This is a genomic window from Actinomadura livida (genome assembly GCF_014648675.1).
Taxonomy (GTDB): Bacteria; Actinomycetota; Actinomycetes; order Streptosporangiales; family Streptosporangiaceae; genus Spirillospora; species Spirillospora livida.
In genome coordinates, this window is the sequence record NZ_BMRO01000017.1 from 66155 (window position 1) to 122137 (window position 55983).

Sequence of the window (55983 nt, forward strand, 5' to 3'; positions counted from 1 at the left end):
CTCTTGCGGTTCTCCGGTGCGCGGTGCCCGCAGGCATGGCAGGTCTGCGAGGTGTAACGCGGATCGATCTTGACGACGCGGCCGGGCGCTTTGTGCTCCAGCCGGGCCACGAGCTGCCCCCACCCGTTGGTGAGGATGCCCCGGTTCAGCCCGGCCTTCTGCCGCACGTTCACGCCCGGTGCCTCGACGGTGCCTTTGGCCGAGCGGGTCATGCCCCGCACGTTCAAGTCCTCCACGGCGATGACGTCGAAGTCGCGTGCCAGGGTCGTGGTGGTCTTCTCCACCCAGTCGCGGCGCCGGTCGGCCTCCCGTGCCTTCAGCCGGGCGACGGCGGCCTTGATCCGGGCGCGGCGGCTCGAACCCTTCTCCGCGCGGACGAGCTTGCGGTGCAGCCGCCGGAGCCGCGCGGCCTCGGCCTGCGTGAGGCCGGGGGCGTGGAGGAGTTCCCCGGTCGACAGCGCCGCCGACACCGCCACGCCCCGGTCCACACCCACCGCCTCCCCGTTGCCGGGCGCGGGGGTCGGGCCGGGGATCGCGGCGAACGCGACGTGCCAGCGTCCGGCGCGGTCACGGGTGACCCGGAACGACTTCACTGCGTCTGGGACGGGCCGCGACCAGCGGAACCGCACCCACCCCACCTTCGGGACCCGCACCTCACCGACCTTGCGGGACACGCGCCGCACATCCCATTGCCTGCCGCGCCGACCGACGATCCGGAATCCCTCGTGCCGTCCGGCTTTGCGCCATGTCGGCCGCCGGTGCGTCCCCGCGAAGAAGTTCGCCATGGCCTGCGCGAAATCGCGCAGGGCCTGCTGCTGGACCGTCTGCGAACCGGCCGCCAGCCACGGGCTGGCGGCGCGGGCCTCGGTCAACTGGCGGGCCTGCGCGACATACCCCGGCGCGGGGCCCCGGCCCGGCGTCCACCAGCCGTGCTGCTCCACCGCCAGATTCCACACGAACCGGGCATGTCCGCAGTGCTCCAACAACCCCGCCTCCTGGACGGGGGTCGGACACAGCCGGTACCGGGACACGCCCGCAACATACCGACCGCCACCGACAAAGCCCGGAGAGTCACCGTGCCGCACCGTTCCGCGTTCCCTCCCCGCCCTGAAGGACGGGGTCTCCACGCTGTAGGTAGCCGATGACCGAGGATCTCGGATACGGGTGGCAGGGCGACCTTGTCGACCTGCCCGCCTATCTGAAGCGGATCGGCCACGACTGCGACCTGGCCCCGACGGCCGGGACGCTGCGCGCCCTGCACCGCGCCCACGTCATGTCCATCCCGTTCGAGAACCTTGAGATCATGCTCGGCCGGCCGATCGGGCTGTCGCTGGACGCCGTCCAGGCGAAGCTCGTCGACGCCCCGCGCGGCGGCTACTGCTTCGAGCACAACCGGCTGTTCGCGGCCGTCCTGGAGCGGCTCGGCTACGAGATCACCGCGCTGGCCTCACGGGTGATGATGGGCGGGCAGGTCCTGCGCCCGTGCTCGCACGTGCTGCTCCACGTCCGCCCGCCGGACCTGCCGCCGGACGAGCCGGGCTGGCTGTGCGACGTCGGTTTCGGGGGCGGGCCGCTGGAGCCGCTGCGGTTCCGGGACGGCGAGGAGGCCGAGCAGGACGGCTGGGGATTCCGGCTCGCCAAGGAGAAGGCCACCCCCACCCCCTGGGCTGAAGGGGGAGCGGAGTGGGCGCTGTACCAGCGTCTCCCGAAGGGCTGGACCCGGCGCCAGACGTTCGCCCTGAACGAGACCTTCCGCATCGACTTCGACGTCCTCAACCACTACGTCTCGACCAACCCGCGCTCACCGTTCACGATGCGGCCGTTCACGCAGCGGTTCCTCCCCGACGTCCACTACGTGCTCGACGGGACGACACTGACCACCACCCGCCCGGACGGCACCGTGGAGACCCGCGCGCTCGCCCCCGGGGAACTGCCCGAGGTGCTGGCGAGCCGGTTCGGCATCGTGCTGGATTCCGAGGACGTCCCGCGCCTCATCGCGTTCCTCCGCGCCTGAGCGAGGTTGAAGCCCTCCCTCTGGGTATGCGCCCCGGAGACCGAAGGAGGGGTGATGAGCGAACGCAAACGCGACGAGGACAAGCCGCTCGCCGACCGCCGCGCGGAGGAGGGCGCTCCCCAGGAGACCGACCACGACTTCGCGGACGAGCACACGCCCGGCCCCACGGACCCGCCGATCGCCGAGGCCGAGACCCCCGGCGGCGAGGAAGAGGGCTACAGCCCCCAGACCGAGGTTCCCTGAGGGCCCCGGACGCGGAAGGGCCGCCCCCTCGTTCGGGGGCGGCCCTTCCGCGTTCCTCGTCAGGAGGGGTACGGCGACTGCTGGTCGGGCGGGGTTCCCCCGCCCTCGCCGCCGCCCTTGTCCCCCTTGTCGGTGCCGTGCGCGTGGCCCTTCGACCGCGTCGACTTCGGATCCGTCGCCTCCGGCGCCGGCTCGTTCGTCACCTGGGTCGTCTCGGACCGCCGCATCTCGGGCTGCTGCGGGTTCGGCATGCTCTCGCCTCCTAGGCGCTCGACGGATCGGGACGCAGCGGGTCGTGCCCCACGGTCATGAGCGCGTGGCGCCACGCCTCGTCCCGTTCCGCGTCCGGCGGACGGTTCTCCAGCCGGTCCTCCACGAAGTCCACGACCTCCTGCATCACCTCGGCGTCGCCGTCGGTCAGGTCGACCTTCCGCTTGCGCAGCACGTCCACCACGCGGGCGCCGAGTTCGGAGACCCCCGGGCTCGGGCCCGGCGAGAAGGCCTCCTCCCCCGAGGCATCGGTGAGCAGCCAGATGCGCAGCTCATCGGAGGTCATGTTGACGAGCCGGTGGAAGTCCTCCCAGGCCAGCTCCGCCTCCGCCGGAATGCGATCGTTCATCGGTAACTCCCTGTCGGCTTCCCGGATCGCCCTACCCGACGCCCGCGCCCCCATTCACCCGCGTCCCGTTCATTCAGGCGCCGTTCGCCCGCACCGAACCGCTCGGCCGCAGGTGGTGAGGGGGCTTGTGACAAACTCCTGCGGGCAGGACCCGCACGGGACAGCGAGCAGAGGGAGCGCAATGGAACTCGTCCACTCCGGCAAGGTCAGGGACGTCTATGCGGACGGGGACGACCTGATCCTCGTCGCGTCCGACCGGGTCAGCGTGTACGACGTCGTCCTGCCGACGCTCATCCCCGACAAGGGGAAGATCCTCACGCAGCTGTCGCTGTGGTGGTTCGAGCAGCTCGCCGACATCATCCCCAACCACGTCCTGTCGGCCACGGACGTGCCGGAGGAGTTCGCGGGGCGGGCCGTCCGCTGCCGCCGCCTCACCATGCTCCCCGTCGAGTGGATCGCCCGCGGCTACCTAGCCGGCCTCGGGCTCAAGGAGTACGAGAAGAACGGCACCGTCTCCGGGATCCCGCTGCCGGACGGGCTGGTCGAGGCGTCCCGGCTGCCCGAGCCGATCTTCACCCCGACCACGAAGGCGACCGAGGGCCACGACGAGTTCATCACCTACGACGACGTCGTGCGCGAGATCGGCGACGACACCGCCGCCCGGCTCAAGGACGTCACCCTGGAGATCTACAAGCGGGGCGCGGCCATCGCCGCCGAGCGGGGCATCATCATCGCCGACACGAAGCTGGAGTTCGGGCGCGCCGCCGACGGCACCCTGACCCTCGGCGACGAGGTCCTGACATCCGACTCCTCCCGCTTCTGGCCCGCCGGCCAGTGGGAGCCGGGCCGCCCGCAGCACGCGCTGGACAAGCAGTTCGTCCGCGACTGGAGCAGCACCCTCGACTGGGACCGCACCCCGCCCGGCCCCGCCGTCCCGCAGGACGTCGTGGACGCCACCCGGGCCCGCTACATCGAGGTCTACGAACGCCTCACCGGCCGCACCTGGACGTCCTGAGCCCTGCTCAGCCGGCCGCTCAGAAGGAGGCGCGGCCGCCGTTCGCCACGATCTCGCGGCCGAGCGGCGCCAGCGAGACCGGGATCAGCTTGAAGTTGGCGATCCCGAACGGGATGCCGATGATCGTGATGCAGAGCAGGGCGCCGGTGAAGAGGTGCCCGAGGGCGAGCCACCAGCCCGCGACGATGATCCAGATGACGTTCCCCAGCAGCGAGCCCGCGCCCGCGTCCCGCCGCGGGACCGTGGTCCGCCCGAACGGCCACAGCGCGAACCCCGCGATGCGGAACGACGCGATGCCGAACGGGATCGTGATGATGAGGATGCAGCAGATGATCCCGGCCAGCACGTAGCTCAGCGCCAGCCAGAAGCCCGCCAGCACCAGCCACAGGATGTTCAGCAACGTCCGCACCACGGCCTCCCGACCCAGATCGTCGACTTTGATCTTAGGCGGCCGCGACCGGGGAGGTCAGAACTGCCCGTCGAGGTCCGCGAGCAGGGCGCGCTTCGACCGCGCGCCCACGATCTGCCGGACGACCTCGCCGTCCCGGTACAGGTTCATCGTCGGGAAGCCCATGACGCCGTACCGCGCCACGACCTCCGGGTGGTCGTCGCCGTTGAGCTTCGCGACGGCGAGGCGGTCGCCGTGCTCCGCCTCGATCTGCTCAAGGATCGGCGCGATCATCCGGCACGGCGGACACCAGTCCGCCCAGAACTCGACCAGGACGGGCTTCCCCGCCCGCAGCACCTGCTCGTCGAAGTTGTCCGCCGTCAGTGTGATCATTCGTCCCCTCCGAGGTCGGCGCGCAGCCCGGGCAGGCGCCCGGCTCGGTCGCGCGCGCCAGCTGGCCGGCCACGTCCGCGCGGCGGCGGATCAGGGTGCGGATCTCGGCGTCGATCTCGGCGAGCTTGCGCCGGTACACGGCGACCGACTCGGGGCACGCGGCGCCGTCCGGGTGGCCGGCCCGCAGGCAGTCCACGAACGGGCGCGCGTCGTCCAGCGTGAACCCCGCCGCCGCCAGCGAGCGGATCTCCAGGACGAGCCGCAGGTCGGACTCCGCGTACTGCCGGTAGCCGTTGGCCGCGCGGCGCGCCGGCAGCAGCCCCTGCTGCTCGTAGTACCGCAGCGTCCGGGTGCTCACCCCCGCCCGCGCCGCCAGCTCCCCGATCCGCATCGGGCCTCCCTCATCCGTGGCGCTGATCCGTGGCCGCCGATCCGTGGCCGATACGACGGTAACCCTTGACCCCGGCGTCAAGGTCAACCCGCTCGCCCGCGTGATTCCGGGCGTCGCGGCCTGGGCAGGATCCGGACAGCCGGAAATGTCGATTGAGAGGTTGCGGGATGACCGAGCAGAAAGCGTGGCCGCGGCTGCGCGTCGCCGACTGGACCGACACCCGCGACACCCTGCACATGTGGACGCAGATCATCGGCAAGATCCGGCTGGCGCACACGCCCCTGCTCAACCACTGGTGGCAGGTCACCCTGTACATCAGCCCGCGCGGGTTCACCACGTCCGCGATCCCGCACGGGTCCGGGGCCTACGACATCGAGTTCGACTTCGTCGACCACGTCCTGCGCATCCGCAGCAGCGACGGCCCGTCCCGGGAGGTGAAGCTCGAACCGATCTCGGTGGCCGACTTCTACGCCCAGACCATGGACGCCTTGGGCGGCCTCGGCATCAGGCCACGGTTCCAGACCCGTCCCAACGAGGTTGAGCCGTCCATTCCGTTCGCCGAGGACCACACCCACGCCTCCTATGACGCCGAGGCCGCGCACCTTTTCTGGCGGCAGCTCCTCCAGGCGAACCGCGTCATGGGCGAGTTCCGCTCCCACTTCGTGGGCAAGGTCAGCCCGGTGCACCTGTTCTGGGGCGCCCTGGACCTGGCCTGCACGCGCTTCTCCGGACGTCCCGCCCCCGCCCACCCCGGCGGCGCCCCCAACTGCGGCGACTGGGTGATGGTCGAGGGCTACTCGCACGAGCTGTCCAGTTGCGGCTTCTGGCCGGGCGGAGGCGAGGAGGGCGCCTTCTACGCCTACGCCTACCCCGAGCCCCCCGGCTTCGCCGACCACCCGGTCCTCCCGGACGGCGCCTACTACAGCCAGGAGAACGGCCAGTTCCTCCTCCCCTACGAGGCCGTGGCAGACACCGCGGACCCCGACACCGCCCTGATGAACTTCCTACAGACGACCTACGAGGCAGCCGCGATCCACGCCAAGTGGGACCGCGAGGCCCTGGAGGACAACCCCGACCGCTGGAACACCCAACGCCAGGTCACGGGGTGAGCCGGGCAACCAGGACGGCGGCTGGGGTTTCGGTGGCTTGGCGGTAGGACTCGCCAGCCCAGAGATTGAGGCCCTCCGGATCGCCTTGGGCTGCGGCTGCCCTGCGTAGGGGTGAGGTCACGTAGTGGACGTCGGGGTAGGCGGCGGGGGCGTGGGCCGAATGTTCGGTGAGGAAACGGTTGACCAGGCCGCGGGCCGGACGGCCGCTGAACGCGCGGGTCAGTGCGGTCGAGGTGAACCGGGGGTCGGCCAACGCGGCCTTGTGGACGGGGTTCGCGCCGCTCTCCGGGCAGCGGACGAACGCCGTCCCGATCTGCGCCGCGACCGCGCCCAGGGCCAGGACCTCGGCCACGTGGGAGGCGGTCGCCAGACCACCGGCGGCGATGAGGGGCTGCCTGGTGAAGGCGCTCACCTCGCGGAGCAGCGCGCGCAGCGGCACGGGATCGTCGGACGTGTTGGTGAACGAGCCGCGATGGCCCCCGGCCTCGGAGCCCTGAAGGCAGAGGGCGTCGGCGGCGGACGCAAGGCGGGCCTCGGCGGCGGTGGTGACGGTGACGACGACCGCGGTGCCGCGTTCCTGGAATGCGCGGATGACGTCCGGGGCAGGGCAGCCGAACGTGAAGCCGACGAAGGGCGGCGGGTCGGCCAGGAGGTCGGCGATCTTGGCGTCGTAGGCGTCGTCGCGGTCGGCCGGGGTGCCCGGTGCCACCCCGAGGCGCGCGGCCTCGGGGGCGAGCCGGTCGCGGTAGGCGGCGACGGCGGACGGGTCGGGCTCCTCCAGGGAGGGCATGAAGACGTTCATCCCGAACGGGCGGGAGGTGAGCCGCCGCGTGGCGGTGATGTCGGCGCGCATGGCCTCGGGGGTCTTGTAGCCGGCGGCGAGGAAGCCGAGGCCGCCCGCGTCCGACACGGCGGCGGCCAGTTCCGGTGTCGAGGGGCCGCCCGCCATCGGCGCCTGCACGATCGGGTGTTCCGGCCACCGGCTCATGACCGGCACCATAATCCAGGGGACGGAAGGGGGCGGCATGCGGGTTCTGCTGCACTACGACATGGACCACACCGAGCCCGGCCTGGACATCGTGAGCTGCTCGGAGCAGGACGACGAGCGGTTCGCGGAGCTGCTGCCGGACACCGAGGTCCTCTGGCACGTGCTGCGTCCGCTCACGGCCGCCGACATGGACCGGGCGCCGAAGCTGCGGCTGGTGCAGAAGCTCGGCACGGGCGTGAACACGATCGATCTGGCGGCCGCCGGGGAGCGGGGGATCGCGGTGGCGAACATGCCCGGCCAGAACGCGCAGGCGGTGGCGGAGACGAGCCTGCTGCTGATGCTGGGCGCGCTGCGGAGGGTCGTCACGTTCGACGCGCGGACGCGGGCGGGCCGGGGCTGGCCCGCCGACCGCGCGCTCGTGGGCGGTGAGCTGGCGGGCCGGACGGTCGGGCTGCTCGGCGGCGGCGAGATCGCGGGCCTGCTGCGGGGGATGCTGGAGGCGGTCGGCGCGACCGTCCGGTACACGTCCCGGACTCCGCGGGCCGACCCCGCGTGGCGGAGCCTGGACGAGCTGCTGCGGGAGAGCGACATCGTGTCGGTGCACGTCCCGCTGACCGAGGAGACCCGGCACATGCTGGACGCGGAGCGCCTCGCGATGCTGCCGGAGGGCGCGATCGTGGTGAACACGGCGCGCGGCGCGGTCGTCGACGAGGCGGCCCTGATCGACGCGTTGAAGTCGGGGCACCTGGGCGGCGCCGGGCTGGACGTCTTCGAGCGGGAGCCCGTGGACGCGGGCAACCCGCTGCTCGCCATGGACAACGTCGTCGTGATGCCGCACGTGGCGTGGCTGACCGGCGAGACGTGGAACCGGTACTTCGCGGTCGCGGCGGAGAACTGCCGCCGCCTCATGCGCGGCGACGGCATCCTCCACCGCGTCGTCTAGCGCGGCGTCTGGGTGCGTCTACGAGCCTTCTAGGGGACGAGCACCGGCTTCACGACCTTGCCGGACTGGGCGTCCGCCTCCGCCTGGTTGATCTGGTCGAGCGGGTAGCTCGTGATGAGCCGCTCGAACGGGAACCGGCCCTGCCGCCACAGCTCGATCATCTTCGGGATGAAGGTCTGCGGGACGGCGTCGCCCTCGATGATGCCCTTCACCGTCCGGCCCATGAGCAGGAGGTTCGCGTCCAGCGTGTACTCGGCCGCGCCGACGCCGACGAGGCCGCACACCCCGGTGGTGCGCAGCGAGGCGACGGCCGTGGCGACGACCTCGGGGACCGCGGTGCTGTCGAACGAGTACTGGACGCCCTCGCCGCCGGAGATCGCCCGGATCTGCCCGGCGATGTCCTGGTCGGCGCCGTTCAGCACGTGGGTGGCGCCGAGCTCGCGGGCGAGGTCGAGCCGCGACTCGTGCAGGTCCACCGCGACGATCGTCGTGGCCCCGGCGACGCGGGCGGCCATCACGGCGGCCAGGCCGACCGCGCCCGCCCCGAAGATCGCGATGCTGTCGCCGGCGCGGACGCCGAGCGAGACCAGCACCGACGCCGCGCCGGTCTGGACGCCGCAGCCGAGCGGCCCGAGCTGCTCGAGCGGGACGTCCCGGCTCACCGGGACGACGTTGTGCACGGTGCCGAGCGCGTGGCTCGCGAACGACGACTGCCCGAACCAGCGGGTGTGCACGGCCTCCCCGCCCGCGGTCGTCGCGCGCGGCGTCCCGTCCAGCGGCACGGCGAGCATGTTGAGCGCCATCATCTGCGGGCAGGCGCCCGGCACCCCGGCGCGGCAGTTGTCGCACGCCCCGCACGAGTCGAACGACATGACCACGTGGTCGCCCTCGGTGACGCCGGTGACGCCGGGGCCGACCGCCTCCACCACGCCGGAGCCCTCGTGGCCGAGCACGACCGGCTTGGCGACCAGGTCGCCCGGCACCCGCCCGAGCAGGTCGGTGTGGCACATCCCCGCCCCGGCGACGCGCACCAGGATCTCCCCGGGCCCGGGGTCGGCGAGGTCGAGCGACTCGATCGTGTAGGGCCCGTCTGCGGCGCGCAGCACCGCGGCAGTGATCTGCACCTAGGTTTCCTCAATCCAGGGAGTAGCGGATCGGCAGGCGCTTCAGACCGCCGACGAACGTGGTGGCCGTGCTCTCCGGCGTCCCGGCGAGCTCGATCGAGCCGAGCCGCGGCAGCAGCTCCTCGAAGAACGCGCGGACCTCGATCCGGGCGAGCGCCGCGCCCAGGCAGTAGTGGACGCCGAAGCCGAACGCCAGGTGCTTGTTGGGGTCGCGCCCCACGTCGAAGCGGAACGGGTCGTCGAACACGTCCTCGTCGCGGTTGGCGGACGGGTACGACAGCAGCAGCGCGTCCCCCTCGCGGATCTTGACGCCGCGCAGCTCGCAGTCCCGGACGGCGGTCCGCATGAACTCCTTGACGGGTGTGACCCAGCGGATCATCTCGTCCACGGCGAACGGCATCAGCTCGGGCTTCTCGCGGAGCCGGTCGAGCTGGTCCGGGTTCTCGATGAGGGCCTGCAGGCCGCCGGAGATCGTCGCGCTGGTCGTGTCGTGCCCGGCGGTCGCGACGATGACGTAGTAGGACGCGGTGTCGAAGTCGTTCAGCGGCTCCCCGTCGATGCGGGCGTTCGCGATCGCGGACGCGAGGTCGTCCGTCGGGTTCTTGCGGCGCGCCTCCGTCAGCTCCTGGAAGTAGGCGAAGAAGTCGAGGAGGACCTGGATCTTCTCCTCGTCGGACGCGCCGCGCTGGTACTCCTCGTCGTCCCCGCCGAACAGCTCCTGGGTGAGCTTCAGCATGCGGTCGAAGTCGCTCTCGGGCAGGCCGAGCAGCGAGAGGATCACGTAGAGCGGGAAGTGGACGGCGACCTCCCGCGCGAAGTCGCACTCGCCGCCGAGGTCGACCATCCGGTCGACGTACCGCTTCGCCAGCTCCTTGACGCGCGGCTCCATGGCCCGCATGGCGCGCGGCCGGAACCAGTCGGCGCCGATCGCCCGGATGACGCGGTGGTCGGGGTCGTCCATGTGGATGAGCGTGCGCAGCGCGATGCCCTGCTCGGCCCGCTCCCGGTTCAGCCGGTCGAGCTCCTTCGTCGCGAGCAGCGGCCGCGGCGCGTTGAGGAACAGCTCGTGGTTGCGTTCGACTTCCAGGACGTCCTCGTGCTTCGTGACGGCCCAGAAGGGGTTGTAGTCGGGCGCGTCCACGTAGTGCACGGGCGATTCCCGGCGCAGCAGCGCGAGCGACTCGTGGAAGCGGCTTTCGTCGGCGTATGCCTTCGGGTCGGCGAGGGCGAGGCCCGCCTCGGTTGCGTTCGGCGTCACTGCAGGGGTCCTCCGTCACACGATCGTCGCGCGGCAACGGACATCATCCAGGAACCTACGGTCCCGAATCTCGTTCGGTCAACGCCCCGCAAGACGCTCCGACCCGTTGACTTGCGGCGTGTTGTTGTTATGGGGCGCTCCGTAACAACAACACGCCGCAAGTCAACGAGACCGCTAGGTGGTGATGAACGCGCCGTCCTTCAGGTCCTTGAAGCGCTCCAGGTCCTCCGCCGGGGTGTCTATGGCGCGTAGCGGGCCGGTGTCGGTCAGGCGGCTGCGGGCGTAGAGGCGCGCTACCAGCGCCTTGCGGTCGCCGCCCGAGTCGCCGCGCTCCCACCCGGCCTGCTCCAGCAGCAGCGCCGCCGCGTACACGTCGGCCATGTACTGGGCCAGCGGGTACAGCCGGGCCTCGGCGACGGTCCGGTCGAGTCCCCGCCACTTCGCGATGGCCTCGCGCAGGTGCCCGATGCGCTCGGCGACCAGGTCGGCGGTGGCGTCGTCCCCGGGCGGGGCCTGCCGGACGGCCTCGGTGAGCCGGTCGAGGAACGGCTCGTGCGCGTCCTGCCGCTCGATGGCGCGGCGGACGTCCAGGCAGAGGATGTTGTCGCCGCCCTCCCAGATGGGGTTGACCTGCGCGTCCCGGAGGATTCGCGCGACCGGCCACTGCTCGATGTAGCCGTTCCCGCCGTGGATCTCGATGGCGTCGCTCGCGGCCGTCACGCCCAGCCGGGCCGCCCGCAGCTTGATCAGCGCCGCGCCGATGCGCAGCCGCGGGCGCCCGAGGTACCCGTCGAACACGAGCGCCTGGACGGCCTCGGTCTCCACGATCAGCTCGGCGAGCTTGCGCCGCATCAGCGGCTGCTCCGCGAGCGGGGCCCCGAACGCCTCCCGCGCGCCCGCGTAGCAGAGCGACTCGACCAGCGACCTGCGCGCGCACCCGAGGCCCATCATCGAGATGCCGAGCCGGGCGCCGTTCGTCAGCTCCATCATGCGCGCCAGGCCCCGGCCGTCGCCGCCCTTCCCGGCGCTCGCCGGGGGCGCCAGCAGGAACGCCTCCGCGTCGGTGAACTCGATCTCCGCGGACGCCACCGACCGGGTGCCGAGCTTGTCCTTGAGCCGGCGGATCCGGACGCCGTTGCGCGACCCGTCCCGCCGCTCCTTGAGGACGAGGAACGGCGCGATGCCCCGCACCCCGTCCGCGGCGCCCTCGGACTTCGCCAGCACCACGAACGCCGAGCCGTTCGCGTTGGAGGCGAACCACTTGAACCCGTTGAGCCGCCAGGCGTCCCCGTCCCGGGACGCGGTCGACTCCAGCGCCCCGAGGTCGGAGCCGCCGGACCGCTCGGTGAGCAGCTGCGCGGCCTCGCCGGACATCTCCCCGGCCGCGAACAGCTCCCGCACCCGCGCCTTGACGTCGTCGGGCGCGAACAGCTCCGCCAGGCCCACGACCATGTCGCCGCCGGTGCCGAGCGCGCACGCCATGCCGATGTCGGCCTGGTCCAGCAGGTAGCTCCACGCCACGCCGAGCGGCGCGGGGTCGACGCCGTTGCGCTTCGCCTCCGCGCGGAAGTCGGGCCGGGTGAAGGACGTCGCGACGATGTCGCGCCGCGCCGCCTCGAACGAGGGCGGCATGACGACCTGGCTGACGTCGCGGCCCCACCGGTCGTACTTCTCCAGCCGGGGCGGGTTGCGGTCCGTCTCCTCGGCCCGCTCCGCGATCGGCCCGCCCATCAGCGCGCCCATCTCCCGCAGCCTCGGCTCGGCCCAGCCGAACCCGTCCCCCAGGTGCCGCCGCATCAGGAACCGCAGCGTGGGGTCGCAGTCGTACCAGTTCCGGCCCGCGGCCCCCTGGTAGCGCTCGGTCGCGTACCGGCGGGCCTTGTCCGCGCCGCCGAACGGGAGCCGGTCGAACGGCTCGGTCAGATAGGTCGCCATGCCCGGACATTACACTTTTCTTTCGAATGCTGGAAGACTGTAATCTCCGGCCGCCCGCGCGCACCCGCCCCGATAGGGTCACCAGCAGACATGGACAAGCTGGAGATCCGCCCGCTCACCGCGCGTTCGGTCGTCCTGAGCACGCTGCTGGGCGTCCACCCGCCCCGCCTGCCCGCGCGCGTCCTGGTCCGTGTCGGGGACCTGTTCGGCATCGCGGAGGGGACGGTCCGCGTCGCGCTGTCCCGGATGGTCGCCGCGGGCGACCTCGTCCAGTCCGGCGGCACCTACGCCCTCACCGAGCGCCTCCTCGAACGCCAGGCGCGCCAGGACGAGAGCCGCCTCGCCCCGGCCGTGCCGTGGGACGGCGACTGGGAGATCGCCGTCATCACCGCCGAGCGCCGGCCCGCCTCCGACCGCGCCGACCTCCGCCGGGCCATGTCCGCGCTCCGCCTCGCCGAACTCCGCGAGGGAACCTGGCTGCGGCCCGCCAACCTGACCCGCGTCCGCCCGGACACCGTCGTCCGCCAGTGCACCTTCCTCACGGGACGCCCCGAAGGTGATCCCGCCGCCCTCGCCGCCGCCCTCTGGGACCTCGACGGATGGGCGGCCGCGGCGCGCGGCCTGCACGCGGCCCTGACCGGCGCCGCCGCGATGACCGAGCGCTTCACCCTCGCCGCCGCCGTGCTGCGCCACCTCGTGAAGGACCCGCTGCTGCCGCCCGACCTCCTCCCCGGCGACTGGCCGGGGACGGACCTGCGCGACCGCTACGAGCACTTCGAGGCCGAGTTCGCGCGGTTCCTCAGCGACCACGTCCTGCTGTGAGTTCCGCTGGGAGTCCTGCTGGGGAGGGTCACTCCTCCTCGGCGCGGGGGTTGTAGACGCCGGCCCACTGGCGGTCGGAGAGCTTGCAGATGGCGTCCATGATCTCGTCGGTGATGACGCGGCGGGCCCGGCCGCGGGGCAGGTCGCGGTAGCGGGTGAAGTCCATCGGCTCGCCGATGCGGACGGTCGGGCGGACGCGGAGGCGGGGCCGCCAGGTGCCGAGCGGGATGATGTGGTCGGTGTCGCCGAGCGCGACCGGGACGACCTTGGCGCCGGTGGCCATGGCGAGCCAGGCGACGCCGGTCCGGCCCCGGTAGATGCGGCCGTCCGGGGAGCGGCTGCCCTCCGGGTAGATGGCGACGCCGCCGCCCTCGTCCAGGTTCGCGGCGATCTGCTCCAGCGCGCGGACGGCGGCGCGGGTGGGGCCGCGCCGGATCGGGACGTTCCCCAGCGCGAACAGCCCCCACCGGATCGCGCGGCCCGCGCGCCCGGGGAGCTCGAAGTACTCCGACCTCGCCAGGTAGCAGACGCGGCGCCCGATGACGGGCGACAGCACGAAGCTGTCGACGAACGACAGGTGGTTGCTCGCCAGGATGAACGGACCCTGCGCCGGGATGTTCTCCCGGCCCTCGACCTTCGGGCGCAGCAGCAGCCGGAGCACGGCCCCCGCCGTGTGCGAGAAGACGCCGTAGATCACGCAGCCTCCAGCGAGTCGGTTGCGAGGCCGAATCTAGGAAGGCTCCGGCGGGTGCGAATCCGCCATGTGACCAGCCTCCGCGGACGGGTCCGGCGGTTACTGTGGTGGTACGCCGATGGACAGCCGCCGCGCCACCGGACCGTTCCCCACGGCGGTCTTCCGCCGGCGGCGGGAGTCCCGGGGCAGGCGATCGTGAAGGGCGTGATCAGCGATGGCGGGCGTGGACGGCGACCTCCCCCGGGCCCCCGGTGAGCGGGGGCCGGTGGAGACCGTGCCGGACGCCATCCGGATCCTGCTGGCCGAGGACGTCGCGCTCCTCCGCGGCGCGCTGACCGGCCTCCTCGACCTGGAGCCCGACATGGAGGTCGTCGCGGAGATCGAGACCGGCGACGCGATCGTCCGGGAGGCGCTGCGGCACCGCCCGGACGTGGCGGTGCTCGACGTCGACCTGCCCGGCGTGGACGGCGTGACGGCGGCGGCGGAGCTGCACGAGCGGCTGCCGGAGTGCCGGGTGCTGATCCTGACCGGGCTCGGCCGCCCCGGCGATCTGCGGCGGGCGCTGGACGCGCACGCGCACGGGTTCGTCCTCAAGGACGTGCCGCCCGAGGAGCTGGCGACGGCGATCCGCCGGGTCGCGGCGGGCGAGCAGGTGGTCGACCCGCAGCTCGCGCTGGTGGCGCTGCGCCAGCCGGAGAGCCCGCTGACGCCGCGGGAGGCGCAGGTGCTGCGGCTCGCGGCCGAGGGCGCGGACGTCGACGACATCGCGCTCGCGCTCAGCCTGACGGTCGGCACCGTCCGCAACTACCTGGCGAGCTGCATCACCAAGCTGAACGCCCGCAACCGGATCGACGCCGTCCGCATCGCCGGCGAGTTCGGCTGGGTCTGAGCGCCACCCCGAGCCGGCCGGAGATGGCCGGATGTGGCCGGGCCGGACGGGTGTGGCGGGAGTGTGAGAAACGCATGGCCGGACCCCCGGGCGATTCACATGCGGATCGGTGTGCGGCGCACTGGCCAGGGAGAACGCCCGGTGACACGCTCCGATGCATGGCAGGGCAGTCGCTGTGCGGGCGGGCGGCCGAGGTCGCCGAGATCGAACACCTGGTGGAGCGGGCGCGGGCAGGCGCCGCCGGCGGGGTCCTGATCCTGCGCGGGGAGGCCGGGATCGGCAAGACCGCGCTCCTCGACCACGCCGCGGGGGCCGCGGCCGGGATGCGGGTCCTGCGCGGCGGCGGCATCGAGGCGGAGGCCGAGGTCCCGTTCGCGGCCCTGCACCTCCTGCTCGGCGAGGAGGAGGTGCAGGCCGGGGAGTTCTCCGGAGTGCTGCCCGCGCCGCAGGCGGCGGCGCTGGAGGCCGCGCTCGGGCTCGCCCGCCCGCGCCCCGAGGACAGGCTCCTGGTCGGGCTGGCGCTGCTGACCCTGCTCTCCGGTCCGCCGGAGCGGGGCCCGGTGCTCGTCCTGGTCGACGACGCGCAGTGGCTCGACCGGGAGTCGGCGGACGCGCTGCTGTTCGCCGCCCGCCGGGTCGCCGCCCGCGGCATCGTGTTCCTGTTCGCGGCGCGCGACGACGCCGCGTGGCCCCGCACGGGCCTCCCTGAACTCCGCCTGACCGGCCTCGCCCCCGAGGACGCGCGGCTCCTGCTGGACGAGCGCGCACCCGGCACGCCCCCCGACCGGCGCGACCGCGCGGTCGAGCAGGCGCGCGGCAACCCCCTCGCGCTGATCGCGTTCGCCGCCGCCGAGTCGGGGCTCCTCGCGCGCGTCCCGGCGGAGTTCGAGCGGGCCGTCCGCGGCCTGCCGGAACCGGCGCGGGTGCTGCTCGCCGTCGTGGCCGCCGACGGCACCGGCGAGCCGGGCGTGGCGGTCCGCGCGGCCGAGAGCCTCGGCGTGCCGTTCGGCGCGCTGGAACCGGCCGAGGAGGCGGGGCTGGTCGCCGTCACCCGCACCTCGATCCGCTTCCGGCATCCGCTGGCCCGCGCCGCCGCCTACCAGGGCGTCCCGGTCACCCGGCGGATCGCCGTCCACCGCGCGCTCGCCGCGGCGCACGCGCGGGCCGGGGACGCGGGCCCGCGGGTCCGGCACCTGTCCGCCGCCGCCCTCGGGACGGACGAGGCCGTCGCCGCGGAGCTGGAGGCGGCGGCGGGCGACCTCGCGGGCCGGCACGCGGCCCCGTCCGTCGCGGCCTTCGCCTACGAGCGCGCCGCCCGGCTCGCCGGGGACCCGGAGGTGCGCGCCCGGCGGCTGGTGTCGGCGGCCGAGGCGGAGCTGGCCGGCGGGCGCCATGAGCGGGCCCGGACGCTGGCCGACGAGGCGGCGCGGTCTCCCGGCGCGCCCGAGACGAGGGCTCGTGTCGACCTGGTGCGGGCGGGTCTCGAACTGGAGCACGGCGTCCCGGAGGCCGCCGGGCGGCTGCTGCTGGAACGGGCCGCGAGCTGCGACGACCCGGAGCTCCGGGCGCGGATGCTCGACGAGGGCGCGTTCCATGCCTGGTCGTGCGGCGATACGGAGACGGCGGCCCAGGCCGTCGAACGGCACCCGGGCGGGTCGGTCATGGTGCGGGCCCTGTCGGCGCTGCTCGGCGATGACTTCACCTCCGCCCGGCGGGTCCTGGCCGGCCTTCCGGACGGCGCGCGGGACGAGCGGCTGCGGCTGCTCGCCGCCGAGACCGCGCTGCTGGCCGGCGACGACGCGGCCACCGCCGAGCTGTCGGCGCAGCTCGTCGCGCGCTGCCGCGACGGCGGGCTGCTCGCGCTGCTGCCGCGCGGCCTCGGCGTCCAGGCGTGGGCGCGGCTGTTCCACGGCGCGCACGACGACGCCCGCGCACTGGCCCGCGAGGCGCTGCGGCTCGCCGAGGAGACCGGGCAGCGGCGGCAGGCCGCGGCGCTGCGCGCGGTCCAGGCGCGGCAGGCGGCGATCGAGGGCGACGAGGTCCGCTGCCGCGCGCTGTCCGCCGACGGGCGGGCCGGCGCCGCGCTCGGCCTGCTCGCCCTCGGCCTCGGCCGCCCCGAGGACGCCCTCGAACACCTCCAGGACGCGCACCGCGAAGCGGCCGCGCACGCTCCGTCCGCGATGCTCGCGCTCGCCGACACCGTGGAGGCCGCCGTCGCGGCGGGCCGCCCCGGCGCGGGCGCCGAGCCGATGGCGCGGCTGGCGGCGTTCGCCCGCGCCGCCGGGCAGCCGTGGGCGGACGGGGTCGCCGCGCGCTGCCGGGCGCTGCTCACCGCCGACGACGCCGAGGCGGACCGGCACTTCACGCTCGCGCTCGCATCCCACCGGGACGGCGGCCGGCCGTTCGAGCGGGCGCGCACGGAACTGCTGTACGGCGAGTGGCTGCGCCGGTCGCGGCGCCGCGCGCGGGCCAGGTCGCGGCTCGGCGCCGCGCTGGAGGCGTTCGAGCGGCTGGGCGCGGTGCCGTGGGCGGAGCGGGCCCGCGGCGAGGTGCGCGCCGCCGGGCAGGCCGTGCGGCCCTGCGACCCGCCGGGGCGGCTGACCGCGCAGGAGATGCAGGTGGTGCGGCTGGCGATGACCGGCGCGACCAACCGGCAGATCGCGGCGCGGCTGCGGCTGAGCCACCGCACGGTCGCCTACCACCTCTACAAGGCGTTCCCGAAGCTCGGCGTCGCCTCGCGCGCCGAGCTGCACCGGTACGTGCCGGCCGCCGAGGCGGGCATCGAGGCGGGCATCGAGGCGGGCATCGGGGCGGGCGCCGAACGTCCCGCGTGACGGTCCCTGGCGCCTCCGCCACATAAGTGTTCGGCCCGAAATATCCCTTGATCGTGCGCCTGCGCCGTTTCATCATCCGATGGGACGGCGTTGGGGGGCCCGTGGACGTGGCGCGATCGTACGGATCCGCTCGGCGACCGGCGGCGGACCGCGGCCGCACCGGCCGGACACCGCTGTTCGCCCGCGTGATCACCGGCATGTACCTCGTGCTGATGCTGCAGACGAGGCTGGTGAAGCAGGCCGAGACCGGCCCGTCCCACATGCTGCTGTCGGCCGCCATCGTCATCACCGGCATCTTCGGCGTGCAGTGGCTGCTCGTCCTGTACGGGCCGCGCTCGCAGCGCCCCCGCCGCTGGGTCATCGCGACCCACCTCGCGGTGCAGACGGCGCTTGCCCTGCTGCCGCTGGCGGTGTTCGGCACGCACTGGTACCCGGTCGTCGGCGGGTTCCTCGCCGGGGCGATGCTCCTCCTGCTGCGTCCGCCGCTGTCGTGGTTCATGGTGGGCCTCGTCGCCGCCGCCGAGGGCCTGCTGCGCTACTACCAGGGCTGGTCCGCGCAGGACGTCTCCTTCTGCGTGATGGCGACGGTCATGGTCGGGCTGTCGATGTACGCGCTGACCCGGCTGTCGGGGTTCGTCCGGGAGCTGCACGCCACCCGGGAGCGGTTCGCGGCGGCCGCGGCGGCGCGGGAGCGGCTGGAGGCGGCCGGCAGCCTGCGGGCGGTGCTGGGCGCGGCGCTCAGCCGGATCGAGGCGGTGAGCCGGCGCGCCCGCGACCGGCCGCCGGCCGACGCCGCCGCGGCGCGCGCCGACCTGGACGAGGTGGCCCGCACCGCGCGGCGCGCCGCGACCGACGTCCGGTCGATCGTCGGCGCCCTCCAGGGCCCCTCCCCCAGGCGGGACCGGCCGGGACGCGTCACGCAGTCGCGCCTGGCCTGGACGATCCTCGTGTTCCTCACCGTCGGTTTCGGCTGGCAGCAGGTCATCTACGTCCACACGGGGACGGACGGGTCCTGGCGCGCGACCGGCGCGGCGGTGGTCGTGGCCGTCGCCATCGCGGCGCTGCAGCTGCGGCACTCCTCGACCGTGCTGCGCGGGACGCGGCCCAGGTTCGGGGCGTGGACGCTGTCCGCGCAGGTCCTGCTGGTCTTCGTGCCGTACGCGCTGCTCGGCCCCGCATGGGCGACGATGGCGTGCCTGGCCACCGGCTCGGTGCTGCTGGTCTCGCGGGGGCGCCGGGCGTGGGTCCTGTTCTCGCTGACCATCGCGATGTGGTGCGTGCCCGCGCTGTGGGCGTCGTACGGCACGCTGTCCTACCTCTACACCGTCGCGATCTCGGTGCAGATCGGCGTGGTCGTGTTCGCGCTGTACCGGCTGCCGCAGCTGGCCCGCGAGGTCGACGTCGCCCGCGAGCGGCTGGCGCGGATGGCGGCGCTGCACGAGCGGCTGCGCATCTCCCGCGACGTCCACGACCTGCTCGGCCTGGGCCTGTCGACGATCACGGTGAAGGCGGAGCTGGCACGGCGGCTGGTCACCGCCGACCCGGCCCGCGCGGCGGCCGAGCTGGACGAGCTGGCCGCGCTGGCCCGGCGGTCGCGGGCGGAGGCCAGCGCCGTCGCCGAGGAGGACAGCGCCCTGTCGCTGCGGGACGAGGCGGTCTCGGCGCGCGCCGCGCTGGCCGCCGCGGGCGCCGAGGTCCACCTCGACCTGCCGGATCCCGCGGAGCTGCCCCCGTCCTCCCCGGTGGACGGCGTGCTGGCGGCCGTCCTGCGGGAGTCCGTCACCAACGTCCTGCGGCACGCGCACCCGGAGCACTGCGCCATCACGGTCACGTCCCGCGACGGGATCGTGCGCCTCACCGTGCGCAACGACGGCGTGATCCCCCCGGCGTACACGGGCTCCGCCCCCGGCACCGGCAAGGGCCTGTCGAACCTGACCGCGCGGACCCGCGCCCTGGGCGGCCGGCTGTCCGCCGGGACGGACGGGGGCGGCGGGTTCGCCCTCGTCGCGGAGATCCCCCTGCACCTGGGGGTGCGGAGGGAGGAAGAGCCCCGTCACATGACGGATTCGCTGCTTCCCTTCCGTGCCTAGCGTCCCTGGCATGACGCAGGACTTCGATTTCCACCGCTGCGCGCGTAAATCCGGCGTCCTGGGGGGGCGGGCCTCATGAGTGAGAGCGTGCACGACGGGCTGGCCGGGCGCACCGTCCTGCTGACCGGCGTCACCGGCTTCATCGGGCAGGCGCTGCTGGAGCGGCTGCTGTCCGGGCATCCCGGCACCCGCGTGGTGACGCTGCTGCGGGAGCGGCCCGGCGTCACCGCGGAGCAGCGGCTCGACGAGCTGCTCGCCAAGCCGGTGTTCGCGCCGTGGCGGGAGCGGACCGGCGAGGACGCGGCCCGCGAGATCGTGCGGGACCGGGTGCGCGTCGTCCCGGCCGACATCACCGAATCCGTCCCGGAGCTGCCGGACGACGTCGACGTGGCGATCCACGGCGCGTCCATCGTGTCGTTCGACCCGCCGATCGACGAGGCGTTCGCGACCAACGTCGTCGGCACGATCGACCTGTACGAGGCGGTCCGCCGCGCCGGGGAGCGCGCCGGGAAGACCCCGCACATCGTGCACGTGTCGACCGCCTACGTCGCAGGTTCCCGCAAGGGCATCGTCCCGGAGACGACCCTCGACCACGAGGTCGACTGGGCCACCGAGCTGGAGTACGCGGTCGAGGCGCGCCGGACCGTCGAGCGCGACTCGCGGCGGCCCGAGGTCCTCGGGCGGCTGCGCGCCGCCGCGCTCGGCGAGCAGGGCAAGGCGGGCCCCACCGCCGTGGCGGCCGACACCGAGCGCCGCCGCCGCGAGGAGGTCGACAACCGGCTGACCGACTACGGGCGCGAGCGGGCCCGCAGCCTCGGCTGGCCCGACGTGTACACCCTTACCAAGGCGCTCGGGGAGCGCGCGGCCGAGGAGACCGCCCGCGACCTGCCGCTGTCGATCGTGCGTCCCGCGATCGTGGAGAGCGCCCTGCGGCACCCGTACCCCGGCTGGATCGACGGGTTCAAGATGGCCGACCCGCTGATCCTCGCCTACGGGCAGGGGATGCTGCGCGCCCTCGCCGGCATCCCGGACGGCATCGTCGACATCATCCCCGTCGACATGGTGGTGAACGCGCTGCTCGGCGCCGCCGCCCAGGTGCCGGAACCAGGTGCCCCCGCCTACTACCACGTGGGGTCGGGCGCCCGGAATCCGCTGACGCTGCAGCGGCTCGTCGAACTCGTCCAGGGCTACTTCGCCGAGCACCCGCTGCCCGGCACCGACGGGCGCGGCGCGATCCGCCCCCGCGACGTGACGCTGCTCAGCGACGGCCGCGCCGAGAAGATGCTCGGCACGGCCGAGCGCGCGATGGACCTCGCCGAGCGCGCCCTGCTGATCCTGCCCAGCGGCGAGCGCACCCGCGGCTGGCAGCGCACCCTGCACAAGCAGGGCCGCGAGGTGCGGGCGCTGCGCCGCTTCCGGGACCTGTACGGCGCGTACGGCGCCGCCGAGGTCGTCTACGCCGACACCGCCACCGTCGCGCTCGACCGGTCGCTGCCGGACGGCGCCGGCTGCGACTCGGCGGTCATCGACTGGGACCACTACCTCCGCGAGGTGCACTGCCCCGCCGTGACGGGCGCGTTCCGCCTCGCGCCGCCGCACCACCCGCAGCCGCGCCCGGCGCTGACGTCGGGCCGCCCGGCGCCGCCCGCGGTGCGGTTCGAGGAGCGCCGCGACGTCGCGGCCGTGTTCGACCTGGACGGCACGATCGTCGCGTCCGACGTCGTGGAGGCGCACCTGTGGGCGCGGCTGCTGGACGTCCCCGTCCGGTCGTGGCCGGGGACGCTGCTGCCCGTCCTGCGCTCCGCGCCGCGCTACCTGCGCATGGAGCACCGCGACCGGGGCGAGTTCCTGCGCGAGTTCGTCCGCCGGTACGAGGGCGCGAACGAGGCGCGGCTGCGCGCGCTGGCCCGCGAACGGCTCGCGGACGTGCTGCTGCGCCGGGCGTGGCCGCAGGCGATCCGGCGGATCCGCAGCCACCGCGCGGCCGGGCACCGCACCGTGCTGCTCACCGGGACCGTGGACGTGTTCGTGGAGCCGCTCCGCACCCTCTTCGACGACGTGCTGGCGGCGCGGCTCCGCGTCGTCGACGGGCACTTCACCGGGCATTTCGAGCATCCCCCGCTGATCGGGGAGGCCCGCGCCGCGTGGCTGCGCTCCTGGGCCCGCGAGGAGGGCGTCGACCTGGCCGCGAGCTGGGCGTACGGGGACCACTACTCGGACCGCCCCGTCCTGGAGCAGGTCGGCAACCCGGTCGCGGTCAACCCCGACCCGCGCCTGTACCGGCACGCCAAACGGGAGCGCTGGACGATCGCGGACTGGGACGGCGACACCGGCGCCGTGTCCACCCTCCTCGACGCCGCTCTGGAGGAGGCCCGATGATCCTGGCGCTTGAGTACCACCGCTCACCCGCCCGCTACCTCGCCGCGGCGCGGCTGCCCGGCCGGCTCCGCCCGGCGGCCGTGCCCTCGCTCGCGCCGCTGCGGCTGTCGCACCGGCAGCCGCCCGGCCCCCCGGGGCCCGGCTGGGTGCGGCTGCGGACCGTCCTGTCGGGCATCTGCGGGTCCGACCTGGCGATGGCGGCCGGGAAGGTGTCCCCGTACCTGGGGCCGCTCACGTCGATGCCGTTCGTGCCGGGCCACGAGGTGCTCGCCGAGCTGATGGACGACGTCGACGGCATGCCCGCGGGCACGCGCGTCGTCATCGACCCGGTGCTGCCGTGCCGCGCCCGCGGCACCGGCCCCTGCCCGTCCTGCGCGAGCGGCCACGAGAACAGGTGCGACCACGTGAACGCGGGACGCATCTCCTCCGGGCTGCAGACCGGCTTCTGCGCCGACACGGGCGGCGGCTGGTCGGAGCGGCTGGTCGCGCACCGCAGCCAGCTGCACCGGGTGCCGGAGTCGCTGCCGTCCGAGCGGGCCGTGCTGGCCGAGCCGCTCGCGTGCGCGGTGCGGTCGGTGCGCCGCATCGACGTCCCGCGCGGCACGACGATCGTCGTGGTCGGCGCCGGGACGGTCGGGCTGCTGACCGTGCTCGCGCTGCGCGAGCTGACCGCCGCCGGGCCGATCATCGTCATCGCGCGGCACGCCGGGCAGCGGCGGCGCGCCCGCGCGCTCGGCGCGACCGAGACCATCGACCCCTCGGCGGCGCTGCGCGGGCTGCGGCGCATCACCGGCGGCTCGCTCGTGCGCCCCGAGCTCGGCCCCGGCTACCTGCTCGGCGGCGCCGACATCGTCATCGACTGCACCGGCGGGGAGGGGCTCGACACCGCACTGCGCCTCGTCCGGGCGGGCGGGACGGTGCTGCTGTCGGGCATGCCGTCCAAGCCGACCGACCTGACGCCCGCCTGGTACCGGGAGCTGAACGTCGTCGGGTCGTACGCCAGCCGCGGCGCGGACGACTTCGGGGCCGCGATCGACCTGGCCGCACACGACGCGCTCGACGGGTTCGTCGACAGCGTCTACCCCCTCACCCGCTGGCGGGACGCGCTGTCGCACGCGCTGTCCGCCGGCCGCTCGGGCAGCGTCAAGATCGCGTTCGCCCCGCAGAACGGCGGCACCCCCGCGCTGCACGGCGAGGCGTCCTCGAACGCCGGCGGCACCGACCATCTCGACCGCGAAGGAGCCCTTTGATGAGCAGACCGGGACTCGTGCTGGAGGTGGACGAGCGGACGCCCCCGATCCTGGTGCACGAGGGAGAGGGGTTCCGGCTGGAACGCTTCCCTCTCGGCACCCGCGTGATCTACCCGCCGGACTCGCTGCCCGGCCTGCGCGACCTGACCGGCCGGATCCGCGACGCGCTGCTGAACCCGCTCGGCAGCGAGCCGCTCCCCGAGCTGCTGCGCTCCGGGATGCGGCTGACGATCGTGTTCGACGACCTGTCGCTGCCGCTGCCGCCGATGCGGGCGCCCGACGTCCGGCAGCGGGTGATCGAGCAGGTCCTGGAGATGGCCGCCGCCGCGGGCGTCGACGACGTCGAGCTGATCGCCGGCAACGCGCTGCACCGCCGGATGACGCCCGCGGAGATCAAGCACATCGTCGGCGAGCGCGTGTTCACCTCGTTCTGGCCGGACCGGCTCCGCAACCACGACGCCGAGGACCGCGACGACCTGAAGTCCCTCGGGCAGACCCGGCACGGCGAGGACGTCGAGATCAACCGGCGGGCCGTCGAGAGCGACCTCATCGTCTACGTGAACATCAACCTGGTCGCGATGAACGGCGGCGCCAAGTCCGTCGCGGTGGGGCTGGCGTCGTACAAGAGCCTGCGGCACCACCACAACGTCCACACGCTGCGGCACTCCCGGTCGTTCAACGACCCGCCGAACTCGGCGATGCACCACTCCTACGACCGGATGCACGAGCTGCTGTCGGAGTCGGTGCGGGTCTTCCACATCGAGTGCACCCTCAACAACGACCAGTTCCCGTCGCCGTTCGAGTTCCTGAACAAGCGCGAGTGGGAGTGGACGCTGAAGGACCAGGCGAAGTTCCTGGCCGCCAAGCGCGCCAACGACCTCGCCCCCGCGGGGGCGCGGCACCGGGTGTGGCAGGGGATGCGGGCGCCGTACGGGGTGACCGGCGTGCACGCGGGCGCCACCGACCAGGTCCACGAGCGGACGCTCGCCGCCGTCCACCGGCAGCAGCTCACCGAGGTGCACGGCCAGTCGGACGTGCTGATGCTGGGCCTGCCGTATCTGTGCCCCTACAACGTCAACTCGGTGATGAACCCGATCCTCGTGTACAGCCTGGGGCTCGGCTACTACTTCAACATGTACCGGGGCAAGCCGCTCGTCCGCGAGGGCGGCGCGCTGATCATGTACCACCCGATGAAGTCGGAGTTCCATCCGCTGCACCACCCCTCGTACATCGACTTCTACGAGGAGGTGCTGACGCAGACGACGGACCCGGCGACCATCGAGACGAAGTACGAGGAGCAGTACGCCACCGACCCCTGGTACGTCCACCTGTACCGGAACTCGTACGCCTACCACGGCGTCCACCCGTTCTACATGTGGTACTGGGGCGCGCACGCGCTGTCCCACCTGGGCGACGTCATCTGCGTGGGCGCCGACCGCAAGGTCGCGTCCCGGCTCGGGTTCCGCGCGGCCAGCACCCTGGCCGACGCCCTGGAGATGGCGGGCGAGACGGTCGGCCGCAGCCCCAGCCTCACCTACCTGCACACCCCGCCGATGACGCTGGCGGACGTCCGATGAAGGGAGCCGTCCGATGAGCGGGGGGCGGATGAAGCTGGCCCAGGAGATCCGGTTGCTGCGGCGCGGCCGCGACTGGCGCGGGCGGGCTCCCGCGCCGCGGTCGGCGCAGCCGTGGACGGAGGGGCCGCGCACGCGGTCGTTCCCCACCGAGTGGGCGCGGACGCCCCTCGCCGCGGCGGCCCGGACGGTCGCGTTCGACGGCGTGCTGCGGACGGTCACCTGGAGCCAGACGAGGCCCGAGGTCCACGGCCTCGACCTCCTGGAAGGGGTGAAGGGCCCGGTCGTCTTCGTCGCCAACCACGCCAGCCACCTCGACACGCCGCTCATCCTCGGCTCGATGCCGGCCCAGGTGCGCCGGCGGGTCGCGGTCGCCGCGGCGGCGGACTACTTCTTCGACGCCCGCTGGCGCGCGGTCGCGACCGCGCTCACCTTCAACGCGTTCCCGATCGAGCGGCGCGGCGTCGAACGCTCCCTGGACCTCGCGTCCGAGCTCATCGAGGACGGCTGGAGCCTGCTCCTCTACCCGGAGGGGACCCGCTCGCCGGACGGCTGGGCGCGCCGGTTCCGGATGGGCGCCGCGCTGCTGTGCCGCGAGCACGGTATCCCGGCCGTCCCGCTGGTGCTGCGCGGCACGTACCAGGCGATGCCGCGCGGCGGGTTCTGGCCGAAGCCCGGCCGCCCCGTGGTGTCCGTGCGCTACGGCCGCCCGATCGCCTGCGAACCGGACGAGTCGACGGGCGCGTTCAACGGGCGGCTGGAGGACGAGGTCGGCCGGCTGTGGGTCGAGCACGACGAGGGCTGGTGGGCGTCGCTGCACTCCCAGGACCGCCGCCGCGCCCCGCGCGGGCCGGAGGCGTCGGAGTGGCGCCGCAAGTGGGAGGCGACCCGTCCGCAGCCGCCTTCGGAGCGCCACCACCGAATCTGGCGCCGCCGCTGACCACCTCGTTGACTTGCGGCGTGTTGTTGTTATGGCGGGCCGGATAACAACAACACGCCGCAAGTGAACGTTGGTTCAGCGCGGGTCTGGGGTCTCGCCCAGTACCACCTGGGTCACGTTCGGGAAGTCGCCGAAGGTCTTCGTGCCGGCGCCGAAGCCGTTGGCCGTTACCGTCATCGCGGGCATCGGGCCGAAGGCGTCGGCGAGGGTCACCAGGAGCGCGGTGCCCGTCGGGGTGGCCATCTCGGCGTCGATGTCGTGGCCCTGCATGGGCGCGCGGGCGCGGGCCAGCAGCTCCACGACCGCCGGGCCCGGGTTGGGGATCAGGCCGTGCCGGCACCGGATGAAGCCCCGCCCGACCGGGATCGGCGCGGCCCGGACCTCGTCCACGCCGAGGGTCTCCAGCGCGGCGCACGTCCCGACGATGTCGACGATCGCGTCGTGGCCGCCGACCTCGTGGAAGTGGACGTCCTCCGGGGGCGTCCCGTGCACGGCCCCCTCGGCTTCGGCGAGCGTCCGGAAGACGGCGAGGGCCCGGTCCCGCACCCGGTCGGGCAGGGGCGCGGAGCCGACGAGGTCCTCGATGACGGCGTGGGTCCGGGACACGGCGTCGTCCTCGACGCCGACGACGGCCCGGGTCGCCGCGATGCCGCGCCGCGACACCCGCTCGGTGTCCAGGGACCAGCCCGGGACGCCGAGGCCCTTCAGCATCACGCGGACCTCGCCGAGGTCGGCGCCCGCGTCCAGCAGGGCACCGAGGGCCATGTCGCCGGCGACCCCGGCGAAGCAGTTGACGTAGGCGACGTTTTTCATGCGAGCAGCCTCCAGGCGAGTACCGCGGCCCCGAGGCCGTCGTCGATTCCGGTTGCGGCGAGGCCCGGCGCCCCCGAGGTGAGCAGCGCCGCGAGTGCCGCGAGACCGCCGTCCGAGCTGCCGTAGCCGACGCTCGTCGGCACCGCCACCACCGGGCGGGACGACAGCCTGGCCACGGCCGACGGCAGCGCGCCGTCCATGCCCGCCACGACGATGAGGAGCCGCGCCCGGTCGAGCTCCTCCCGGACGGCGAGGAGCCGGTGCAGCCCTGCGACGCCGACGTCGGCGGTGAGCGTGGCGGGCAGGCCCAGCGCGGACGCCGCCGCCAGGGCTTCTTCCGCCACCGGCAGGTCGGCCGTCCCCGCCGAGACGACCGCCACCGGCCGCGGCACCCACGAGCACGGCCGGGGCCGCGGGCGGGTCAGCACCACGAGCCCGGACCGCGGGTGGTGGACGGCGTCGGGCGCGGCCTCGCGGGCCGCCTCGTACTGCCGCCGGGAGGCGCGCCTGAGGAAGGCCGCCTCCGCGTCGCGGGCGAGCAGGTCCTTGACGCACTCGCGGACCCGGTCCAGGTCGAGGTCTCCGGCGTCGGCGGCCGCGATCGGACGGCTCACACGTCCCCCTGCTCGTCGATGTGGCGGGTGTTGATGAGGTGCGCCGAGTATCCGGCGCCGTACCCGTTGTCGATGTTGACCACGACAACGCCTGGCGAGCACGCGTTCAGCGCCGACAGCAGGGCGGCCTTCCCGGGCAGGTGCCCGCCCGCCGAGGTCGGCAGGGCGATGACCATGCGGTCCACCAGCCCGGACACCAGCGTCGGCAGCGCGCCGCCGGTCCCGTCGGCGACGACGAACACCTCGGGGCCGTCCTGCTCGCGGAGCCAGCCGGGCAGCGCGGCGGGGTCGTGCACGGGCGCGTCGTACCGGCGCACGACGCGGCTGCCCATCGCCTCGGCGACCAGCGCGGCCTCCTCGGCGGCGGGCTCGTCGGCGGGCCGGCCGCACACGATCTCGACGCGTCCGGCGCCCCGCCGCGCGACCGGCGCAAGCACGGCCAGCCGGGCCCGCTCGTTGACCACCGCCCCGGGGAACGCCGCGCGCAGCGCGCGGAGGGTCTCCGCGGAGGCGCGGGTCGCGAGGACATTGGTCGCTCCCGCGCCGGTCAGGCTCTCCGCGATGGCGACGACCTCCGCGGTCGTCTTGCCCTCGCAGAACACCGCCTCCGGATGGCCGCGGCGATGGCTCCGGCCGAGGTCGACGCGGGCGAAGCCCAGCTCGGCGACGGCGTCCGGAGTGGTCACGAGGCGGCCGCCCGCAGCCGGGGGAGGCCGAGCACGGCGTTGTGGCTGCCCTGCCGGTACGGCTCCAGGTCCAGGGTCACGTAGCGGAAGCCGGCGTCCTTGAGCAGCGCGGCGATCTCCGGCGCCCGCGCGGCGACGCGCCCGATGTCGGCCGCCTCCACCTCGATGCGGGCCAGGTCGCCGCCCTGGTCGCGGACGCGGAACCGCCCGCCGAACCCGGCGCGGCGCAGCGCGTCCTCGGCGTCCTCGACCCGCCGCAGCGCCTCCCGCGTGACCGGCACCCCGTACGCGAGGCGCGACGACAGGCAGGCCGAGGCGGGCTTGTCGGACGCCGGCAGCCCCAGCCCGCGGGCGGCATCGCGGACGTCGGCCTTGCTCAGCCCCGCGTCGACCATCGGAAACCGGGCCCCCATCCGGCGGGCGGCGCTCTGCCCGGGGCGGTGGTCGCCGAGGTCGTCGGTGTTCACGCCGAGCAGGACCGGCCAGTCCCCCGCCTCCGCGGCGACCGCGGCCAGCACCGAGACGAGGGCCTCCTTGCAGAACCGGCACCGGTCGGCGCCGTTGGCCGCGTAGCGCTCGTCGTCCAGCTCGCGGGTCGTCACCACGCGGTGCCGCATCCCGAGCCGCGCGGCCTGGGCGCGGGCGTCCGCCAGCTCGGACCGGGCGAGCGACGGCGAGTCGGCCGTGACCGCGAGGGCCCGGTCCCCGAGTTCGCGGTGCGCCAGGTAGGCCAGCAGCGAGCTGTCCACCCCGCCTGAGTAGGCGACCACGGCGCCCGGGAGCGCGGCCAGCGACCTGCGCAGGACGGAGACCTTCGGCGTGTCCGGCGGCCGCGGAACGGGCCTGTCGGCCATAGAGCATCTCCTTCGGCGTAGTCCTCCGGGTGCGACGCTAGACGCGGGGGAAGGACGCCGAATCCGTCATCCGACGGGCGGCTTGCCGGCGCGGCGGTCTGCTCGGCATGCGCACGGCACGGCGCCCGCCAGGCCGCGAGGAAAGGTTCTGAGCACGATCCCGGCCTGGCGGGCGCCGTGTGCTTCCAGGTGTACCCACTATTGCAACTAAGTCGCACCTAGTTCCAGTGCGCATTTATCGCGGCAGGTCACGCGGGGGGTTCGGGCATACCCGGGGCGCGGGCGGGCATGGGTGTCGCCATCGCCGAAGCCGAGGAGGCGGAGAGAGCATGAGCGAGTCGATCGCGGGCGTGCCCGTCCCGGACAGCGCGCTGGCGCGGGAGGCGACCGAACTGGTGCGCGAGGCGGCGTCGCCGCTGCTGTTCGACCACTCCCGGCGCGTGTTCGTCTGGGGGGCGCTGCGCGGGCGCGCGGAGGGGGTCCAGTTCGATCCGGAGCTGCTGTACGTCGGGGCGATGTTCCACGACCTGGGGCTGACCGAGCTGTTCCGCCGCACCGACCAGCGGTTCGAGATCGACGGCGCCGACGAGGCGCGGCGGTTCCTCCAGGCGCACGGCGTCTCCGGCGAGGAGGCCGACCGGGTCTGGACGGCGATCGCCCTGCACACCACGCCGGAGATCCCGCTGCACATGGCCCCCGAGATCGCCCTGGTCACCCGGGGCGTGGAGCTGGACGTGCTGGGCATCGGCTACCACGCGGTCTCCGACGAGCAGCGCGCCGCGGTGGTCGAGGCCCACCCCCGGCCGGACTTCAAGAACCGGATCCTGGCCGCCTTCACCGACGGCATCAAGGACCGGCCGGACACGACGTTCGGCAACATCAAGGCCGACGTCCTCGCCCACTACGTGCCGGGGTTCGTCCGCCGCGACTTCGTCGAGTTCGTCCTGGACTCCCCCTGGCCCGAGTAGTCCGGGGTCCGTCAGTGGCGGCGGCCCGTGCCGCCACCGCCGCCGCGGAATCTGGACAGGAGCCGGCGCGCCTTGGCCTGGGTGCGCGGGTCCCGGGCCATCCGCTGCGCCTTCGCCCTCGTCCGCTGCCCCTGCGGGCTCGCGAGGTATCTCTTGATCCTGTTCACTACGGGCATGTTCCGCTCCTCGGGTGGTGTTGACTGCTCAACGTCTGCCCATTCAAAAGAGTTCGGAACGTGTCGCGGAGTGCTGCTTCCGTTCGCGGATCACACCTTCCGGGCGGTTCGGACGGTCAGCAGGGTCAGCGCGGTGAGGACCGCTGCGAACCACAGGGCGGCGGTGGTGGACGCGCCGTCCACGATGAGTCCGCCGAACAGCGCTCCGAGGGCGATGGCGAGGTTGAACACGACGGTGTTCAGGGCCGTGACGGCCTCGGTGTGTCCGGGTGCCGCCTTGAAGATCCACATCTGGACGGCGACGGGATAGCCGCCGAACGCCAGGCCCCAGAGGACCAGGAACGCGACACCGGTTCCCAGCGTCACGCCGACGAGCGGGAACAGGGCCAGGACGAGGGTGATCAGCACGGCGACGGCGACGAGGGTCGCGCGGACGTTGCGTGCGGCGGCGCTGCCGCCGGCGAAGGTGCCGACGATCCCCGCCACGCCGAACACGAGCAGCAGCGGCCCGATGAGCTTCTCGTCGACGCCGGAGACCTCCTGGAGGATCGGGCTGACGAAGGTGTACGCCGCCAGGTGCCCGGTGACCAGGAGGAAGGTGGTGGTGATGAGCGCGCGGACGGCGGGGATGCGGAACAGCCCGAACATGCCGCCGAGCCGGACGGGGTCGTCGGCGGGGATCCGCGGCAGCAGCGCGAACAGCGCGGAGAGCGCGACGAGGCCGAGGCCGGCGAAGGTGAGGAACGCGATGCGCCAGTCGGTGAGCCCGCCGATCAGGGTCCCGGCCGGGACCCCGAGGACGTTGGCCGCGGTGGCGCCGCCGAAGGCGATCGAGGTGGCGCGCCCGACGTGCGCCTCCGGGACGAGCCGGACGGCGATCCCGGCGGCGAGCGCCCAGAACCCGCCGATGCTGATGCCGATCAGGAACCGCGCGGCGAGCAGCGTCGGGAAGTTCGGGGCCAGGAACGACAGCGCGTTGGCGACCACCATCAGCGTGATCAGGCCGATGAGGACGGCGCGGCGGTCCAGGCGTCCGATCATCACCGGGACCAGCAGCGCGCTGACGGCGGCGACCAGGCCGGGCACCGTGACCATCAGGCCCGCGGTGCCCTTGGAGATCCCGAAGTCGCCGCCGACGGAGGTGAGCAGGCCGACGGGGAGCTGCTCGGCCGTCACGACGAGGAACGTCCCGACCGCGACCGCCGCCACGGCCAGCCAGCGTTTGAGGGAGACGTGCTCGGGGACGGGCCCGGCGCTCGCGGGGGCGTCGATGTGCGTCATGGTGCAGTGCTCCGAACGTCAGGCGGCCAGGTCGGCCGAGGACCGCGGGACGCGCGGTACGGGGGCGGGCGGCGCCGGCGGCCTCGCCGGGATCTGGCCGAGGAGCATTCCGGCGAAGGCGATGACCATGCCCAGCAGCTGGAGCGGGGTGAGCGCCTGGCCGAGCGCGGCCCAGCCGATGACGGCCGCGGACAGCGGGCTCAGCAGGACGAGGAACGCGACCGAGGTGGCGGGCAGGCGGGAGATGCCGCGGAACCAGATCCAGTACCCGATGGCGGTGCCGAAGACGGCGAGGTAGAGGTAGCCGGAGATCGCGGCGCCGTCGAGCGCGGGCGGCGCGCCCTCCGCCAGCAGCGCGACGGGCACGAGCAGCAGGCCGCCGGCGGTGAGCTGCCAGCCGGTGAACGGCAGCGCCCCGACTCCGTCCGGGCGTCCCCAGCGCTTGGTGAGGACGGTCCCGGCGGCCATGGACGCGGTCCCGGCGAGCCCGGCGATGATCCCGGTGGTGTCGAGGACCGCGTCGGCGCGCAGGACCACGAGGCTCACCCCGAACACGCCGATGACTCCGGCGAGGAGCTTCTGCCCCGTGGGCCGCTCGGACAGCAGGAGGCCGGCGAGGGCGAGCGTGAACAGCGGGCTGGCCGCGCCGAGGATGGCGGCGACGCCGCCGGGCAGCCGGTAGGCGGCCAGGAACAGCAGCGGGAAGAACACGCCGATGTTCAGCGCGCCGAGCACCGCGGCCCGCCAGACCCACACGCCGCGCGGCAGGACGCGGGCGATGAGCAGCAGCGCCAGCCCGGCCGGCAGCGCGCGCAGCAGCGCGGTCAGGAGCGGGCGGTCGGGCGGGAGGAATTCGGTGGTCACGGCATAGGTCGATCCCCAGACGACTGGGGTGAGGGCGGTGAACGCGACCGTCCCGGGGGTGCCCGACATCTCGATACCTTCGTGTTGATTATCTTAATACTAAGATAATCGCCGCCATGAGCTCTAGCGTCAAGTAGGTCAACGTTGAGATTTATTCCGTCGGGCACGCCCGGGACGGGCCGGGGTCAGAACGCCTCGTCGAAGGCGACCGTCCCCTCCACCCCGATCTGGTAGGCCGAGACGCGGCGCTCGAAGAAGTTGGACAGCTCCTGGACGTCCTGCAGCTCCATGAACGAGAACGGGTTCTGCGCGCCGTAGCGGGGCGGGAGGCCGAGCCGGACGAGCCGCTGGTCGGCCACGTACTCCAGGTAGGTGCGCATGTCGGCGGCGCTCATCCCGGACAGGCCGTCCCCGCACAGGTCGCGGGCGAAGCCGGACTCCGCCTCGACGGCCTCCTCCATCATGCGGGTGACCTGGGCGGTCAGCTCCGCGTCGAACAGGCCGGGCTCCTCGGCCCGGACGGTGTCCACGACGGAGAACGCGAACTCCATATGCATCGACTCGTCCCTGAAGACCCAGTTGGTGCCGGACGCGAGGCCGTTGAGGAGGCCGCGCGACCGCAGCCAGTAGACGTAGGCGAAGGCGCCGTAGAAGAACAGGCCCTCGATGCACGCGGCGAAGCAGATGAGGTTCAGCAGGAAGGCGCGGCGGTCGGCGGCTGTTCGGAGCTCGTCCAGGGCGCCGAGCGAGTCGATCCAGCGGAAGCAGAACTCCGCCTTCGACCGGATGGACGGGATGTGCTCGATCGCCGCGAACGCCTTGGCGCGCTCGTCCTGGTCGGGCAGGTAGGTGTCCAGGAGCGTCAGGTAGAACTGCACGTGGACGGCCTCCTCGAACAGCTGCCGCGACAGGTAGAGCCGGGCCTCCGGGGCGTTCACGTGCTTGTAGAGGTTGAGCACCAGGTTGTTCGCCACGATCGAGTCGCCGGTCGCGAAGAACGCGACCAGCCGGTTGACGAGGTGCCGCTCGGCGGGCGCGAGGCGGGCGAGGTCGACGAGGTCGGACGCCAGGTCCACCTCCTCGACCGTCCACGTGTTGCGGATCGCGGCGCGGTACCGCTCGTAGAAGTCGGGGTAGCGCATGGGCCGCAGGGTCAGGTCCATACCGGGGTCGAGCAGCATGCCGTTTCCTTCCGTTCGCACGCTCACTGGCACGCCTCGCAGGTCTCGGGGTTCTCCAGGGAGCAGGCGGCCGTCTCGGCGGCGACCGTCGTCTGCGCGATCCGGGTGGCCGGGCGGGAGCGCAGGTAGTAGGTCGTCTTCAGGCCGCTCCGCCAGGCGTAGGCGTACATCGAGGAGAGCTTCCCGATGGTCGGCGTCTCCATGAAGAGGTTCAGCGAGTGCGACTGGTCGATGTACGGGGTGCGGGCGGCGGCGAGGTCGATCAGCGCCTTCTGCGGCAGTTCCCAGGCCGTCCGGTAGAGGGTCCGCATCTCCTCCGGGAGGTCCACGAGGCCCTGGACGGACCCGTTCGCCTTCTTGATCGCCTCGCGGACGGCCGGCGTCCACCGGCCGAGCGACTTGAGGTCGTCGACCAGGTAGCCGTTGATCTGCAGGAACTCGCCGGAGAGCGTCTCCCGCTTGAACAGGTTGGACACCTGCGGCTCGATGCACTCGTAGCAGCCCGCGATGGACGCGATCGTGGCCGTCGGCGCGATGGCGATGAGCAGCGAGTTGCGGAGCCCGACCTCGGCGATCCGCTCGCGGAGCCTCTCCCACTCGGCGGGGTGGACGGGCTTCGCGTCCGGGAAATGGTCCAGGTGGAGCCGGCCGCGCGCCGTGCGCGTCTTGGCGTAGGCGGGCAGCGGGCCGTTCGCCGCGGCCAGGTCGGCGGACGCGGCGTAGGCCGCCAGCGCGATCTCCTCGGAGATGCGGGTCGACAGGTCCCGGGCCTCCGGTGAGTCGAAGGGGAGGCGGAGGGTGAAGAACACGTCGGCCAGGCCCATCACGCCGAGGCCGATGGGCCGCCACCTGCTGTTCGCCGCCTCCGCCTCGGGCGTCGGGTAGAAGCAGCGGTCGATCGTGCGGTCCAGGAACCGGACGGCGGTGCGGACGGTGGCGCGGAGCCGGTCCCAGTCCATCCCGGACGGCGCGACATGCGCGGCGAGGTTCACCGACCCGAGGTTGCAGACGGCCGCCTCGCCGTCACCGGTCACCTCCAGGATCTCCGTGCACAGGTTCGACAGGTGGACCACCCTCGCGTCGGGGGGTGTGGGGGGGCGTCCCCCCACAGGAGGCACGTCCGGTTCGGCGGTCTGGTTGCAGGCGCGGTTGGCGGCGTCCTTGAACGTCATCCACCCGTTGCCGGTCTCCGCCAAAGTGCGCATCATCCGCCCGTACAGCCTGCGGGCCGGGAGCTGCCGGACGTACCGGCCCTCCTTCTCGGCCTCGCGGTACGCGCGGTCGAACGCGTCGCCCCACAGGTCCGCCAGCTCGGGGACCTCCTTCGGGTCGAACAGCGACCACGTCGCGTCCTGCTCGACGCGGCGCATGAACTCGTCCGGGATCCAGTTCGCGAGGTTGAGGTTGTGGGTGCGGCGCGCGTCCTCGCCGGTGTTGTCGCGCAGTTCGAGGAACTCCTCGACGTCGGCGTGCCACGGCTCCAGGTACACGCACGCGGCCCCCTTGCGGCGCCCGCCCTGGTTGACGGCGGCGACGGACGCGTCGAGCGTGCGCAGCCACGGGACGATCCCGTTGGAGTGCCCGTTGGTGCCGCGGATCAGCGAGCCCCGCGACCGCACCTTCGTCCACGAGATCCCGATGCCGCCCGCGTACTTGCTGAGCCGCGCCACCTGCGCGTACCGCTCGTAGATCGACTCCAGCTCGTCGCGCGGCGAGTCGAGGAGGAAGCAGGACGACAGCTGGGGACGGCGCGCGGCCGAGTTGAACAGCGTCGGCGAGCTGGGCAGGTACGACAGCGTGCTGAGCAGCCCGTACAGCTCTGCCGCCTCGTCGTACGTGTCGGAGAGACCGCATGCCACCCGCAGCAGGAAGTGCTGCGGGCGCTCCAGGACGAGCCGCGTCCGCGGATGCCTCAGCAGGTACCGGTCGTAGAGGGTGCGGAGGCCGAAGTACTCGAAGCGGTCGTCGGCCGTCTCGTCGATGAGCGCGTCGAGCGCGGGCGCGTGGGCGGCGACGAACGCGGCGGGCGCGTCCGCCAGCAGGCCCTCGCGGTGCGCGGCGGCGACCGACCCGGCGAACGTCCGGACGCCCGCGGCCGCGGCCTCCTCCCGGATGCGGGTGCCGAGGAGCCGCGCGGCGACCCGGGAGTACCCGGGTTCGGCGGGGACCAGGGCGCCCGCCTCGCCGATCGCGAGGTCCCGCAGCGCCGCCGCGTCCGCGCCGCCGCCGGCCCGGACGGCGGCCAGCACCCGTTCCGCGTCGGCACCGGGTACCGCCTCGCAGGCGGCCTCGACCTCGGCGGCGATCTCCGCGAACGCCGTGGGCGGCGCGGCCAGATCCTGTGTCACGTGCTCTTCTCCCCTCGCAGACCGCCTCACGGAGGCATGCGAACGGGACGCGAGCCGCCCCGCCGGGGCGCACCGCGCTCCGTCCCGAGCCCACCCGCGAGGCCTGGACGAACAACGTGCGGGCAGGTCTTCGGACTCGCGGGCGCCGCCTCTTCCGAGGCGTCCTACTGGCCGTCGCTTCCCAGGCCGTGCGGCCCAGTGCTCGATGACGGCGGTCGTTCCCGCTCACCGCTGCGGGGCAGTCCCGGATTCGCACCGGGTTCCCTCTCACGTCGCCCCCGCCGCGGACGGCGGGGGCGAACCAGCACGGGATTGAACCCTACATCTAGTCGGCGATCTTTGTGCAACCCCAAGATGTTGGGCGCGTCCGAAAGATATGGAAGGGTCGGCTGCGCAGGTGGCGACCCCGGTGGGAGGATGGGGACGCCATGTCCCCGCTTGCCCCCAACCCGGTGTTCCGGCCCGCTCGCGCGGTGGTGTTCGCCACCGTGTGCGTCACCCTGGCCGTCACCGGGCACGTGCTGGCCGCGGGGACGGTTCCGGCCTGGTCGGCGGCGGCGGGCTTCCTCCTCGTCCTCGGCGTGACCCTGGTGCTGGCGGGCCACGAGCGCTCGCTGGCGACGATCCTGGGCGGGCTCCTCGGCGGGCAGTTCGCGCTGCACACCCTGTTCACGGCGGCGTCCGGCCCCGTCCACCACCAGGTGGCCCACGGCACGGACGGCATGGTCCCGGTCGCCCACGGCGCGGACGTCCTGGTCCCGGTCGCGCACGGCGCGGACGGCCCGGCGATGACGCTCGCGCACACCGTGGCCGCCATGGTCGCGGCGTGGTGGCTGCGGCGCGGCGAGCGGGCCGCGTGGTCGCTGGCCCGGCGCGTCGCCGCCGCGGCGGACCGCCCGATCCGGCTGCTGATCGCCCTCTGCACCATTGAACCGGCGGCGCCGCCGCGGCGTACTCCGTCGACACCGGCGGCCGCCGCCGTCACGGCCACCGGCCGGGTGCTGCGGCACCAGGTCGTCCGGCGGGGTCCCCCGGCCCGTTCGAGGGCGCTCGCGCACAGCTGAGCGCCGTACGTCACCGGGACGCCGCAGCACGGCGCTCCCGTGTCTCCCCCGTACGACTCGAACGGAGATCCGTCATGTCCTTCATTCCGCATGCCCGCCGCGCGGGCGCGGTGGCCTCCCTCGCCGCCATATCGGTCACGGGTCTGGCCACGGCCGCGTCCGCGCACGTCACCGCCAACCCGAAGACCGCCGAGCAGGGCTCGTACGCCAAGGTCGCGTTCCGCGTGCCGAACGAGCGGGACAACGCGTCCACCACGAAGGTCGTGGTGCACCTCCCGGCCGAGCACCCGCTGTCGTCGGTGTCGGTCCGGCCCGTCCCCGGCTGGAAGGTGAAGGTGGAGAAGGCCAAGCTGCCCGAGCCCGTCAAGGCGCACGGCGGCGAGCTGACCGAGGCCGTCAGCAAGATCACCTGGTCGGGCGGGGAGATCGCGCCCGGCGAGTTCCAGGAGTTCGACGTCTCCATGGGCCGGCTGCCCACCGACACCGACCTGATGGTGTTCAAGGCGGACCAGACGTACTCGAACGGCGAGGTCGTCAAGTGGGCGGAGGAGCCGCCGGCGGAGGGCGCGGAAGAGCCCGAGCACCCCGCGCCGGTTCTTAGGCTGCTCCCGGAGGGCGGCACGGAGACCGCGGGGCTGACCGCCCAGGCGAAGCCGGCCGAGCCCCCGGCGGCGTCCGCCGACGACGGGACGGCCCGCCTGCTCGGCGGCATCGGCATCGCCATCGGGGTGATCGGCATCGGAGTCGGCGGAGCCGGCATGGCACGGACGAGGAGCAAGGCATGATCCGCATGGTGAGGGTGGCCGCGACGATGGCGCTGACCGTCGCACTGGCGGTGCTGTTCGCGGCCCCGGCATCGGCGCACGACACCCTGACCGGGTCGAACCCGAAGAAGGACGCGACCGTCGAGGCGCCGCCGGAGATCGAACTGACGTTCTCGGCGCCGGTGCGGCTGCCGCGCGTCGTCGTCACCGACGCGTCCGAGAAGCAGTTCCAGACGGGAGTGCCCGAGGCGGTCGACAACAAGGTCACGGTGCCGCTCAACGGGACCATGCCCGACGGCAAGTACACGGTCGCGTGGCGCGTCGTGTCGTCGGACGGACACCCCATCCAGGGCACCTACAAGTTCACCGTGGAGGGCTCGCCCGCCGAGTCCGCCGCCCCGTCCAGCGCCGCGGCCGAGCCCGCGGCGCCGGAGCCGACCGCGACGAACGCCGCGTCCTCCGACGAATCAGGCGGCTCGTCGGGCTGGCTGTGGATCGGCCTGATCGCCCTCGCCATCGCGGGGGCGGCCGGCGCGGTCGCCTGGTTCCGCCGCTCCACGGCGTCCGAGCACTGATCGATTCGGCTACCGGTCGGGTGATTACATCATTACAGTGATTACCCGACCGGTTGCACCCTGGGGGCCGAATGATCGTCGAGTACATCCGCTACCGCATCGGCCCGCAGGCCGCCGAGGAGTTCGAGGCCGCCTACACGCGGGCGTCCGCCGCGCTCGCCGCCGCGCCCCAGTGCGTGGACTACGAGCTGTCCCGGTGCGTCGAGGAGCCCGGCGTCTACGTCCTGCGCATCGGCTGGACTTCCGCCGAGGACCACATGAAGGGCTTCCGGGGCGGCGAGCACTTCCCCGCGTTCTTCGCCGAGATCAAGCCGTACGTCCAGGCCATCGAGGAGATGCGGCACTACGAGCGGACGTCCGTGCGCGGCACCGGTTCGTCCGTCCCGACGATGTACGAGTGGGCGGGCGGCGGCGAGGCGCTCGAACGCCTCACCGAGGTCTTCTACACGAACGTCCTCAAGGACGACCTGCTCAGGCCGCTGTTCGAGCACATGGCACCCGACCACCCGAAGTGGGTCGCGATCTGGCTGGGCGAGGTGTTCCGCGGCCCCGAGCGCTACAGCCGCGAGCGCGGCGGATACCACCACATGGTGCGGCAGCACCTCGGCAAGGCCATCACCGAACCGCAGCGGCGCCGCTGGGTCTCCCTGCTGATGGACGCCGCGGACGAGACCGGCCTCCCCGCCGACCCCGAGTTCCGCGCCGCGTTCACGTCCTACATCGAGTGGGGCACCCGCATCGCCCTCGCCAACTCCCAGCCGGACTCGAAGCCGCCCCTTGAGGCCCCGATGCCCCACTGGGACTGGGGCGTAGCCCCGCCCTACATCCCCACCAACCCCTGACCAGGCCCCAGCGCCATCACGCGAGCCCCCGGCCATCTCGTGGCCGGGGGCTCGCAGGGAAGAAGAGTCGTCAGTACCGGTCGCCCGCGCCGGACTTGATGTCGATTATCGACCGGGCGTACTGGTCGCTCCGAAAGAGCCCGTTAACGAGCAAAGCGGAGAAGACACGGACCGAGGACGCCTTCTTCTCGCGTTCGGCGTACTCAGTGAAGCCTGGTGGAAGGAAAGTCTGAAGCTCCACGTCGTTGATCAGCTTCCACATGCGGTGGAAGCAGCCGTCCGTCTTGAAGTAGGTGTCGAGATCGAGGGCGCTCTGTTCGGAGACCTTGCGGCCGCTCTCCATGGTGCTGATCCACTGCGGCGTGCAGCCGAGCGCGTCCGCCAGTTCCTTCCCTGTGAGTCCGGCCTGCTCGCGCTTGCGGCGGAGTTCGGCACCGAAGAAGGCGCAAAGTGCTGTCCTCGGCGAGAAAGGCTGTTCCGCGGGCACAGCCTGAACGGGCCGACCTACCCGCCGCGGGTGGAAGCTCAACGAAGCTTCGGCCGACCTTAAAGAAACGCGCCGATACCCCCGTTCGGGGGTGGCGTAGGTCACGCGGTGTGGCGACGATCCTTTGTACCGGGTGTCCGTGCGGCTTCGAGGAGAGACCATGCCCGCTGTCGAGTTCCGCGCGGCGCGCGACTTCCTGCTCGCGCATCGCGACGACTACGCGACCGCGTACGAGAAGTTCCGCTGGCCGGTGCTGACCGGCTTCAACTGGGCGCTGGACTGGTTCGACAAGGTCGCGGAGAGCAACGACTCGCCCGCGCTGTGGATCGTCGAGGAGGACGGCTCCGAGGCCAGGTACACGTTCTCGGAGCTGTCGCGGCGGTCGAACCAGGCGGCGAACCTGCTGCGCCGGACGGGGGTGCGGCGCGGCGACCGGATCATCCTGATGCTCGGCAACCAGGTCGAGTTGTGGGAGACCGTGCTGGCCGCGATGAAGATCGGCGCGATCCTCATCCCGTGCACGCCGCTGCTCGGCACCGCGGACCTGCAGGACCGGCTGACCCGCGGCGACGCCCGGCACGTGGTCGTCGCGTCCGGCGACACCGGCAAGTTCGACGGGGTCCAGGGCGAGTACACGAGGATCGCCGTGGGCGACCCGGTGGACGGGTGGGTGCGCTACGCCGACGCGTACGGGGAGGCGGAGTCGTTCACGCCCTTCGGCCTCACCATGTCGCAGGACACGCTGCTGCTGTACTTCACGTCCGGGACGACGGCGAAGCCGAAGCTCGTCGAGCACACGCACGCGACCTACCCGGCCGGGCACCTGTCCACGATGTACTGGATCGGGCTGCGGCCCGGGGACGTCCACCTGAACATCTCGTCGCCCGGGTGGGCCAAGCACGCGTGGAGCAACATCTTCGCGCCGTGGAACGCCGAGGCGTGCGTGTTCATCTTCAACTACACGCGGTTCGACGCCGACCGGCTGCTCGACACGATCGACCGCTGCGGCATCACGAGCTTCTGCGCGCCGCCGACGGTGTGGCGGATGCTGATCCAGGCCGACCTGGGCCGGCTCGCCACGCCGCCCCGGGAGGTGGTGGCGGCCGGCGAGCCGCTCAACCCCGAGGTGATCGAGCGGGTCCGGGACGCGTGGGGCAAGACGATCCGCGACGGCTTCGGGCAGACCGAGACGACCGTGCAGATCGCCAACACCCCCGGCCAGCCCGTCAAGCCGGGATCGATGGGACGCGCCGCGCCCGGCTACCGGGTGGCGCTGATCGACCCGCTGACCGGGCGGCCCGGGGACGAGGGCGAGATCTGCCTGGAGCTGGAGGACCGCCCGCTCGGGCTGATGGTCGGCTACCACGGCGACGAGGCGCGCACCGAGGAGGCCATGGCGGGCGGCTACTACCACACCGGCGACATCGGCTCCCGCGACGAGGACGGGTACATCACCTACGTCGGGCGGGCCGACGACGTGTTCAAGGCGTCCGACTACAAGATCTCGCCGTTCGAGCTGGAGAGCGTGCTGATCGAGCACGAGGCGGTGGCGGAGGCCGCGGTGGTGCCGTCGCCCGACCCGGTCAGGGCGGCCGTGCCGAAGGCGTACGTGACGCTCGCGGCCGGCTGGGAGCCGGACGCCGCGACCGCGAAGGCGATCTTCGAGCACAGCCGGGCGCAGCTGTCGCCGTACAAGCGGATCCGGCGGCTGGAGTTCGCCGAGCTGCCGAAGACGATCTCCGGCAAGATCCGCCGCGTGGAGCTGCGGACCAGCGAGTTCGACAAGCACCCCGGTTCGGACGCCGGTGGGGGGACGACCCCCCACACCCCCCGGAACGACATCGGTGATCGCCCGGAGAACGAGTACCGGGAGGAGGACCTGCGATGACGCCGTCCTACGCGTCCGGCGTCTCGGCCGCCCCGCTGCTGGGCGACACGATCGGCGCGAACCTCGACCGGACGGTCGCCGCGTTCCCCGAACGCGACGCGCTCGTCGAGAGGGCCACGGGCCGCCGCTGGACCTACGAGCGGTTCGCCGACGACGTGGCCGCCGTCGCGCTCGGCCTGCGCGGCCTCGGCGTCGGCAAGGGAGACCGCGTCGGGATCTGGGCGCCGAACTGCGCCGAGTGGATGCTGGTGCAGTACGCCACCGCCAAGCTCGGCGCGATCCTCGTCAACATCAACCCCGCGTACCGCGTCCACGAGCTGGAGTTCGTCCTCAACCAGGCGGGCATCCGGACGCTGGTGGCGGCGAAGGCGTTCAAGACGTCGGACTACGCGGCGATGATCGAAGAAGTCCGGCCGAAGTGTCCGGCACTCCAGGACGTCGTGCTGATCGGCGGCCCGGAGTGGGACGCGCTCGTGGACCAGGGCCGGGCGGACGATCCGTCCGCCCTCACCGAGATCGGCCTGACGCTCAGCGCCGACGACCCGATCAACATCCAGTACACGTCCGGGACGACGGGCTTCCCCAAGGGCGCGACGCTGTCGCACCACAACATCCTCAACAACGGCTACTTCGTCGGCGAGCTCTGCGGCTACGACGAAGAGGACCGCGTGTGCGTCCCCGTCCCCTTCTACCACTGCTTCGGCATGGTCATGGGGAACCTGGCGGCCACCAGCCACGGCGCGTGCGTCGTGATCCCCGCGCCGGCGTTCGACCCGCAGGCGACGCTGGCGGCGGTCGCGGCCGAACGGTGCACGTCGCTGTACGGGGTGCCGACGATGTTCATCGCGGTCCTGGCCGAGCCGTCGCCGGCCGAGCTGGACCTGTCCGCCCTGCGCACCGGCATCATGGCCGGGTCGCCGTGCCCGGTCGAGGTGATGAAGCAGGTCATCGAGCGGCTCGGGATGGCCGAGGTCGGGATCTGCTACGGCATGACGGAGACGTCGCCGGTGTCGACGCAGACCCGCGCGGGCGACTCCCTCGACCGGCGCGTGTCGACGGTCGGGACCGTGCACCCGCACCTGGAGATCAAGGTCATCGACCCGGCGACCGGGGTCACCGTCCCGCGCGGCGAGCCGGGCGAGTTCTGCACGCGCGGCTACTCGGTGATGCTCGGCTACTGGGAGGAACCGGACCGGACGGCGGAGGCGATCGACGCGGCCCGCTGGATGCACACCGGGGACCTCGCGGTGATGGACGACGACGGCTACGTCACCATCACCGGCCGCATCAAGGACATGGTCATCCGGGGCGGCGAGAACATCTACCCGCGCGAGATCGAGGAGTTCCTCTACACCCATCCCGACATCGTGGACGCGCAGGTCATCGGCGTCCCCGACGAGAAGTACGGCGAGGAGCTCATGGCGTGGGTGCGGCTGCGCGAGGGCGCGCCGGGCCTCACCGCCGGGGAGCTGCGCGCGTTCTGCGAGGGCAGGCTCGCCCACTTCAAGATCCCCCGCTACGTGCACGTCGTGGACGAGTTCCCCATGACGGTCACCGGCAAGGTCCGCAAGGTGCAGATGCGCGACGAGGCCGCCGCCATCCTGGGCCTGGCGGAGCGGCCGGAGACCGGCCGCCCCTGACAAGGGCGGAATTCCGGGCTCGGGCCCTTTCGTGCCGGGTCCCGGGCGGGGCATCCTCGGACCATGGGTGCGCCTACTCCGAGGGGCCGTCCCCCCAACGTGCCGCGCGACGACGCGGGTTCCGTCCGGTCGGCGGTGCTGGCGCTGCAGCGCACGACCGGCCTCCCCATGGTGTTCGGCGGCGCCGTGCTCGGGGGCGCCGTTCCCGGCGGCGGGCAGGACCGGCTGCGCATCACGGAGCTGGTCGGCAACACCACCGACTCGCTGAGCGGCCTCGTCGTGCACAGCGGCAGCGGCCTCGGCGGCAAGGCGATGGCGATGGGGCGCCCCGTCTGGGTGAGCAACTACCCGTGCTCGGCGTCGATCAGCCACGACTACGACAAGCCCGTCGGCCGGGAGGGGCTGCTGTCGATCGTCGCGGTGCCGGTCGTCGTCCGGCGGCGGGTCCGCGGCGTCCTCTACGGGGCGCTGCGCGAGCCCCTGTCGCTCGCCGACCGCGTCGTGGGCGCCGCCGTCGACGCCGCCCGCGACCTCGAACAGGACCTCGCCGTCCGGGACCGGGCGGACGAGGCCCTCGCCCGCGCCCGGCCGGGCACGTCCACGGCCCGGTGGGAGGAGGTCAGGGCCGTCCACGCGGAGCTGCGCGCGCTGGCGGAGGAGGTCGCGGACGCGCCGACGCGCGACCGGCTGCGCGAGGCGTCGCTGCGCCTGGCCGCCGCCGGGCTGGACGAGCCGGACGCCTCCCCGCGCCCCGCGCTGTCGCCCCGCGAGCTGGACGTCCTGTCGTACGTCGCGATCGGCTGCACCAACGCGGAGACCGCCGGCCGCCTCGGCCTGCTCCCGGAGACGGTGAAGAGCTACCTGCGCTCGGCGATGCGCAAGCTGGACAGCCACACCCGCCTGGAAGCGGTCACGACGGCCCGCCGGGCGGGCCTCCTGCCTTGAGCAGGGAGGGCCTATAGGAACCGCGGGGCCGCGCGGATCTTCCTGTGGTGACCATGGCCGGCGACGGGGTCAGCGTGGCGTTCGGTGGGACGGTGTCCAGCACAGATCGGCCCCCGTGGCGCACTGCCTGGACGGATCGGTCACCAAGCGCCGGCTGCGCCGGGCCGTGGTCGCACGGGCGTCCCGGCTCTTTCCGGCCTGGGACGTCCGGCCCTCGATTTCGCACTGGAAACCGTAACACCCCTGCGAACAGAGTTGTTCGTGGTAAATGATTTCCTCGCGTCGCCCGCGCCCGTTGGTAGCTTGTCGGCGTGGACTCCGACGGCTTCACCTCGCTGCCGCGCGGGCGCCATAAGCTCACCCGCGAGCAGGTCGCGGCATCGCAGCGCGAGCGCCTGCTCCAGGGCATGACGCAGGCGGTCGGGGAGAAGGGGTACGCCCGGACCTCCGTCGCCGACGTGCTGAAGCGGGCGCGCGTGTCCCGCGAGACGTTCTACGAGAACTTCACCGACAAGCAGGCGTGCTTCCTCGCGGCCTACGAGGCCTCGGCGGAGCGGTACCTGCGGGTCGTCAACGACGCGCTCGCCGCCCACGACGCGCCGGTGATGGCCCGGCTGGAGGGCGCGCTGCGCGACTACCTGCGGGAACTGGCCGGCGACGCGGGCGCGGCCCGCACGTTCCTGCTGGAGATCTACGCGGTGGGCCCGGCGGCGACGGCGCTGCGGTACCGGGTGCAGGACGGCTTCATCGAGGTCATCGACGGGCTGCTGGCGGAGGACGAGCGGTTCCGCGCGCTGCCCGATCCCGCGTTCGCGGTCCGGATGCTCGTCGGCGGGATCGCGTCGCTGGTGACCGGGCAGGTCGCGATGGGCCAGCACGCCTCGCTCCCCCGGCTCTGCGGGCCGATCGTGGCGCACGTGAAGTCGCTGCTCGGTCAGAACCACGTCCGGACGTAGTCCACGACGGCGGGGCGTTCGGCGCCGGCGTCGTCCAGGACGGGGATCAGCGTCCATTTGTCGAGCGCCGTGCACGGGTGCGAGAGGCCGAGCCGGACCACGTCGCCGACCTCGGCCGAGCCGTCCACCATGTAGGCGTGCTGGTCGTTGAGCGCGGTGATCCGGGCGCCTTCCACGGGCCCCGCGCCCCTCCCCCGGACGAACTGCGGCTCGGGCAGGCCCGCGTCGAACGGCAGGTCGCGGCGGCCCGCGTCCAGGATCGCGAGCGCCGGCTCCGGGCGGGACGCGACCCGCGCCCACGCGTGCATCGCCGACCGCAGCCGCGACCCGGCGCCGCCCGTGCCCCGCGCGAACGGCGAGATGCCCCGGTAGAAGCCGTCGTCGTGGACGATGTACGCGCCCGACCGCAGCACGACCCGGCCCGCGAGCCCGCCGAGGACCTCCGCGACCTGGTCGAAGAACGAGCTGCCGCCCGCCGACACGACCGGCTCGGCGACCTCGTAGTCCAGCCCGCCGTGCAGGTTCGCGAGCCGCCGCAGGTAGGCGTGCACGGTGCGGCGCCCCTCGTCGGACGCGTCGCGCGCGAGGGCGCCCTCGTATCCGGCGATCCCGGCGAGCCGGAGGGTCGGGGCGCGGCGGACGGCGTCGGCGACCCGCCGCGCGTCGCCGTCGTCGCGGACGCCCGTACGCCCGTTCGGGCCGCCGAGCTCGACGCACACGTCGACCTGGCGCTGCCCGCGGGAGAGCCGGAGCGCCTCGTCCATCAGCTCGACCCCGCGCACGGAGTCGACCCAGCACAGGAACTCGAACCCGGGGTTCAGCTCCAGCTCGGCCGCCAGCCAGGCGAGCCCGGCGGGGTCGAGGAAGGTGTTGGCGAGCACGACGCGGCGGACGCCGAACGCGCGGGCGACGCGGAGTTGCGGCAGGTTCGCGATCGTGATGCCCCAGGCGCCGGCGTCCAGCTGCGCCCGCCACAGCGCCGGGGCCATCGTGGTCTTGCCGTGCGGGGCGAGGTCGAGCCCGGCCGCCGCGGCCCACTCCGCCATGACCCGGACGTTGTGCGCGAGGGCGCCCGCGTCCAGGGTGAGCAGCGGCGTCCCGAAGTCGTCCAGCGGCAGCCGCGCGCGGCGGGCCTCGGCGACCGTCATGCCGTGCGCCGACACCGGGATCGCCTTGAACCGCCAGTCGAGCCGCTCCTCGCCGAGCGCGTCCACCGCCGTGCCGTCGATACCCACTCATGACCTCCCGCAAGGTCCGCCGGATCGAGATCCCATAGCAACCTTCTACCCGCCTAAAACCCCGATAGCGTTGGGCATGTGGAGGTTGATGTGGCAGGTGGGACATCCCGCCGCAAAGCTCTCTGGATGCTGGGTGCGTGCGCCGGCCTCACCGCCCTCGGAGCGGACGCCGCCCGCCCGCGCGGCGGATCCGAGGCCGCGGCGGCGCAGACCACCGCCCGCGCGCGGCCGGCGGCGACGCCGTCCCCGACTCCGACGCCGAAACCGACCCCCCGTCCCGCCGCGTGGACGCAGGGGAAGCTGACCGCGACGGAGAAGCCCGTCAAGGAGCTGTCGCAGCTGGCTCCGCCGCCGCCGCCGAAGTCGATCGCGCTGACCCTCGACGACGGCCCGCACCCGAAGTGGACGCCGCGGATCCTCGACCTGCTGGCCGAGGAGCAGGTCCACGCGACGTTCTTCATCGTCGGCGCGCAGGTGAAGGAGCATCCGAAGCTGGCCCGCCGCATCGCCGACGCCGGGCACCAGATCTGCAACCACACCGAGACGCACCCGATGTCGATCGCGAGCCTGTCCGGGAAGCGGGTCCGCAAGGAGATCGGCGACGCGCACGACCGGATCGCCGACGCCACCGGAGTCGTCCCGCAGTTCTTCCGGTCGCCGGGCGGCGCCTGGTCGAAGACCGTCCTGGAAGTGACCGCCGAGAAGGGCATGCTGCCGATCGACTGGGCCGTCGACCCGCGCGACTGGGCGCGGCCGGGCGCCGGGCGCATCCGCAAGGCGCTGCTCAAGGGCAAGGACGGCGAGATACTCCTGTGCCACGACGGCGGCGGCGACCGCTCCCAGACGCTGAAGGCGCTGCAAGACGTCATCCCGAAGCTGAAGAAGCGCGGCCTGACGTTCGTGGCCCTCTGACGCCGCTACTCCCGGGGGCGTAGCGGCGGAGCCCTCCGGCGGATGACGACTCGGCCCGGACCCGCACCGGACGATCCCGGTATCGATCCTCCGGAGCCAAGGAGTGCAGTCATGCGCAGGAACCCCCTCAACACGCCCACCCTGATCACGGTCACCGGGCTCGTCACCGGGGCCGTCGGCCTGCTGATCCAGAAGGTCGCCGGGGTGGACATGCCGCCCGTGCCGCCCGGCCTGGTCATCCTGCTGGTCGTCGCCGCGCTGATCGTCATGACGCGGTGGCGCTGGGTGCTGGTGCTCGCCGTCCTGGGCGGGCTGGCGGAGCTGCCCGGCGCGGTGGGCAGCGCGCTCGACGCCGACGCGTTCGGCGAGATCGCCGGGGCGGCGGTCCGGACGGGCGGCGCCGCCGTGGCCCTGGTCGCGGGCATCGTGGCGCTGGTGACGGCCGTTCGCAGCCGCGGCCGCGAAGCGGAGCCGGCGGCGCGATGACCCCGGCCCGCGGCCCCATCGGCCCGCCCGTCCCGGCCTCGCGGCCGCGGACGGGCGGGCCGCGTCGTCGCAGGCCCTGGTGCACCTAACTACACCCCCGCTTCGGGTTGGGGGCACACTGTGCTCGTGGGTTCTCGCCAGAAGACTGGGACTCCAGACGGCACGAGACCCGCGGAGGACCCGGTGGACGCTGAACTGTTGAGAGAGACACGGCTGCAACGGCACGTCAGGACGCCGTGGCGCGGTGCCAAGCTCGGGCTGCTCGGCATCCCCGCGATGTTCGTCGGCCTCTGGCTCCTCACGGTCTTCTCCATGATCACGAGCCTGATCGGGGTGCTGCTCTTCCCGTCCGCGGTGACGCTGCTGCGCAACCAGGCCGACGTGTACCGCGACCTGATCGGCCGCTGGACCGGCGTCCGGATCGAGCGGCCCTACCTCCCCGAACCCGAGTACGAGCCCGGCGCCCACGGCGTGCTCAAGCGGTTCCTCGTGCGGTTCACCGACCCCGCGACCTGGCGCGACTGCCTGTGGATGCTGGCCGACCCGATCGTCGTGCTGTTCACGGCCGCGCTGCCCGCCCTGCTCATCGTGTACGGACTGTGGGGGTTCGCCCTGGCGGCGTTCGCCGGCGGGGTGATCGCCGGTTACGGCGGCGGGGAGTGGTACGGGTGGGTCCACGTCCAGCCCGGCTACGAGAGCGACGGCGGGCTGTTGGCGACCACGGTCGTCCTCGGGGCCGTCTTCACCGCGACCGGGTTCGCCATCGGGCCGAAGATGATGACCGTGTACGCGCGCTGGGGCGGGCTGCTGCTCGGCCCGACCAGGAGGTCGGAGCTGGCACTGCGCGTCCGGCACCTCACCGAGACCCGCTCGGAGGCCGTGGACGCGTCCGCCGCCGAGCTGCGCCGCATCGAGCGCGACCTGCACGACGGCGCGCAGGCCCGGCTCGTCGCGATGGGCATGAGCCTCGGCGCGATCGAGCACCTGCTCGACAAGGACCCGGAGAAGGCGCGGATCCTGCTCGCCGAGACCCGCGCGTCGTCGGCGAAGGCGCTGCACGAGCTGCGCGACCTCGTCCGCGGCATCCACCCGCCGGTGCTCGCCGACCGCGGCATCGGCGACGCCGTCAAGGCCCTCGCGCTCGACCACCCGCTGCGCGTCGAGGTGACCGCCGACCTGCCCGCGCGGCCGGACGCGCCGGTCGAGTCCGCCGCCTACTTCGCGGTCTCGGAGATCCTCACCAACGCCGCCAAGCACTCCGGCGCGGCCCGCGTCTGGATCGACCTGCGGTACGAGCACGGGATGCTGCGGATCACCGTCACCGACGACGGCCGCGGCGGCGCGACGCTGGACGGCGGCACGGGGCTGCGCGGGATCGAGCGCCGGGTCGGTACATTCGACGGGGTGCTCGCACTGAGCTCGCCGCCGGGCGGCCCGACGATCGTGACCCTGGAGCTGCCTTGCGCGTTGTCCTCGCCGAAGACCTCGCCCTCCTGAGGGAGGGCCTGGTCAGCCTCCTCGAATCGCACGACTTCGAGATCGCGGCCGCCGTCGACAACGGCCCCTCGCTCCTGAAGGCACTGCTCGACCACCGCCCGGACGTGGCGGTGGTCGACGTGCGCCTGCCGCCGTCCTTCACCGACGAGGGGCTGCAGGCGGCGCTGGAGGCGCGCCGGCAGGTCCCCGGCCTGCCGGTCCTGGTGCTGTCGCAGTACGTGGAGCAGCTCTACGCGCGGGAGCTGCTCGCCGACGGCACCGGCGCCATCGGCTACCTGCTGAAGGACCGCGTGTTCGACGCGGCGCAGTTCGTGGACGCGGTCCGCCGGGTCGCGGCGGGCGGCACCGCCATGGACCCCGAGGTGATCTCCCGGCTGGTCGCCAGCGGCACCCGCGGCACCCCGCTGAGCCGGCTCACCCCGCGCGAGACGGAGGTGCTGGAGCTGATGGCGCAGGGACGCTCCAACGCCGCGATCGCGGAACGGCTCGTCGTCACCGAACGGGCCGTGACCAAGCACACCGCGAACATCTTCACCAAGCTCGACCTGCCGGTCACCGGGGACGACAACCGCCGCGTGCTGGCCGTTCTCGCCTACCTCAACCGCTGACCGGGCGCCCGGACCACCCCCCTTCCCGACATATCGGTCTATCCGGGCAGCGCCGGGTGGATTATGTTTGCTCGGCGATGGCGCCGGGAGGGCACGATGACGGTGGTTCTGGTCCTGCTCTGCTTGGCGATCGCCGGGCGGGAGCTGTATCTGGCGTTCGAGCGCAAGCGCTCGCCGGGCGCGCCCGAGATCGCCGACATCCGCACCCAGCTCCGCGCACTGAAGGGCACGCGCGACGAGCTGGAGGGCTTCCGCGCGGCCCAGCGGGAGCGGCTGGACGCGCTCGCCCGCGAGCAGGACAGCGACCGCGAGGCGCTGGGCGAGGCCGACGCCCGGATCCGGTCGCTGATCGCGCAGATCAACGACCGGATGGTGCCGGACGTGAACGACCGGCTGAACCGCCAGCGGGAGGCCGCCGACCTGCAGCGCGAGACCGTGGAGCGGCTGGCCGCCGAGGTCGCCGGGATCCGCGCGCACCTGGTGGGGCGGCTCGACCAGGCCGTCGCCGCGTCCCTCGGCGCCGGCCCCGCCGACGTCGTCGCCGGTTCCCTCACCGCCCGGCCGCCCGCCGGGCGGCACGGCCTCACCGGCCCCTACGAGGGGTTCGCCGAGCGGCACGGGCTGCGCGTGGAGCTGACCGACGGGGACCGCTACTACCTGTCGGGCCGCAGCCCGCGCGCCCTCGAACACGACTTCCTCGACCTGGTGCGGGGGCTGTGCGCGAACCGCGCCGACTCGTTCGAGAACGTCCGCCCCCTGCTGGACGCCCTCCGCGACACCGGCCGCGGCACGGCCCGGCTCGGGCCGCTCCTGGTCGTCCGGACACCGGAGTCGGTGGTGTGCGGGGTACTGCCGCTCGCCGAACTGCTCCGTCCCGAGAGCGCCCGCATCCTGGACGACCCGGAGAGCGGGACGCGCCGCCTGCGGCGCCTCCCCCATGGCCGCGTCTGCGACCTGACCGCCTCCTCCGGCCGGGCGCCGTCCGGGTGAGCCCCGTCCGGGTGACCCGCGCCGGGTGACCCCGGCCGGTGAGAACGCCTCAGGGGCGGGGGGTGCCGGTCCAGGGGAAGTCCGGGGCGCGGCGTTCGAGGAACGCGGCGATGCCCTCCACGTGCTCACCGCAGGCCGCCATCTCGTCCAGCCACCGCCGGGTCTCCTCCTCGACCGGGCCCCCGGCGGTGATGGCGTCCACGATGCCCTTGGTCGCCTGCTGGGTGAGCAGCGACCGGGACGCGAGCGTCTCGGCGAACTCGGCGACCCGCTTGCGGAGGCCGTCCCCCGGGACGACCTCGTCCAGCAGCCCGATGCGCAGCGCGTGCCCGGCGCCGACGAGGTCCGCCGAGTACAGCAGGTACTTCGCGGCGGACGGGCCGACCAGCCGGACGAGGCGGGTCGTCGCCCCCGCCGGGTAGACGAGGCCGAGCTTCGCCGGGGTGATCCCGAACCGGGCGTCCGCCGCCGCGAACCGCAGGTCGCAGGCCGCCGCGAGCTGGCAGCCGCCGCCGACGCAGTACCCCTCGATCGCCGCGAGGGTCGGCTTCGGGAACGCGGCGAGGGCCCGCTCGGCGACCGACGACAGGTGCGAGTCGTCGTCGCGGTGGATGTCGGACAGCTCGGAGATGTCGGCGCCCGCGCTGAAGTTCCCGCCCGCGCCGGTCAGCACCACGACCCGCACGGCCCGGTTCGCGGCGAGATCGTCCAGCAGGCCGGGCAGCGACCGCCACATGTCCGCCGACATGGCGTTGCGCTTCTCCGGCCGGTCGATCACGACCGTGCCGACACCCTCGGCGACCTCGGCGTGCAGCCCGGCGACCATCGTCCCCCCTATGCTTCGACGCGGCTCATCGTACGAAGCCGCGCCCGCCGGACGGGTCGCGGGGTCCGGGCAGGCGGTCCGAACCCGGCGGCCGCACCGGGAGTCATACGGTCGACGCCACGAGCCGGCAATGATCGCCGGGACGGGTCCGCGCCGGGGGCGGCGCGCCCGCCCGCCACAGGGGGACCCTCCACATGAAGTTTCCACCGACCTCCGGGAATGCCAAAACGCCCCGGAGTGCTGTACTGTCGAGACAGCGCCTTCGAGTTGCCGCGGTTCGCGGAGAGGGCGTTTCTTCCCCGCCCGGGTCATCTGAGAGCCCGGTGACTTTCCCGGTTCGGTGCGCACGGGACGGCGTCCTGGACCGCCGCACGAGGGAGTCGACGTCAGCCCGGTGAACGGAGCTGCATTTCTCACATCTCACTCGCGTACACGACGCGGATTCCGCCGCCGTACGCGGAATTCGACCCCGGGCCGCGCGGAGCGTTCCGCACCGGCCTGAGAAGGGACCCACATGTCCGCTTCCACCCTCACCACCGAACGACCCCCCGCCGAGCGCCGCGGTGAACGCAAGCCGCAGGCGCACGGCGTGGCCGCGCAGGGCGCCCGCAAAGGCGGGCGCCAGGGACGGCGTCCCGCCGACGACGCGCCCGCCGTGCCCTTCCACGGCATCCTCGCCGTCCAGGACAAGCACGCGTTCGTCCGCACCTCCGGCTACCACACCGGCCCGGACGACGTGCACGTCTCGCTAGCGCAGGTCAAGGCCAACAACCTGCGCCCCGGCGACGCCGTCGCCGGAACCGCGCGGCCGCCGAAGACCAGCCGCGACAAGTTCGCCTCCCTCGCCCACGTCGAGACCGTGAACGGGGTGCCGCCCGCCGAGGCGGCGCATCGTCCCGAGTTCGGCAAGCTGACCCCCCTGTTCCCCGACGAGCGGCTGCGCCTCGACACCGGCCCGCTCGCCACCCGCGTCATCGACCTGATCGCGCCGATCGGCAAGGGCCAGCGCGGGCTCATCGTGTCGCCCCCCAAGGTCGGCAAGACGATGGTCATGCAGGCCGTCGCCAACGCCATCGCGGAGAACAACCCCGAGGTGCACCTCATGGTCGTGCTCGTCGACGAGCGCCCCGAAGAGGTCACCGACATGGAGCGGTCGATCCGCGGCGAGGTCGTCCACTCGACGTTCGACCGCCCGGCGCAGGAGCACACCGCCCTCGCCGAGCTGGCCGTCGAGCGCGCCAAGCGCCTCGTCGAGCAGGGCCACGACGTGGTCATGCTGCTCGACTCGATCACCCGGCTCGGCCGCGCCTACAACCTGGCGGCCCCGTCCAGCAGCCGCATCCTGGCGGGCGGCGTCGCGACGACCGCGATCTACCCGCCCAAGAAGTTCTTCGGCGCCGCCCGCAACATCGAGAACGGCGGTTCGCTGACGATCCTCGCCACCGCGCTGGTGGAGACCGGCTCCCGCATGGACGACGTGTTCTTCGAGGAGTACAAGGGCACCGGCAATATGGAGCTGAAGCTCGACCGCGGCCTCGCCGACCGCCGCGTCTTCCCCGCCGTCGACATCGAGGCGTCCGGCACCCGCCGCGACGAGCTGCTCATGTCCCCCGAGGAGCTCGCGCTCTCCTGGCGCCTGCGCCGCGCCCTCCAGGGCCTCGACAAGCAGCAGGCCGTCGAGCAGCTCCTGGAGAAGATGAAGGGCACCTCGTCCAACGCCGAGTTCCTCCTGAGGCTCCAGCAGACGACCTGACGCTCAGCCGCCGCTCTCCGGGCGGAACGACTCCAGGATCCGGCCGTAGAGGCGCTGGCCCGGTGTCCACCGCCGGTCGGGGGCGTGGAAGCAGAACTCGTATCCCGCGGCACGGCTGCACAGCACGTGCCTGATGCCGTCCGTGAACGCCGGTCCGCGTTCGCCCTTCCAGGTGAACTCCCACTCCGCGGCGCCGGCGATGACCTCGGGCACGCGTTCGAGCCGCAGCCGGTGGTATCCCGGATAGCGGTGCTCCGCCGCGGCCGCGCGCTCCGCGGCGCGCAGGCCGGCGAGGGAGTCCCCGGGCGCCGGGGCGATCCGCAGCCCGTGGCCGGCCTCGACGTCCCGCCAGTGCATGACGGCGCCGCTCCGCTCGGCGTGCCAGCCCACCGGCACGCGCACCGAGTAGGCGCCCGCCTCCCGGTACCGCGCCATCTTGGCGGTCAGCCCCGCCGCCGGGCGCAGCGCGACCGAGTCGCTCTTGCCGACCGACGTCCAGCGCGCCGCCCACGTGCCGGTGCCCGCCGCGAGGACCGCCAGCACGGCGACGCCCGCGACCGCGCCCGGCCGCACCCGCCGCCCCGCCGGGCCGCGCTTGTCCGGGCCGCGCTTCAATGGGTCGCGCTTCTCCGCCGCCGCCTCCGGGCGGCGCGCCGGCCACCGGCCGCGGAACCGCCGCGAACCGCACGGGGGGTTGGCCTGGGAGTCCCCTGGCTGCCTCCCGCCGCGCAGCGCCCACGGGACGCGCGGACCCCGGAGGACACGTGACCGCGGGCCGCCCCGCTGACCGGCGCGGGGCAGCGTGAGCCGCGCCGGCATGCCGCGCGCCCTGGCCGAGGCGGCGACCGGCTTCGCCACCGTCGCGCCCGGGTTCGGGACCGTCCCGAGCACCTCCCACAGCATTTCCGCCGTGGCGTCGGCCGTCAGGCGCTCCTCGGGACGCTGCCGCAGCAGCCCCTCGATCACGGCGGTCAGCGGCCCCGCCCGCTCCGGAGGCGCGTAGTCGCCCAGCACGACCGCCATCATCGACGCCAGCGCGTGGCACCGCAGGAACGGCGAGAAGCCCTCGACGGCCATGTAGAGCGTCGCGCCGAGCGACCACAGGTCGGACGCCTCCAGGCCCGGCATGCCGTTCACGCGCTCCGGGGAGAGGTAGGCGGGGGAGCCCTCGATCCCCGCGGGCAGCGTGTCGGCGGACTCGCGGCCGTTCGCCATGTGCACGGCCAGGCCGAAGTCGGTGAGCAGGATCCGCCCGTCGTCGCAGACCAGGACGTTGCTGGGCTTGACGTCGCGGTGCAGTATCCCGGCGGCGTGCGAGGCGCGGAGCACCGACAGGACCGCCGCGCCGATCTCCGCCGTCCGGCGCACGCCGAGCGGGCCGTCCTCGGCGATGAGCCGGTTCAGCGAGCACGCCTCGACGAGCTCCATGACGATCCAGGGGCGGCCGTCCTCGATGATGAAGTCGTGGACGGCGACCACCCCGGGATGCCGCAGCGCGGCGGTCGCGCGCGCCTCCGCGAGCAGGCGGCGGCACATCACCCGGCGCTCGCCCTTGGTGATGCGCTCGGGCAGCCGCACCTCCTTGACGGCGACGTCCCGGTCGAGCATTTCGTCGTACGCCCGCCAGACGGTGCCCATACCGCCGCTGCCCACCACAGAGAGCAGGCGATACCGTCCCGCGAGCGGTATCAGCCGATCTCCTTTCATGCAGAAGTTACTCGCCGGTCCGCGCTCAAGGGACGCCCCTTCGCCATCAATCATTTCTTGACCGGTGGCCGCCGGGGAAAAAGGGCGGGCGCGTGGTATAAGACTTCCGTTTAGGAGGCCAGGACGCTCCTGGCCCATTTGTAGTCGGATTTACCGACGGCGGTGCGCTGGACCTCGTCCACCACCGTGATCTGGCGCGGCAGCTTGTATCCGGCGAGCCGGCCGCGGCAGTGTCCGGTCAGCTCCTCCAGCGTGACCTCCGCCCCCGGGCGGGGCGCCACGACGGCGGCGACGCGCTCCCCGAACCGCTCGTCCGGCAGGCCCACCACGACCGCGTCGTACACGTCCGGATGGTCCTTCAGCGCGACCTCGACCTCCTCCGGGTACACCTTCTCCCCGCCCGTGTTGATCACCAGGGAGCCGCGGCCGAGCAGCACGATCGTCCCGTCCTCCTCCAGGGACGCGAAGTCGCCGGGGATCGACCAGCGGGTGCCGTCCGGGCCGGTGAAGAACGTCGACGCCGTCTTCTCCGGGTCGTTGTAGTAGCCGAGCGGGATGTGGCCGCTGCGGGCGAGCCTGCCGACCTCGCCGGGCGCGACGGGGCTGAGGCCGTCGTCCAGGACGGTGATCCCCGGCTTCATCGCGAACCGGGCCGTGCCCTCCTTGCCGCCGACGGACGGACCGCACGCGCCGGTCTCCGAGGCGCCGTAGTTGTCGAGGAACATGATGTTCGGCAGGTGGTCGAGCAGCTGCCTTTTCGCGCCCTCGGTCAGCGGGGCGCCACCGGACGCGATCGCCATCAGCGAGGAGGTGTCGTACTCGCCGCCGGCCAGCGCCTTCGCGACCGGCCGCGCCATTACGTCCCCGACGAGCATCAGCACATTCGCCTGCTCTTCGGCGAGCAGCCGCAGCGCCTTGCCGGCGTCGAATGCGCGGTCCGTGTAAAGGACGACTTTGGCGCCGCTGAACAACCCCATGAACGCGACCCATTGCCCCGCGCCGTGCATGACGGGCGCGCAGTCGAGCACGGCCATCGGCGGCTGCTCGGCGTTCGCGGCGATCTCCTCCGGGCTGCCGATCGGGTCGCCGAGGACGTTTCCACCGCCTAGGGCGCCGAAGAAGATGTCC

General features: G+C 73.4%; 53 protein-coding genes and 1 riboswitch (1 of these 54 running past the window's edge). Of the genes, 28 read left to right on the forward strand and 25 right to left on the reverse strand.

The window, feature by feature from the left end:
• Positions 1–1031, reverse strand: a 1031-nt coding sequence (locus IEZ03_RS31565) for an RNA-guided endonuclease InsQ/TnpB family protein (protein ID WP_189241252.1), incomplete at its 3' end; no start/stop codon positions are given.
• A 110-nt stretch (positions 1032–1141) separates the two neighbouring features.
• On the opposite strand from IEZ03_RS31565, the gene IEZ03_RS31570 reads away from it, so the two are divergent.
• Together IEZ03_RS31570 and IEZ03_RS31575 are read left to right on the forward strand one after the other, a co-directional pair.
• The gene (locus IEZ03_RS31570; protein ID WP_184889753.1) at positions 1142–2014 is read left to right on the forward strand and encodes an arylamine N-acetyltransferase family protein; all 873 of its coding nucleotides are present in this window, start codon (positions 1142–1144) and stop codon (positions 2012–2014) included.
• A gap of 54 nt (positions 2015–2068) precedes the next feature.
• A complete protein-coding gene (locus IEZ03_RS31575; RefSeq protein WP_184889755.1) occupies positions 2069–2257 on the forward strand; it encodes a hypothetical protein in 189 nt (62 codons plus the stop codon).
• Between the two features lie 59 nt (positions 2258–2316).
• Here IEZ03_RS31575 and IEZ03_RS31580 read toward each other — a convergent pair whose 3' ends face one another.
• Positions 2317–2508, reverse strand: a complete 192-nt coding sequence (locus tag IEZ03_RS31580) for a hypothetical protein (RefSeq protein WP_131987393.1) — start codon at positions 2506–2508, stop codon at positions 2317–2319.
• A gap of 11 nt (positions 2509–2519) precedes the next feature.
• Positions 2520–2876, reverse strand: a complete 357-nt coding sequence (locus IEZ03_RS31585; RefSeq protein WP_184889757.1) for a DUF3140 domain-containing protein — start codon at positions 2874–2876, stop codon at positions 2520–2522.
• Between the two features lie 181 nt (positions 2877–3057).
• Here IEZ03_RS31585 and IEZ03_RS31590 point away from each other — a divergent pair, with 181 nt between their 5' ends.
• Positions 3058–3891, forward strand: a complete 834-nt coding sequence (locus IEZ03_RS31590; protein ID WP_184889759.1) for a phosphoribosylaminoimidazolesuccinocarboxamide synthase — start codon at positions 3058–3060, stop codon at positions 3889–3891.
• Between the two features lie 19 nt (positions 3892–3910).
• Here the strand turns inward: IEZ03_RS31590 and IEZ03_RS31595 are convergent, their stop codons facing one another.
• The 3 genes from IEZ03_RS31595 to IEZ03_RS31605 are packed head-to-tail and all read right to left on the reverse strand — an operon-like array spanning position 3911 to position 5063.
• Positions 3911–4300 carry a YccF domain-containing protein gene (locus tag IEZ03_RS31595; protein ID WP_184889762.1) on the reverse strand — a complete coding sequence of 130 codons (390 nt, stop codon included), beginning with the start codon at positions 4298–4300 and terminating at the stop codon, positions 3911–3913.
• A gap of 57 nt (positions 4301–4357) precedes the next feature.
• Positions 4358–4672: a thioredoxin gene (gene trxA / locus IEZ03_RS31600; RefSeq protein WP_184889764.1), complete on the reverse strand. Its 315-nt coding sequence runs from the start codon at positions 4670–4672 to the stop codon at positions 4358–4360.
• Positions 4554–5063: a MerR family transcriptional regulator gene (locus tag IEZ03_RS31605; protein WP_221480929.1), complete on the reverse strand. Its 510-nt coding sequence runs from the start codon at positions 5061–5063 to the stop codon at positions 4554–4556. Before IEZ03_RS31605 ends, trxA begins: the two co-directional genes overlap by 119 nt.
• A gap of 167 nt (positions 5064–5230) precedes the next feature.
• Between IEZ03_RS31605 and IEZ03_RS31610 the strand changes: the two genes are divergently transcribed.
• Complete coding sequence (locus tag IEZ03_RS31610; RefSeq protein ID WP_184889766.1) at positions 5231–6172, forward strand: DUF5996 family protein; 942 nt, start codon at positions 5231–5233, stop codon at positions 6170–6172.
• On the opposite strand, the gene IEZ03_RS31615 is transcribed toward IEZ03_RS31610, so the two are convergent.
• Positions 6162–7160 (reverse strand): NAD(P)H-dependent flavin oxidoreductase, encoded by a 999-nt coding sequence (locus IEZ03_RS31615; RefSeq protein ID WP_184889768.1) that lies wholly within the window; start codon positions 7158–7160, stop codon positions 6162–6164. The two genes, IEZ03_RS31610 and IEZ03_RS31615, sit on opposite strands and share 11 nt — an antisense overlap.
• A 37-nt stretch (positions 7161–7197) precedes the next feature.
• On the opposite strand from IEZ03_RS31615, the gene IEZ03_RS31620 reads away from it, so the two are divergent.
• The gene (locus IEZ03_RS31620) at positions 7198–8103 is read left to right on the forward strand and encodes a 2-hydroxyacid dehydrogenase (protein WP_184889770.1); all 906 of its coding nucleotides are present in this window, start codon (positions 7198–7200) and stop codon (positions 8101–8103) included.
• A gap of 29 nt (positions 8104–8132) precedes the next feature.
• On the opposite strand, the gene IEZ03_RS31625 is transcribed toward IEZ03_RS31620, so the two are convergent.
• The 3 genes from IEZ03_RS31625 to IEZ03_RS31635 all read right to left on the reverse strand — a co-directional run bounded on the left by IEZ03_RS31625 (position 8133) and on the right by IEZ03_RS31635 (position 12420).
• Positions 8133–9227, reverse strand: coding sequence for an NAD(P)-dependent alcohol dehydrogenase (locus tag IEZ03_RS31625; RefSeq protein ID WP_184889772.1), 1095 nt, complete (start codon positions 9225–9227; stop codon positions 8133–8135).
• A 10-nt stretch (positions 9228–9237) separates the two neighbouring features.
• A complete protein-coding gene (locus IEZ03_RS31630; protein WP_184889774.1) occupies positions 9238–10485 on the reverse strand; it encodes a cytochrome P450 in 1248 nt (415 codons plus the stop codon).
• A 174-nt stretch (positions 10486–10659) separates the two neighbouring features.
• Positions 10660–12420 carry an acyl-CoA dehydrogenase family protein gene (locus IEZ03_RS31635; protein ID WP_184889776.1) on the reverse strand — a complete coding sequence of 587 codons (1761 nt, stop codon included), beginning with the start codon at positions 12418–12420 and terminating at the stop codon, positions 10660–10662.
• Between the two features lie 90 nt (positions 12421–12510).
• Between IEZ03_RS31635 and IEZ03_RS31640 the strand changes: the two genes are divergently transcribed.
• Positions 12511–13242: a PaaX family transcriptional regulator C-terminal domain-containing protein gene (locus IEZ03_RS31640; RefSeq protein WP_184889778.1), complete on the forward strand. Its 732-nt coding sequence runs from the start codon at positions 12511–12513 to the stop codon at positions 13240–13242.
• Between the two features lie 28 nt (positions 13243–13270).
• On the opposite strand, the gene IEZ03_RS31645 is transcribed toward IEZ03_RS31640, so the two are convergent.
• Positions 13271–13939, reverse strand: coding sequence for a lysophospholipid acyltransferase family protein (locus IEZ03_RS31645; RefSeq protein WP_184889780.1), 669 nt, complete (start codon positions 13937–13939; stop codon positions 13271–13273).
• Between the two features lie 211 nt (positions 13940–14150).
• Here IEZ03_RS31645 and IEZ03_RS31650 point away from each other — a divergent pair, with 211 nt between their 5' ends.
• From IEZ03_RS31650 to IEZ03_RS31680, 7 genes are all read left to right on the forward strand, one after another.
• The gene (locus tag IEZ03_RS31650) at positions 14151–14825 is read left to right on the forward strand and encodes a response regulator transcription factor (protein ID WP_184889782.1); all 675 of its coding nucleotides are present in this window, start codon (positions 14151–14153) and stop codon (positions 14823–14825) included.
• A gap of 158 nt (positions 14826–14983) precedes the next feature.
• On the forward strand, positions 14984–17659 hold the full coding sequence (locus tag IEZ03_RS31655; RefSeq protein WP_184889784.1) for an AAA family ATPase: 2676 nt from the start codon (positions 14984–14986) through the stop codon (positions 17657–17659).
• 101 nt (positions 17660–17760) lie between these two features.
• Positions 17761–19749: a sensor histidine kinase gene (locus IEZ03_RS31660; RefSeq protein ID WP_184889785.1), complete on the forward strand. Its 1989-nt coding sequence runs from the start codon at positions 17761–17763 to the stop codon at positions 19747–19749.
• A gap of 75 nt (positions 19750–19824) precedes the next feature.
• Positions 19825–22128, forward strand: coding sequence for an HAD-IB family hydrolase (locus IEZ03_RS31665; protein ID WP_184889788.1), 2304 nt, complete (start codon positions 19825–19827; stop codon positions 22126–22128).
• Positions 22125–23378 carry a zinc-dependent alcohol dehydrogenase gene (locus IEZ03_RS31670; protein ID WP_184889790.1) on the forward strand — a complete coding sequence of 418 codons (1254 nt, stop codon included), beginning with the start codon at positions 22125–22127 and terminating at the stop codon, positions 23376–23378. The genes IEZ03_RS31665 and IEZ03_RS31670 overlap by 4 nt, the downstream gene beginning before the upstream one ends.
• Positions 23378–24955, forward strand: coding sequence for an NPN-dependent hydroxyacid isomerase, LarAH14/15/16 family (gene larAH / locus IEZ03_RS31675; RefSeq protein WP_184889792.1), 1578 nt, complete (start codon positions 23378–23380; stop codon positions 24953–24955). Before IEZ03_RS31670 ends, larAH begins: the two co-directional genes overlap by 1 nt.
• 13 nt (positions 24956–24968) lie before the next feature.
• On the forward strand, positions 24969–25892 hold the full coding sequence (locus tag IEZ03_RS31680) for a lysophospholipid acyltransferase family protein (protein WP_184889793.1): 924 nt from the start codon (positions 24969–24971) through the stop codon (positions 25890–25892).
• Positions 25893–25967: 75 nt separating this feature from the next.
• Here the strand turns inward: IEZ03_RS31680 and larC are convergent, their stop codons facing one another.
• Genes larC through larE form a run of 4 tightly spaced genes read right to left on the reverse strand, consistent with a single transcriptional unit; the run spans position 25968 to position 28859 of the window.
• Positions 25968–26705 (reverse strand): nickel pincer cofactor biosynthesis protein LarC, encoded by a 738-nt coding sequence (gene larC / locus IEZ03_RS31685; RefSeq protein WP_184889795.1) that lies wholly within the window; start codon positions 26703–26705, stop codon positions 25968–25970.
• Positions 26702–27319 (reverse strand): nickel pincer cofactor biosynthesis protein LarB, encoded by a 618-nt coding sequence (larB, locus tag IEZ03_RS31690; RefSeq protein WP_221480930.1) that lies wholly within the window; start codon positions 27317–27319, stop codon positions 26702–26704. The genes larC and larB (IEZ03_RS31690) overlap by 4 nt, the downstream gene beginning before the upstream one ends.
• A complete protein-coding gene (larB, locus tag IEZ03_RS31695) occupies positions 27316–28005 on the reverse strand; it encodes a nickel pincer cofactor biosynthesis protein LarB (protein ID WP_184889799.1) in 690 nt (229 codons plus the stop codon). Before larB (IEZ03_RS31695) ends, larB (IEZ03_RS31690) begins: the two co-directional genes overlap by 4 nt.
• Complete coding sequence (larE, locus tag IEZ03_RS31700; RefSeq protein ID WP_184889801.1) at positions 28002–28859, reverse strand: ATP-dependent sacrificial sulfur transferase LarE; 858 nt, start codon at positions 28857–28859, stop codon at positions 28002–28004. Before larE ends, larB (IEZ03_RS31695) begins: the two co-directional genes overlap by 4 nt.
• Before the next feature lie 329 nt (positions 28860–29188).
• Here larE and IEZ03_RS31705 point away from each other — a divergent pair, with 329 nt between their 5' ends.
• The gene (locus IEZ03_RS31705; protein WP_184889803.1) at positions 29189–29827 is read left to right on the forward strand and encodes an HD domain-containing protein; all 639 of its coding nucleotides are present in this window, start codon (positions 29189–29191) and stop codon (positions 29825–29827) included.
• Positions 29828–29838: 11 nt separating this feature from the next.
• Here IEZ03_RS31705 and IEZ03_RS31710 read toward each other — a convergent pair whose 3' ends face one another.
• The 5 genes from IEZ03_RS31710 to IEZ03_RS31730 all read right to left on the reverse strand — a co-directional run bounded on the left by IEZ03_RS31710 (position 29839) and on the right by IEZ03_RS31730 (position 35677).
• Positions 29839–30003 carry a hypothetical protein gene (locus IEZ03_RS31710; protein WP_184889806.1) on the reverse strand — a complete coding sequence of 55 codons (165 nt, stop codon included), beginning with the start codon at positions 30001–30003 and terminating at the stop codon, positions 29839–29841.
• Positions 30004–30093: 90 nt separating this feature from the next.
• The gene (locus tag IEZ03_RS31715) at positions 30094–31284 is read right to left on the reverse strand and encodes an MFS transporter (protein ID WP_184889808.1); all 1191 of its coding nucleotides are present in this window, start codon (positions 31282–31284) and stop codon (positions 30094–30096) included.
• An 18-nt stretch (positions 31285–31302) separates the two neighbouring features.
• A complete protein-coding gene (locus tag IEZ03_RS31720) occupies positions 31303–32217 on the reverse strand; it encodes an EamA family transporter (protein ID WP_184889810.1) in 915 nt (304 codons plus the stop codon).
• A gap of 116 nt (positions 32218–32333) precedes the next feature.
• The gene (locus tag IEZ03_RS31725; protein ID WP_184889812.1) at positions 32334–33329 is read right to left on the reverse strand and encodes a ribonucleotide-diphosphate reductase subunit beta; all 996 of its coding nucleotides are present in this window, start codon (positions 33327–33329) and stop codon (positions 32334–32336) included.
• 23 nt (positions 33330–33352) lie between these two features.
• Entirely contained in the window at positions 33353–35677 is a 2325-nt protein-coding gene (locus tag IEZ03_RS31730) for a ribonucleoside-diphosphate reductase subunit alpha (RefSeq protein ID WP_184889814.1), read from the reverse strand.
• Between the two features lie 104 nt (positions 35678–35781).
• A riboswitch (cobalamin riboswitch) is annotated at positions 35782–35998 on the reverse strand.
• Positions 35999–36105: 107 nt separating this feature from the next.
• On the opposite strand from IEZ03_RS31730, the gene IEZ03_RS31735 reads away from it, so the two are divergent.
• The 4 genes from IEZ03_RS31735 (at position 36106) to IEZ03_RS31750 (ending at position 38922) form a co-directional block, all read left to right on the forward strand.
• Positions 36106–36741 (forward strand): hypothetical protein, encoded by a 636-nt coding sequence (locus IEZ03_RS31735; RefSeq protein WP_184889816.1) that lies wholly within the window; start codon positions 36106–36108, stop codon positions 36739–36741.
• Positions 36742–36815: 74 nt separating this feature from the next.
• Positions 36816–37526, forward strand: coding sequence for a YcnI family copper-binding membrane protein (locus tag IEZ03_RS31740; protein WP_184889818.1), 711 nt, complete (start codon positions 36816–36818; stop codon positions 37524–37526).
• The gene (locus IEZ03_RS31745) at positions 37523–38080 is read left to right on the forward strand and encodes a copper resistance CopC family protein (RefSeq protein WP_184889820.1); all 558 of its coding nucleotides are present in this window, start codon (positions 37523–37525) and stop codon (positions 38078–38080) included. The genes IEZ03_RS31740 and IEZ03_RS31745 overlap by 4 nt, the downstream gene beginning before the upstream one ends.
• Before the next feature lie 71 nt (positions 38081–38151).
• Entirely contained in the window at positions 38152–38922 is a 771-nt protein-coding gene (locus tag IEZ03_RS31750) for a group II truncated hemoglobin (RefSeq protein ID WP_184889822.1), read from the forward strand.
• Positions 38923–38992: 70 nt separating this feature from the next.
• On the opposite strand, the gene IEZ03_RS31755 is transcribed toward IEZ03_RS31750, so the two are convergent.
• On the reverse strand, positions 38993–39514 hold the full coding sequence (locus IEZ03_RS31755) for a helix-turn-helix domain-containing protein (RefSeq protein WP_184889824.1): 522 nt from the start codon (positions 39512–39514) through the stop codon (positions 38993–38995).
• Between the two features lie 55 nt (positions 39515–39569).
• Between IEZ03_RS31755 and IEZ03_RS31760 the strand changes: the two genes are divergently transcribed.
• From IEZ03_RS31760 to IEZ03_RS31775, 4 genes are all read left to right on the forward strand, one after another.
• Positions 39570–41297: an AMP-binding protein gene (locus IEZ03_RS31760; RefSeq protein WP_184889826.1), complete on the forward strand. Its 1728-nt coding sequence runs from the start codon at positions 39570–39572 to the stop codon at positions 41295–41297.
• On the forward strand, positions 41294–42937 hold the full coding sequence (locus tag IEZ03_RS31765; RefSeq protein ID WP_184889829.1) for an AMP-binding protein: 1644 nt from the start codon (positions 41294–41296) through the stop codon (positions 42935–42937). The genes IEZ03_RS31760 and IEZ03_RS31765 overlap by 4 nt, the downstream gene beginning before the upstream one ends.
• Before the next feature lie 63 nt (positions 42938–43000).
• The gene (locus IEZ03_RS31770) at positions 43001–43882 is read left to right on the forward strand and encodes a helix-turn-helix transcriptional regulator (RefSeq protein ID WP_184889831.1); all 882 of its coding nucleotides are present in this window, start codon (positions 43001–43003) and stop codon (positions 43880–43882) included.
• Between the two features lie 311 nt (positions 43883–44193).
• Positions 44194–44838: a TetR/AcrR family transcriptional regulator gene (locus IEZ03_RS31775; protein ID WP_184889833.1), complete on the forward strand. Its 645-nt coding sequence runs from the start codon at positions 44194–44196 to the stop codon at positions 44836–44838.
• On the opposite strand, the gene IEZ03_RS31780 is transcribed toward IEZ03_RS31775, so the two are convergent.
• Positions 44817–46073, reverse strand: coding sequence for an alanine racemase (locus tag IEZ03_RS31780; RefSeq protein WP_229808701.1), 1257 nt, complete (start codon positions 46071–46073; stop codon positions 44817–44819). The genes IEZ03_RS31775 and IEZ03_RS31780 overlap by 22 nt on opposite strands.
• Positions 46074–46202: 129 nt before the next feature.
• Between IEZ03_RS31780 and IEZ03_RS31785 the strand changes: the two genes are divergently transcribed.
• From IEZ03_RS31785 to IEZ03_RS31805, 5 genes are all read left to right on the forward strand, one after another.
• On the forward strand, positions 46203–46988 hold the full coding sequence (locus IEZ03_RS31785) for a polysaccharide deacetylase family protein (RefSeq protein ID WP_184889835.1): 786 nt from the start codon (positions 46203–46205) through the stop codon (positions 46986–46988).
• Between the two features lie 111 nt (positions 46989–47099).
• Complete coding sequence (locus IEZ03_RS31790; protein ID WP_184889837.1) at positions 47100–47474, forward strand: hypothetical protein; 375 nt, start codon at positions 47100–47102, stop codon at positions 47472–47474.
• Between the two features lie 198 nt (positions 47475–47672).
• Positions 47673–48971 (forward strand): sensor histidine kinase, encoded by a 1299-nt coding sequence (locus IEZ03_RS31795; RefSeq protein ID WP_229808702.1) that lies wholly within the window; start codon positions 47673–47675, stop codon positions 48969–48971.
• Entirely contained in the window at positions 48935–49579 is a 645-nt protein-coding gene (locus tag IEZ03_RS31800) for a LuxR C-terminal-related transcriptional regulator (RefSeq protein WP_184889839.1), read from the forward strand. Before IEZ03_RS31795 ends, IEZ03_RS31800 begins: the two co-directional genes overlap by 37 nt.
• 96 nt (positions 49580–49675) lie before the next feature.
• The gene (locus IEZ03_RS31805; RefSeq protein ID WP_184889842.1) at positions 49676–50569 is read left to right on the forward strand and encodes a coiled-coil domain-containing protein; all 894 of its coding nucleotides are present in this window, start codon (positions 49676–49678) and stop codon (positions 50567–50569) included.
• A 49-nt stretch (positions 50570–50618) separates the two neighbouring features.
• Here the strand turns inward: IEZ03_RS31805 and IEZ03_RS31810 are convergent, their stop codons facing one another.
• On the reverse strand, positions 50619–51395 hold the full coding sequence (locus IEZ03_RS31810; protein WP_184889844.1) for an enoyl-CoA hydratase/isomerase family protein: 777 nt from the start codon (positions 51393–51395) through the stop codon (positions 50619–50621).
• A 514-nt stretch (positions 51396–51909) separates the two neighbouring features.
• Here IEZ03_RS31810 and rho point away from each other — a divergent pair.
• Positions 51910–53148 carry a transcription termination factor Rho gene (gene rho, locus IEZ03_RS31815; RefSeq protein WP_184889845.1) on the forward strand — a complete coding sequence of 413 codons (1239 nt, stop codon included), beginning with the start codon at positions 51910–51912 and terminating at the stop codon, positions 53146–53148.
• A gap of 3 nt (positions 53149–53151) precedes the next feature.
• Here rho and IEZ03_RS31820 read toward each other — a convergent pair whose 3' ends face one another.
• Both IEZ03_RS31820 and IEZ03_RS31825 read right to left on the reverse strand, forming a co-directional pair.
• Positions 53152–54993: a serine/threonine-protein kinase gene (locus IEZ03_RS31820; RefSeq protein ID WP_308428012.1), complete on the reverse strand. Its 1842-nt coding sequence runs from the start codon at positions 54991–54993 to the stop codon at positions 53152–53154.
• A protein-coding gene (locus IEZ03_RS31825; RefSeq protein ID WP_184889849.1) for an acyl-CoA synthetase crosses the window boundary here: on the reverse strand, positions 54966–55983 show its 3' portion. It continues 578 nt past the right edge of the window; the window shows 1018 of its 1596 coding nt (coding positions 579–1596); its start codon lies beyond the right edge, outside the window; it ends in the stop codon at positions 54966–54968. Before IEZ03_RS31825 ends, IEZ03_RS31820 begins: the two co-directional genes overlap by 28 nt.

Coding starts and splice junctions, on each gene's coding strand:
- IEZ03_RS31570 (WP_184889753.1), top strand. CDS start 1,142: ATGACCGAGGATCTCGGATACGGGTGGCAGGGCGACCTTGTCGACCTG.
- IEZ03_RS31575 (WP_184889755.1), top strand. CDS start 2,069: ATGAGCGAACGCAAACGCGACGAGGACAAGCCGCTCGCCGACCGCCGC.
- IEZ03_RS31580 (WP_131987393.1), bottom strand. CDS start 2,508: ATGCCGAACCCGCAGCAGCCCGAGATGCGGCGGTCCGAGACGACCCAG.
- IEZ03_RS31585 (WP_184889757.1), bottom strand. CDS start 2,876: ATGAACGATCGCATTCCGGCGGAGGCGGAGCTGGCCTGGGAGGACTTC.
- IEZ03_RS31590 (WP_184889759.1), top strand. CDS start 3,058: ATGGAACTCGTCCACTCCGGCAAGGTCAGGGACGTCTATGCGGACGGG.
- trxA (WP_184889764.1), bottom strand. CDS start 4,672: ATGATCACACTGACGGCGGACAACTTCGACGAGCAGGTGCTGCGGGCG.
- IEZ03_RS31605 (WP_221480929.1), bottom strand. CDS start 5,063: ATGCGGATCGGGGAGCTGGCGGCGCGGGCGGGGGTGAGCACCCGGACG.
- IEZ03_RS31610 (WP_184889766.1), top strand. CDS start 5,231: ATGACCGAGCAGAAAGCGTGGCCGCGGCTGCGCGTCGCCGACTGGACC.
- IEZ03_RS31615 (WP_184889768.1), bottom strand. CDS start 7,160: ATGAGCCGGTGGCCGGAACACCCGATCGTGCAGGCGCCGATGGCGGGC.
- IEZ03_RS31620 (WP_184889770.1), top strand. CDS start 7,198: ATGCGGGTTCTGCTGCACTACGACATGGACCACACCGAGCCCGGCCTG.
- IEZ03_RS31635 (WP_184889776.1), bottom strand. CDS start 12,420: ATGGCGACCTATCTGACCGAGCCGTTCGACCGGCTCCCGTTCGGCGGC.
- IEZ03_RS31640 (WP_184889778.1), top strand. CDS start 12,511: ATGGACAAGCTGGAGATCCGCCCGCTCACCGCGCGTTCGGTCGTCCTG.
- IEZ03_RS31650 (WP_184889782.1), top strand. CDS start 14,151: ATGGCGGGCGTGGACGGCGACCTCCCCCGGGCCCCCGGTGAGCGGGGG.
- IEZ03_RS31655 (WP_184889784.1), top strand. CDS start 14,984: ATGGCAGGGCAGTCGCTGTGCGGGCGGGCGGCCGAGGTCGCCGAGATC.
- IEZ03_RS31665 (WP_184889788.1), top strand. CDS start 19,825: ATGAGTGAGAGCGTGCACGACGGGCTGGCCGGGCGCACCGTCCTGCTG.
- IEZ03_RS31670 (WP_184889790.1), top strand. CDS start 22,125: ATGATCCTGGCGCTTGAGTACCACCGCTCACCCGCCCGCTACCTCGCC.
- larAH (WP_184889792.1), top strand. CDS start 23,378: ATGAGCAGACCGGGACTCGTGCTGGAGGTGGACGAGCGGACGCCCCCG.
- IEZ03_RS31680 (WP_184889793.1), top strand. CDS start 24,969: ATGAGCGGGGGGCGGATGAAGCTGGCCCAGGAGATCCGGTTGCTGCGG.
- larC (WP_184889795.1), bottom strand. CDS start 26,705: ATGAAAAACGTCGCCTACGTCAACTGCTTCGCCGGGGTCGCCGGCGAC.
- larE (WP_184889801.1), bottom strand. CDS start 28,859: ATGGCCGACAGGCCCGTTCCGCGGCCGCCGGACACGCCGAAGGTCTCC.
- IEZ03_RS31705 (WP_184889803.1), top strand. CDS start 29,189: ATGAGCGAGTCGATCGCGGGCGTGCCCGTCCCGGACAGCGCGCTGGCG.
- IEZ03_RS31710 (WP_184889806.1), bottom strand. CDS start 30,003: ATGCCCGTAGTGAACAGGATCAAGAGATACCTCGCGAGCCCGCAGGGG.
- IEZ03_RS31715 (WP_184889808.1), bottom strand. CDS start 31,284: ATGACGCACATCGACGCCCCCGCGAGCGCCGGGCCCGTCCCCGAGCAC.
- IEZ03_RS31720 (WP_184889810.1), bottom strand. CDS start 32,217: ATGTCGGGCACCCCCGGGACGGTCGCGTTCACCGCCCTCACCCCAGTC.
- IEZ03_RS31725 (WP_184889812.1), bottom strand. CDS start 33,329: ATGCTGCTCGACCCCGGTATGGACCTGACCCTGCGGCCCATGCGCTAC.
- IEZ03_RS31735 (WP_184889816.1), top strand. CDS start 36,106: ATGTCCCCGCTTGCCCCCAACCCGGTGTTCCGGCCCGCTCGCGCGGTG.
- IEZ03_RS31740 (WP_184889818.1), top strand. CDS start 36,816: ATGTCCTTCATTCCGCATGCCCGCCGCGCGGGCGCGGTGGCCTCCCTC.
- IEZ03_RS31745 (WP_184889820.1), top strand. CDS start 37,523: ATGATCCGCATGGTGAGGGTGGCCGCGACGATGGCGCTGACCGTCGCA.
- IEZ03_RS31750 (WP_184889822.1), top strand. CDS start 38,152: ATGATCGTCGAGTACATCCGCTACCGCATCGGCCCGCAGGCCGCCGAG.
- IEZ03_RS31760 (WP_184889826.1), top strand. CDS start 39,570: ATGCCCGCTGTCGAGTTCCGCGCGGCGCGCGACTTCCTGCTCGCGCAT.
- IEZ03_RS31765 (WP_184889829.1), top strand. CDS start 41,294: ATGACGCCGTCCTACGCGTCCGGCGTCTCGGCCGCCCCGCTGCTGGGC.
- IEZ03_RS31770 (WP_184889831.1), top strand. CDS start 43,001: ATGGGTGCGCCTACTCCGAGGGGCCGTCCCCCCAACGTGCCGCGCGAC.
- IEZ03_RS31785 (WP_184889835.1), top strand. CDS start 46,203: ATGCTGGGTGCGTGCGCCGGCCTCACCGCCCTCGGAGCGGACGCCGCC.
- IEZ03_RS31790 (WP_184889837.1), top strand. CDS start 47,100: ATGCGCAGGAACCCCCTCAACACGCCCACCCTGATCACGGTCACCGGG.
- IEZ03_RS31805 (WP_184889842.1), top strand. CDS start 49,676: ATGACGGTGGTTCTGGTCCTGCTCTGCTTGGCGATCGCCGGGCGGGAG.
- IEZ03_RS31810 (WP_184889844.1), bottom strand. CDS start 51,395: ATGGTCGCCGGGCTGCACGCCGAGGTCGCCGAGGGTGTCGGCACGGTC.
- rho (WP_184889845.1), top strand. CDS start 51,910: ATGTCCGCTTCCACCCTCACCACCGAACGACCCCCCGCCGAGCGCCGC.
- IEZ03_RS31820 (WP_308428012.1), bottom strand. CDS start 54,993: ATGGGCCAGGAGCGTCCTGGCCTCCTAAACGGAAGTCTTATACCACGC.